Origin of the sequence: Pelagibacterium sediminicola (genome assembly GCF_003390885.1) — a bacterium.
Classification (GTDB): Bacteria; Pseudomonadota; Alphaproteobacteria; order Rhizobiales; family Devosiaceae; genus Pelagibacterium; species Pelagibacterium sediminicola.
Genome location: NZ_QMEL01000009.1, coordinates 1 through 55692, shown reverse-complemented (window position 1 = coordinate 55692; position 55692 = coordinate 1). Strand labels below are relative to the sequence as shown.

The following is a 55692-nucleotide window of genomic DNA, read 5'->3' as shown; positions in this document are numbered from 1 at the left end:
TGATAAGTCCCCGGTGTATAAAGCACAAGACCCACCATGACAAAACCCGATCCCGCCCCCGCGTCCCCGGCCAGTCCCGGGGCTACCATAATGTCGCGGCCTTACCTGCTGCTGACCCTTTCCGCCCTGTTCTGGGGCGGCAACATCATTGCCGGCAAATTCGCCATCGGCGAGATCGACCCGTTCGGCCTTTCTTCCCTGCGCTGGATCGTGGCTTTCGTGCTCATCGCACCCTTCGCCTGGGGCACAGTACGCAGGGAATGGGCCGAGATCCGGCGCGGCATCGGCTGGCTGGCCTTTTACGGCGCCATCGGCTTCACCTCGTTCAACGCGTTGCTCTACGGTTCGGCGATCTACACCACCGGCGTCAACATCGCCATGATCCAGGCCGCCATTCCGATTCTGGTGATGGTGGGCAATTTCGCGATCTTCCGGGTGCGGGCCTCGGCTTTACACGTTATCGGGGTCGTGCTGACCATTTACGGGGTCGTCCACGTGGCCACCCATGGCGCACCGGCGCGACTCTTGGGCCTCGATCTCAATATCGGCGACGGCATGATCCTGCTCGCCTGCGTGCTCTATGCGCTCCACTCCCTGATGCTGCGCCACAAGCCGCGTATCGGCTGGGTGAGCTTTATCGCCACGACCAGCTTTTTCGCCGCCATCGCCGCGCTGGTCTATCAGATGCTGTTTGCAGGGGGCGTGGAAGGGCTTGTGCGCGACGCAGCGGCGATGAGCGCCAGGGGCTGGTTCGTCGTCCTTTACGTCGCGCTATTGCCCTCGATCGTCGCGCAGGCGACCTATGCGCGGGGCGTCGAGTTGATCGGCCCCAACCGCGGTAGTCTGTTCATCAACCTGATCCCGGTGTTCGGCGCGCTGTTGTCCGTCCTGCTGCTGGGCGAAACCATCGAGATGTTCCACGCCATCGCCGCGCTCTTCATCATCGGCGGCATCGTCCTTGCCGAAAAAGCCGCCCGGCGCACCCGCCCGCTCATCGTAGGGTCATGAAAAAGGCCGGAGCGGCGCTCCGGCCTTCTTCGTCCCTTCTCCACTCAACGGTCAGACGTCGAATATCAGCCGCTTGGCCTGCACGACGCCTTCGAGCGCCGCGATCTGGGAAAGTTGGGCATCGGCCAGCACATCGTCGATCGAAAGCAACGCGATGGCATCCTTGCCCTGCTCGAGTCGCCCGAGGTTGAAGTTGGCGATATTGATGCCCAGCGTGCCCAGAAGCGTACCCAGTCGGCCGATGAAGCCCGGCTTGTCCTCGTTGGTGATGTAAAGCATCGAGGGCGTCAGTTCGGCCTCGAGATTGATCCCCTTGACCTGGATGATGCGCGGGATGCCGCCCGCAAACACCGTGCCCGCAACCCCGCGTTCCTGACGCTCGGTAAGAACCGTCAGGCGGATATAGTTGTCGTACGCCCCCTGCTGGCCGCGGTTGACCGTTTCGACCGCGATGCCGCGATCCCTCGCCAGCACCGGCGCCGAGACCATGTTGACATCACCCAGCAGGGGCTTCAGCACCCCGTTAAGCGCGGCGGCGACCATGGGACGGGTGTTGAGTTCGGCGACATCGCCCTCGAACTCGATCCGCACACCCTTGATCGCCGTTTCCGTGAGCTGGCCGGCGAACGAACCGAGCAGTTCGGCGAGCTTGACGAACGGGGTGAGGCGGGGGGCTTCCTCGGCCGATATCGAGGGGAAGTTGAGCGCATTGGTCACTTCGCCGGTGTTGAGATAGGCCGAAATCTGCTCGGCCACCTGCAGCGCAACATTTTCCTGCGCCTCGGTGGTCGATGCGCCAAGATGGGGAGTGCAGATGACGTTGGGCAGGGAAAACAGCGGATTGTCCACCGCCGGTTCGGTCTCGAACACGTCGAGCGCCGCACCCGCGACCTTGCCCGATTCGAGCGCCGCCTTGAGCGCGGCCTCGTCGATCAGCCCGCCCCGTGCGCAGTTGACGATGCGCACGCCGTCCTTCATCTTCCCGAACGCCTCGGCGTTGAGGATATTGCGGGTCGCATCGATCAGCGGGGTGTGGAGCGTGATGAAATCGGCGCGCGCCAGAAGCTCGTCCAGTTCCACCTTCTCAACGCCCAGATCGACGGCGCGTTCGGGCGTCAGGAACGGGTCGTAGGCCACGACCTTCATCTGCAGCCCCTGAGCGCGGTTGGCAACGATCGAGCCGATATTGCCCGCCCCGATCAGCCCGAGCACCTTGCTGGTCACCTCGACACCCATGAAGCGGTTCTTTTCCCACTTGGAGGCGCGGGTCGAAACGTCGGCCTCCGGAATCTGCCGCGCCAGCGCCAGCATCAGCGATATGGCGTGTTCGGCGGTGGTGATCGAATTGCCGAAGGGGGTGTTCATCACGATGATGCCCTTGGCGGTCGCCGCCGGAATATCGACATTGTCGACCCCGATCCCGGCGCGCCCGATCACCTTGAGATTGGCCGCCGCCGCGATTAGCTTTTCGGTCACCTTGGTCGCCGAGCGGATGGCGAGCCCGTCATACTGCCCGATCACCTCGAGCAGCTTGTCCTTGTCCTTGCCCAGATCGGGCAGATAATCCACCTCGACCCCGTTATCCTTGAAGATCTGCACCGCCGTGGGCGAGAGCTTGTCCGAAACCAGTACCTTGGCCATCTTGGCCTCCATCGAATTTTTTAAAACCTGAGTGAGCCCCCTCATCCGCCCCTTCGGGGCACCTTCTCCCACGAGGGGAGAAGGGCAGATTCTGCGAATGTTTCGGCTTTTGAGCCCCCCTCTCCCCTCGTGGGAGAGGGGCTGGGGGTGAGGGGGCCAGCGATGCTTGTCTCAAGCGCTGAGCGCTGCCGCCTTCTCTTGCGCAAACGCCCAATCGAGCCACGGCACGAGCTTTTCGAGATCGGCCGCCTCGACCGTCGAGCCGCACCAGATGCGGAAGCCCGAAGGCGCGTCGCGATAGGCGCCGATGTCGTAGGCGACGCCCTCCTTGTCGAGCCGGGAGACGACGGCCTTGGCAAGCTTGGCCTGAACATCGGCATCGAGCGCCGCAACTTGCGGGTCGACGATCTTGAGGCACACCGAAGTGTTCGAGCGCAGCGCCGGGTCGGCACACAGGAAATCCACCCAGTCCGTCCTTGCCACCCAATCGGCGATAACTTTTGCGTTGGCGTCCGCGCGGCCCTGCAGGCCCTTCAGCCCGCCCACCGACAGCCCCCACTCCATGGCGTCGATTGCGTCCTCGACGCAGAGCATCGAGACAGTGTTGATGGTGGCGCCCTCGAACACATCGGCCATCAGCTTGCCGCCCTTGGTCAGCCGGAAGATTTTCGGCAGCGGGCGGTTGGCCGGAGTAAAGCTCTCGAGCCGCTCGACGGCGCGCGGCGAAAGAATGAGGATGCCGTGCGCGGCCTCCCCCCCCAGCACTTTCTGCCAGGAGAAGGTCACCACATCGAGCTTGGAAAAATCCATGTCCTGCGCGAAGGCCGACGAGGTGGCGTCGCAGATCGTCAGCCCCTCGCGATCGGCCGCGATCCATTCCGCATCCGGCACGCGCACGCCCGAGGTCGTTCCGTTCCAGGTAAAGACCACATCGCGGGTAAAATCGACCGCCGAAAGGTCCGACAGTTCGCCATATTCGGCCTTGAGCACGCGGACGTCGTCAAGCTTCAACTGCTTCTGAACATCGGTCACCCAGCCCGCGCCGAACGATTCCCAGGCGAGCATATCGACGCCCCGGGCACCCAACATGCCCCACAGCGCCATCTCCACCGCGCCGGTATCGGACGCGGGCACGATGCCGATGAGATAATCGCCCGGAACCTCTAACAGTTCGCGGGTCAACTCGATGGCCCGCTGGATACGCGCCTTGGCGGGTTTGGCCCGATGGGACCGCCCGACCAGCGCACCGGCCAATGCCTCGACCGTCCAGCCGGGACGCTTCGTGCAGGGACCTGAAGAAAAATTGGGATTGGCCGGACGCACGTCCGGAAGCGCGGCATTGGCCGCAAGAATATCTGTCATGTCGCTCCATCCTTCCAGATGGGTCGTCCCTCGTTGGGGAGGGATGGCCCGCTGACGCGTATATTGGAAGGGGATGGCGAGCGCAAGGGGGGAGATGTTTTTGCGCGCCGGAAGCCGGGCACGGAAAAGCCGGGAGCCCTCGCGAGCCCCCGGCCTGAAAATTGGGAAGATATTTCGCGCGTCTAATGCAGATCGAAGAACGCGAACCGGATGACGAACAGTGCCGCCACCAGCCAGGTCGCGGCGTGGACGACATTGGCCTTACCGCTCACCGCCTTGATGACCGCATAGGAGATGAAGCCGATGGCAAGACCGTTGGCGATCGAATAGGTGAAGGGCATGGCCAGCGCCGTCAGGCCCGCCGGTACCGCTTCGGTGATGTCGTCCCACTCGATTTCCTTGAACTCGCGCATCATCAGGCACGCGACATAGATCAGCGCCGGGGCGGTGGCATAGGCCGGAACGGCGCCCGCCAGCGGCGCAAAGAACAGCGCCAGCAGGAACAGAATGGCGACGACCAGCGCGGTCAGCCCGGTCCGTCCGCCCGCCTGCACGCCTGAAGCGCTTTCGATATAGGCCGTGGTGCTGGAGGTGCCGAGCATCGAGCCGCCGATGATGGCGGTCGAGTCAGCGAGAAGGGCGCGACCCAGATTGTTGGGCTTGTCGGGCTCGATCAGCCCGGCGCGCTTGGCGACGCCGATGAGCGTACCCGTGGCATCGAATACCTCGACGAGAACGAAGACGAGGATCACCTGGAAGAACCCGAAGCTCAGCGCTCCGAGAATATCCATCTGGAACAGCGTCGGCATGATCGAGGGCGGCATGGACATGACCCCGCCGAACGCCTGCAACCCGAAGATCATGGCGATGGCGGTGACGGTCAGAATGCCGATCAGGATCGCGCCGCGAACCTTGAGCGCATCGAGCCCGGCCATGATGAACAGGCCCAGCACCGCCAGCAGCGCGCCCGGTGCGGTGAGATCGCCCAGCGCCACCATGGTCGCGGGATCGCCCACGACGATCCCCGCGCTATTGAGCCCGATCAGCGCCAGGAACATGCCGATACCCACGACAATCGCGCTTCTGAGCGATTGCGGGATGCCATCGATCAGCCATTTGCGCACCCCCGTCAGGGTGAGAACGAGGAAGATGACGCCCGAGATGAAGACCGCGCCAAGCGCCTGCTGCCAAGTGTACCCCATCGCCGCAACGACGGTGAAGGCGAAAAAGGCGTTGAGCCCCATGCCCGGCGCCATGGCGACCGGCCAGTTGGCGGCGAACGCCATGATGATGGTGCCGATTGCCGCGGCAAGGCAGGTGGCCACGAACACCGCGTCCCGGTCCATGCCCGTGGTGGACAGGATGTCGGGGTTGACGAAGATGATATAGGCCATCGTAAGAAACGTGGTGATGCCGGCCACCACTTCCGTGCGCACGGATGTGCCGTGCTCCTTGAGCTTGAAATAACTTTCCAGCACGCCTCTGAACTCCCCTGAGAAACCGGCGCCCTCGCCCTACGGATTGCGCCTGATGCCAAGGTTTGGTCACATTTGCGAGTCGCGCAAGAGGTGAGACGCTTTGACCCGGATTATTCGGTGGAGATTCTCCTCTCGGGGCTTTCCGCGCCGCCCCATATCACGAATCGGCAGAATTTTGCCCCCTTTTACGCGGCAAGCACCCAGCCAAAACAAAACGGCGCCCGGAGGCGCCGTCGATTGAAATGCCGTTGAAAGCCGGTCAGTTGAACCGGTAGCGCAGCGATGCGCGCAATTCGTGGATGAGCGCGTGATCGATGTGATAGGGGCTCGGCGCGGTCGAGTTCTCGATCCGGTTGATATAGAGCCCACGATAGCCCAGATCGGCGACCAGCGCGCCAAAATCATAGCCGACACCGACCATGCCCGCCGCCGCAAAGCTGGTATTGCTGCCCCAGTTGGTCGCCGCAGTGGCACCCGGTTCAACATTGCCCATGCGGTTGAAGGCTAGACCAGCGCCCGCACCGACATATCCAAATGCACCACCCGCTGCCGAAAGGCCAATATCACCAAGACCGAAATCATAGTAGACGTTGGCGAGCGCAATGGTCGAGCGCAGATGCAGGTCGTGACGTCCCAGCGCAACCGGCCCGGCGCCGGTAATTACCGTGGACATGCCATCATTATGGAGGTGGTCGAGGGTGACGTCGAACCGCAGTCCATCCCCCGTTTCAAAGCCCGCGCCAATACCGGCGCTGTAGCCTACGCCCATACGGTCGATATCGAAGACTGACGGATTTTGACCAGGATGATTGACACGGTGGGCCCAGCCTAAATTACCCCCCAGGCTGCCCCGAAGATAAAACGACCCCTTGAGCCCCACATCGACAGGCGGGATATAGGGCGGCACGTAATCCTTGTAGACCGGGTAGTCGAAGGAAACCGGATCTGCTGCAAGTGCAGGAACAGAAACGATAGCCGCAACGCCCAGTGCAATAGATGCGACCAGTTTATTCATTGTTAACTTCCCCAACGCAGCACGAAATAGTCTTGTCGTTGAAGAAAGCTAGAGCAACTTCCTTAAAACCTGCTTAACCGTAATATTTAGCGGCGGAACGCATCACGCAACCTGGGCAATTGCCGTGACAATCTCGGAAACCACCTCGTTGACGAGCCCTGCATCGTCCCCCTCGCCCATCACCCGGATCAGCGGCTCGGTGCCCGATTCCCGGATCACGAGCCGCCCGTTTTCACCCAGCCGGGCCTCGGACGCGGCGATGAGCTGCTTGATGTGCTTGTCTTCGAGCGGCTTGCCGCGCTGGAAGCGCACATTCTGCAAAAGCTGCGGCACGGGCTCGAACTTGTGGCACACCTCCGAGACCGCTCGGCCCTCGGCCTTGACCACAGCAAGTACCTGCAGGGCGGCGACCAGCCCGTCACCGGTCGTCGTGAAATCGGAAAGGATGATGTGCCCGGACTGCTCCCCGCCCACATTGAAGCCCTTGCCGCGCATCGCTTCGAGCACGTACCGGTCGCCCACCCTTGTGCGTTCGAGCGAAAGCCCCTTGTTGTCAAGGAAGCGCTGCAGGCCCAGATTGGACATTACCGTTGCAACCAGCCCGCCGCCCTGCAGCGTGCCCGCCTCATGCCAGGATTGCGCGATCACCGCCATCAACTGGTCGCCATCGACCACATTGCCCAGTTCATCGACGATCAGCACGCGGTCCGCATCGCCATCGAGCGCGATGCCGATATCGGCGCGCACCTCCTTGACCTTTTCAATCAACAGCGCCGGTTCGGTCGAGCCGCACCCTTCATTGATATTGTAGCCATCGGGCGAAACCCCGATCGAGATGACCTCGGCCCCCAGCTCCCAGAACACTTCCGGGGCAGTCTTGTAGGCCGCGCCGTTGGCGCAATCGATCACCACCCGCAGGCCGGTGAAATCGACATCGCGATGCAGCGTCCGCTTGGCGTATTCGACATAGCGGGTGCGCGCTTCCTCGACCCGGCGTGCGCGCCCGATCTTCTGGCCCCGCGCAAGGCGCGGCCCCAGATCCTGGTCCATCAGCTTTTCGATTTCGAGCTCGGAGCTGTCGGAGAGCTTGTAGCCATCGGGGCGGAAAAGCTTGATGCCGTTGTCGGCGAACGGGTTGTGCGAGGCCGAGATCATCACCCCGATATCGGCGCGCATCGAGCGCGTGAGCATCGCCACCGCCGGGGTCGGCATCGGGCCGAGCAGGAGAACGTCCATGCCCACCGCGGTGAACCCCGCGGTCAGCGCGTTCTCGATCATATAGCCCGACCGCCGCGTATCCTTGCCGATCACCACGCGATGGGCGTAGTCGCCGCGCTTGAAGGAAAGCCCTGTCGCCATGCCGACCTTGAGCGCCAGCTCGGGGGTGAGCTTTCCGCCATTGACCAGCCCGCGAATTCCATCGGTGCCGAAATATTTGCGACCCATTGCCTCAAACCCTCGAAGTGCCAGCGCCAGACCCGATCATACTCTCATCCTCACAGCGACAAAAGCGGTCTTGATGCCCGGCGGTAAACGGGAAAAATTATCGATCAGTCATCATTGCGGCGTTTGAGAGACAAGAAGCGATAGGTATTGACCCTCTCGAACGCCTCGGGGCTGCGATAATCGGCCTTGAGCCGCGCAATGATATTCTCGCGCTCGGTCCTGGGCACGAAGAGCTTGTAGAGCCCGTTGGCGATCCATGCGAGAATGGGCCGCCTTGCCCGCAACAGCGAAATCACCTGATCGGCGAGCGGGGCAACAAATCCGCGATAGACCTGCTGGTCCACCGCCATGGTCTGCGCGGCGGCGGCGGTGACGTCGTGGTCCTTGTCGATCTCGAAGCCGTGGGCAGCGATCCGTTCGAGGAACAATGAATAGCGATGCCCCCCGCCCGGCTGCCGGTCGCCCTGATAGGCCTCGTCACGGAAGCAATCGGCAATGACGATCCGCCCGCCCGGCGCAAGGATCTGGCCGAGCTTTTCGAGGCTCACATCGAGATCGACATACTGGAAGCTTTCCGAAAAAAGGCACACATCGTAAGGTCCCGCCTCGGAAAAATCCTCGAATTTGGTCTCGAATACCCGCCCGTTCGCACCCAGCTTGTCGCGCGCGATCTCCGCCTGGATGTGGCTCGGCGTCACCATGTCGACCACATAGCCCTTGTCGAGCAGCAGCTTTGCCATCTCGCCCGTGCCCCCGCCGATATCGACCAGCCGCTTGGGCGCGGGGGGAATGAGGCTCAACAGCAGATCGACATAGCGTTCCTGCGCCATGCGCAATTGCGGGATGTTGGGCCGCTCGCCCGGCTCCCATAGCCCGTAATGCAGCCAGGGGCTATCCGCAAAGGTCTTGGCGACATGAACGTAAAGGTCCAGCCCTTCGGTCTTGGTATCGATCTTGGCCACGCGGGAAATCTCCGTTTGCGCCACTCGGTACTCAAGCGCGGCGGCAAAGACAAGGGGCACGCCCGATGAAAGGCGTGCCCGCCTGCCGGTCAGGGAGGAGGTCGCGGGGTCAGAAATCGTTCCACTCGGCCTCGATCGCCGCGTTAGCCTGCGCAAGATAGCGCCTTGCGGGCGGAGGCGGCGCAGGCTCTGCCGGTGCGGTATCGCCATCGAGCCGGAAGACCTCGACGATCCTGTCGAGCTCGAGCGCCTGGCCCTCGGTCTGCTCGACCGCTGCGTTGGTCTGTTCGACGAGCGCCGCGTTGTGCTGGGTCATCTCGTCGAGCTGGCGCACCGCGACGTTGATCTCGGCGATCGCCGCCGATTGCTCCGCGCTCGATCGCGCGATGCCCTCGATCAGCTCCGAACTCTGCTCGGTGCCCTTGAGGATTTCGGCGAGCCGGGTGGCGGCCTGTTCAACCAGCCGCCTGCCGCCCGCAACCTCCGCCCCGCTCGCCTCGATCAGCGCCTTGACTTCCGCCGAAGCATCCGCTGCCGACTGCGCCAGCCGCCGGACCTCGATGGCGACCACCGCGAATCCCTTGCCCGCTTCCCCGGCCCGCGCCGCTTCCACCGAGGCGTTGAGCGCCAGAAGGTTGGTCTGGAACGCGATATCGTCGATCATGCCGATGATGTTGGAGATCTTGGCCGAGGACGCCGAAATCTGCTGCATGGCCTCGTTGGCCTGGCTCATCACCGCACCGCCCTCGCGCGCCGAACCGGAGAGCATCCGCGCGTTTTCCGCCGCATTGCGCGCATCGTCGGAACTCGCGACCACCGCCCCCGAAAGCTGCTCCATCGAAGCCGAGGTTTCCTCGATCGTTGCCGCTTGCCGCGTCGTGCGCTCGGACAGATCGTTGGCCCCCGAGAGCAGTTCGCTCGTTGCGGTCTTGACCGTATGCGAAGTGTCCTTGAGCCGCGAGACGATGCCGACCAGCTTTTCGAGCGTGAGGTTATAGGCCTGCCGCAACTGCTCGTAGCGCCCGGTGAAGGTTTCCTCGACCCGGCCCGAAAGATCGCCACCCGCCATGCGTTCAAGGCTTGCCGTCAGGTGCTCGATGATCGCCTCGGCGCGCTTGCGCTCGGTGATATCGGTGGCGAATTTGACGACCTTTACCGGCCGGCCCTGGGGATCGAGGATCGGGTTGTAGCTGGCCTGTATCCAGACCTCCTTTCCGCCTTTCCCGACGCGCCGGAACTCCCCGGCCACGAACTCGCCGCGCCGCAACTCGCCCCAGAACTGTTCATAGGCTTTGCTTGCGGCATAGTCGGAATCGCAGAACATCGCGTGGTGCCGTCCCTTGATCTCATCCAATCCATAGCCCAGCGTATCAAGGAAATTCTCGTTGGCGTCGAGTACCTCGCCCTCGAGCGAGAACGAGATCACCGCCTGCACCCGCCCGATGGCGGCGATCTGCGCGGCGTGATCGGCGGCACGCAGTTTCTGGGCGGTGATGTCGGTGGCGAATTTTATGACCGCCACCGGCTTGCCCGCCTTGTCGAACACCGGATTGTAGCTTGCCTGTATCCAGATTTCCCGCCCGCCCTTGGCGAACCGCCGGAACTCGTCCGCCTGGAAATCCCCCGCCGCAAGGCTTTGCCAGAACCGTCTATAGGCCTCACTCTGCCCATATTCGGGATCGACGAATATCCGATGGTGCTGGCCCACGATCTCATCGAGCCGGTAACCCATCACGTTGAGGAAATTTTCATTGGCATCGACGATCAGACCGTCGACTGTTAACTCGATCACCGCCTGTGAACGGTCGATGGCATCGACCTTCGCCAATGCGTCCGAACACGCACCCCTGCCGCCGCCTCGTCTGAACATATCCAGCCCCTCGGTCTGAAATCCCGTATGCAGTCACGATAAGCGTCCCTGCCCGATAATCTGAACACAGGGAATTAAAACTGTATTTACGCAAGCGCTCGGTGTTTTTACGCACGGTGACAGACAAATGAAAAAGACCGCCCTCAAGAAGAGCGGTCTTTCTTTATTTATTGCCGGCTTGTCCCAATCAGGTGCCGGGCTGGGGCTCCATACCGGCATCGGGCTCACCCGCATCGCCGGACTTCTTCTTGACCAGCTTGCCCGCCTTGGGCACGCCGGTCCCCTTGGGAGTGGAGTCGATATCGGTATCGCGCACCGGTTGCTTGCCATTCATCAGCCCGCGCAGTTCGTCGCCCGTCAGGGTCTCGAATTCGAGCAGCGCCTGCGCAATCGCCTCGAACTGGTCGATATTCTCGCGAATGAGGGTGCGGGCGGTCATTTCGCCCTCCTCGACGAGCGTGCGCACTTCCTCATCGATCAGCTTGGCCGTTTCGTCCGACATGTGCTGGGACTGGGTCACCGAATGACCGAGGAAGACTTCCTGGTCGTTCGATTTGTAGCGCACGCGGCCGAGCCTTTCGCTCATACCCCATTCCATGACCATGGCCCGCGCCAGATTGGTGGCCATCTGGATGTCGCCCGAGGCGCCCGAGGTCACCTTTTCGGCGCCGAACTTGTAGATCTCCGCCTCGCGCCCCCCAAAGGCCATGGCCAGTTGCGCCACCGCCTTTTCCCGGCTGAACGAATAGGTGTCCTTTTCAGGCAGGGACATCACCATGCCCAACGCGCGCCCGCGCGGAATGATCGTCGCCTTGTGGATCGGATCGAGCACCTTGTTGAACTTGAGGCTGATCAGGGCGTGACCGGCTTCGTGATAGGCGGTGAGCTTCTTTTCGTCGTCGGTCATCGCCATGGTGCGCCGCTCGGCGCCCATCATGATCTTGTCCTTGGCGTCCTCGAATTCGGCGTGCGTGACGAACCGCTTGTTGCGCCGCGCGGCCATCAGGGCCGCCTCGTTGACGAGGTTCATGAGGTCCGCGCCCGAAAAACCGGGCGTACCGCGCGCTAGAACCTTCAGATCGACGTCTGGCGCCAGCGGCACCTTGCGCACGTGGACCTTGAGGATACGCTCGCGCCCGCCCACGTCGGGGTTCGGCACGACGACCTGACGGTCGAAACGGCCCGGACGCAGAAGTGCAGGATCGAGAACGTCGGGACGGTTGGTCGCGGCGATCAGGATAATGCCTTCATTGGCCTCGAACCCATCCATCTCGACCAGCAACTGGTTGAGCGTCTGTTCGCGCTCGTCATTGCCCCCGCCGAGCCCGGCGCCACGCTGGCGGCCCACGGCGTCGATCTCGTCGATGAAGATGATGCACGGCGCGTTCTTCTTGGCCTGCTCGAACATGTCGCGCACGCGGCTCGCGCCCACGCCCACGAACATCTCGACGAAGTCCGACCCCGAAATGGTAAAGAACGGCACATTGGCCTCGCCGGCCACCGAACGGGCCAGCAAGGTCTTGCCGGTGCCCGGAGGGCCCACCAACAGCACACCGCGCGGAATGCGCCCGCCAAGGCGCTGGAACTTGCCCGGATCGCGCAGGAATTCGACGATTTCCTCGAGGTCCTGCTTGGCTTCCTCGACGCCCGCCACATCCTCGAACGTCACCTTTCCGCTCGACTCGGTCAAAAGCTTGGCGCGCGACTTGCCAAAGCCCATCGCCCCGCCGCGCCCGCCGCCCTGCATCTGGCGGATAAAGAAGAACCACACCGCGATCAGGACGAGGAAAGGCAACCAGCTCGACAGCAGGATCGACCAGAAGGGCGAACCTTCCGGCATGCGGGCGGTGATGTTGACGCCGCGGTCCTCGAGCCGGGAAATGATATCCGCGCCTTGCGGGATCGTCACCTCGAAGCGGGTGCCGTCGCTGAGCCTTCCATTGACGATATTGTCAGTAATGACGACGTCGGCGACGCGGCCATTTTCAATGTCGCTGACAAACTGGCTGTAAGTGCGCTCGGTTGCGGCGATGGTCCGGGTGGACGACTGGAAGACCTGGAACAGGCCCATCAGCATCATCAAGACCACCAGCCAGATAGCGAAGTTGCGAAAATTTCCGTTCATCATTCCTGTCCAGCAGAGGCGGAGGTGCGCGCGAAATGCACGAGGCGCGCGGGTTGGTCACGAATGTAAGCCCGCCATTCCGTCGATACAAGGGCAAGCCTTGGGTGCGGTGCGGGTTTACCGCAGTTTCCGCCCGTCAGGTTAACGCAACATGGTTCACCTTGATCCGCGCATCGAAAAGGCGCGCGCCCAGCGCCAGCACCTCGCCATCCTCGGTGCTGACCAGCGGTGCCGTGCGCAGAGCGGCAACCGGCACATCCGGCGCTTCTCCGGTGAGGGCGACGAACCGCTCGCGCGTCAGGGCCAAAGCAGGCGCGATAGTCAACGCAACCGGGGACTCAACAGAGAAGCGCCCATCCCAAACCGTAACGTCTCCCGCCCGCGCATGCACTCTCGGCAGCCCCTTGCGCCCCGCCTCGCGATAGACCAGAACCCACATCGAACCGGGCGCGACAACCGCCCCCATCAGCGTTACCGGGGCTGTAACTTCATCCCTTGAGATCTGGCGATAAAGCGTTTCCACAGCCAAAAGATCGCCCTGCTGCCTGGCTCCCGCATGCCGCAGCGCGCGCCACAGAATGCGCAGCCCCGCTTCCTCCTGAACCCCGCCAAAAACATTGGCGGCGATATGAATCACACCGAAATCATCGACGCTGACCTCGGCGCGCCAGAGATCGGCAGCAACCTCTTCGGCCAGCGCGTCAAGCCGCTGCATGCGTTGGGCGAACCGGGCGAGCCGTTCCGATGTCAGGCCCGCCGCATCGAGCGTGGGCCACATGGCCCGCCAGCGGGCCCGTTCGTAACCGGGATCGGCATTGGTCGGATCGATCGCTGCATCGAGCCCATGGGCGGCAACGATCGCGGCGAGCTTGTCCTTGGGCACTCCAAGCAGGGGCCGGAAAACCTTTACCCCCTCGACATCGGCGAAGGCGCGCATCGCGCCCAGCCCGCCCGCGCCGCTCCCATGGGCGAGCCGCATCAGCACCGTCTCGGCCTGATCGTCAAGGTGATGGGCGGTGACCAGCACCTCCGCGCCATCAGCCCGCATCGCCTCGCCGATCAGCCGGTAGCGTGCTGCGCGCGCGGCGGCGGGAAGACCGGCTTGGGGTTTATCGCCCTTCCAACGCAGCACCCGTACTACAAATCCCTCTTCGACCGCGATCCGCCGCACCATCTCGGCTTCCGCCGCCGATTCCGGCCGCAGCCCGTGATCGAGTGTATAAACCACCGCCTCCGGGGCGGCGGCGGTTTCGCGCCACGCGGAAAACAGAACCAGCAATGCAAGTGAATCGGGCCCGCCCGAAACGGCGAGCCCGATTTTTTTTCGCTCCGCGACCGGCGCAAGCAGCGCTGCCGGGTCGAGCCCGGCCAGTCTGTCGCTCCTGCCGCTCAGCACCCCGCGCGGGCCTGTTCGGCGGCCACCCTGTCCTTGAACGCCTGGGTGGAATCGGGATAGCGTCGCAGCACTTCGCTATAGGTCCGGCAGGCGGTATCGAATTCTCCCGTCCCGTGCAGCGCCACACCGAGTTTCAGAAGAATATCGGGCGCCCGCGACGAGGTGGGATAGCTCTCGAACCCGGTGAGCAGCATGGCCGCCGCCTCGTCATAGGCGCCGCGCTGGATCATCGCATCGCCAAGCCAATAGGTGGCGTCGGGGGCTTGCGGATGATCGGGAAACAGCGCCACGAACTGGCTGAACTGGTCCTCGGCAAAGGCATATTCACCCCGCACGATGGCATCGTAGCCCGCCTGATACTGGGCGTTGGCGTCCCCGTCATTGAGCGGAACCGCGTTGGGGTCGAAGTCGAGATTGAGCGGCTGGGAGGGCGGGGTCGAACCCAGTTCGCCCTCGGGCGGCCCGAGGACGACGCCGTCCTCACCGAACACCTCGCTGGCGAACAACCCCTCGCCGTCCGGCGGTGTGTCGCCATAAAGGTCCTCATCGCCCATGAGCACGCTGCCGTCGATTTCGACCGGCACATTGGAAAGATCGTCGGGAAGCTGGGGGTCCTGCGGTAACCGTTCGGCTGGCATCGCGCCGCCGGATGGGGTTACCGCATCAGATTCCCCCGAGGCACCGCCTTCCAGTTGCTGAAAGCGGAACTCGTTGTCCTCCTGCATGCGCTCGATCAGCGTTTGCAGTTGGGTCATCTGGAACTGCAGGCCCTCGATCTGGCCCGAATAGACCCGCACCTGCTCATCGAGCTGGTCGAGCCGCACCTGCATCGCGGCAAGGTCGTTCCCCTGCCCCTGTCCCGAAACGGTCATCGCGACCGTCAAAAGTCCGGCGACACCGGCAACGGCCAAGACCTGCCGCCCCCGTGTCGCCAGACGCGAAACCAAATTCGTCACGAAAACCTCTCCTTTTCACCCGCCGGACGTACTTTTGTACTGCTCTACCCGATTAAAGCATTATTCTGGCAAAAAAGAAGCGCCGGAACCAGATACGCGGTCCCGGCGCTATGCCTCCAGTACGGGGTGTTCTCTGGCCCGTCAGTTTGTCAGGACTGTGACCGCCCGGCGGTTCTGGCTCCAGCACGAAATATCGTTACAGATCGCCACCGGACGCTCCTTGCCGTAGGACACCGAGGATATCCGGTTGGCCGGAATGCCGCGCGACACGAGATAGTTGACGACCGCCGAACCGCGGCGCGCGCCAAGCGCGATATTGTATTCGCGGGTGCCGCGCTCGTCGGCATGGCCTTCGATCACGATACGGTATTGCGGATATTGCGCAAGCCACTGGGACTGCTTGTCGAGGGTGGCCTGTGCATCGGCGGTCAGGATCGATGAATCGGTCTCAAAGAACACCCGGTCGCCGACCGACACCAGGAATTCCTGCTGGCTGCCCGGAGGGCCTCCGCCCTCACCCGGCCCGAGATTGCCGACGCCGGTCGATGGCGTGCGCGCGCAGGCAGCGACGATGACGAGCAGCGCCACCATGAGAAAGCCTTTGCCAAGGCGATAGAGGGGCATGGTCGAACCCATAGCGAAATAGCTCCAGATCGGATCAATTGTGGTTAGCGCTTTTACACCCCGTTATCTTAATTGCGGGTGTGCCAGCTTGGTTAATTCCCGCTTAATCGGGCGCAAATGCGGCGCAGAGCGTAGAGAACCGGCGTCCCGATCCGGGACATGGACAACTGTTGCATTTGTGCAAACGGAGATATCGCATACCCCCTCTTCCCCTTCCGGCAGAGCTATCGTACGCGATTGCGCGTGTGGCTTCACACCTCCCCGGCCCTCCCCATCAAGGGGAGGGTGTTTCTTTTGCTTGGCCGTCTCCATACGCTCAAGGCCAGCACCCCCCCTTGTGGGGGAGGTTGGGAGGGGGGATTCGGCGAAGCCGAACCTTATCTTGCGACCGGAAGCGGGTAACTACGTCAGCAAAGGCGACCACGCCGGATCGGACGCGAACCCCTCCGTCGCCACCCGGCGCTCGTTGCGTCCCCAGATGTCGATAGAATAAAGCGCCGGGCCGTCATTGCCGCCTGGATCGCGGAAGAACATCAAGACGCGGCCGTTGGGGGCCCAGGTCGGACCTTCGGCATGATAGGACGTGGCCAGTATCCGCTCGCCCCCGCCATCGGGCCGCATCGTGCCGATTGAGAACTGGCCGCCGGACTGGCGCGTAAAGGCAATCAGATCGCCCTTGGGCGACCACACGGGGGTGGAATAGGAGCCATCGCCATAGGAGATGCGTTCCGCCCCGCCGCCATTGGCGCTCATCACGTAAATTTGCGGGCGCCCGCCACGGTCGGACTCGAAAACGATGCGCTGCCCGTCCGGTGAATAGGACGGGGAGGTGTCGATCGCCGAGCCGTTTGTGAGGACGACCGGCTGGCCGCCGCCCAGATCGAGAGCATAGAGATTGGTCGTCGCCCCTTGCGTCACCGAAAAGGCCAGGCGCCGTCCGTCGGGCGAAAAGCGCGGGGCAAAGCTCATCTGCCCGAACCGCCCGATCGACTGGTGCTGGCCGGTGGCAAGGTTGAGCACGAAGATGCCCGAGCTGTTCGGCCCGTCGAACGCCATATAGGCGATGTTCTGCCCGTTGGGCGAAAGCCTGGGGGTGATGACCGAAAGCCGGCCATCGGTCAGGTACTGGTTGTTGAACCCGTCCTGATCCATGATCGCGAGGCGCTTGACGCGGTTGGCCTTGGGCCCGCTCTCGGCCACATAGACGATGCGGGTGTCGAAATAGCCCGTCTCCCCGGTCAGCCCGGTATAGATCGCATCCGAGGCCATATGCGCGATGCGCCGCCAGGAATTGGCGTCGGTGCCATAGGCCTTGCCGGTCACCTGCGCGCCCGCCGTCGTATCCCAGAGCCGCAGGCTCGACTGGATCTGCGCGCCGCGATTGACGTCGCCCATCACGACCGCATCGGCACCCGTACCGCGCCAGGAGGCAAATTCGGGGGTCGCGCTGGCGCTGCCCACGCGCTGGGGATAGCCCGCCGGATCGATCACGCGGAACAGCCCCGAATTGGTGAGGTTGTTGCGCACGACCTGGGCGACTTCGGCCCCGAACGCGGCATCACTGGACGAAAAGTCGGGAACGGCGATCGGCAGCGGCGTGAAATTGCCGCCTGTCACGGTAATGCGCAATTGCGCGAGCACCGGGCTCGCGGCCAGCATTGCCGCGCCGGACAACCCAAGCCTCAAAGCCGACCTGCGGGTCAAAAGCGTCATGTTTCTTCATCTCCATCGCTTGCCGGACCCTGTCCGGCAGACCTCTCCAGAAACCCAATTCCGGAGAGGCCGAATTCGTTGCGCATTCCCCTACACGTCAATCGTGTCGGAAAATCGATAAGGCCCCAGCCCCTAAAGGTCGCGCGGATCGAACGTTACGTCCACCTGCCGCCACTCTTCATATTTGTCCGCCGGGAGCATGGTGTAGGGCCCGCACTGCTGCACCGCGCGCTGGGCCGCCAGCGCGGTCGAACGCACCAGATCGTCGGTGATCGCAGAAAGAATCTGCGGCTGGCCGGTCACCGCGCCGTTGGGGCCGAGCGAAACCAGCAGCCTTACGGTCAGCCCGTCGGTGCTCATCGCCGCCATGGGCGGGTTCCAGCACCGGCGCATGGCGGCTGCCAGCGCGTCCTGCTCCGATTGCGTCAGCCGCGAGGCCTGCCCCGTGGGACGGCCGAGCGCCTGCTCGCCGCCCTCACCGGTCGTCGCGCCGCGTGATGTTTCGTTGTTGATGATGTCGGCCACCCGGTCCGCGATGTCGGAGGGCAGCGGCTGACGGGCCTGCTCCTGCTGCCGACGCTGCTCTTCCTCGCGACGTTGCTCTTCCTGACGGCGCGCGAACTCGGCGCGCGCCTGCTCGACCGAAGCCGTAACGCGCGGCGGGCTGGGCGGCACGATCTGCGGTTCGGGCTCTGGCTCAGGCTCGGTTTCCACGACCGCCGGGGTTTCGACGGGCTCCGGCTCGGGCATGGGCTCGGGTTCCGGTTCCGGCGCGGGCGCCGGGGCAGGTTCGGGTTCTGGCTCGGGCCGGGGCGTGGGGGTTGGCGGCGGCGTCGGTTCGGGCAGAGGCTCGGGCTCTGGCACCTCGACCGGCTCGGGTTCAGGCTCGGGCGCGGTCTGGATGGTGGGCGCCGGGGTTTCCACATCGGTGATTTCGGGCGTGGGCTGGTCGGTTTCGGTATTGCCGGTCCGCTGGGCCAGTTCGGCTGGTTCTTCCGAATCCACCGCCGATGGCGCCTCGCTTTCGACCACGTCGCTATCGAGCGTTCCCACCCGGATCGAGGAGAATTCCTCGATTGGGATAAGATCGATGGCAATGGAATCCACCATATTGGGCGCAAGCTCGCGGCTGCCCGTGAGGTTCATCAACCCCAGGGCGATCAATGCCGTGTGGGCGAGCACCGATACGGTGGTTCCCAACTTCATGGCGTTACTGTCCTGCCGGAAGCGCGGGAGCCTGTTCCGTTATCAACCCGATCCGCGCATATCCCGCGCCCGAAAGCGTGCCCATCACCTGCATCACCGCGCCGTAATTGGCCGTGGCATCGCCCCGCACATAGATGCGGTCCTCGGTACTTTCCGCGCGGTCGGCAACCGCCTGCACAAGCCCTTCGAGCGCGACAGCCTCGTCATCGATGAACACCGCACCATCGGGCGTCACCGAAATGGTGATCGGGGTGCGTGGGGTTTCCATCTCGCGCGCCTGGGTCTGGGGCAGATCGATGGCGACCCCCACGGTCATCATGGGCGCTGCGACCATGAAGACGATCAGCAGCACCAGCACCACGTCGACGAACGGGGTAACGTTGATCTCGCTCATCAACCGGGCGCGCGAGCCGCGCCTGCGGCGTCCGCCGCCCCGGCTGGACCCTTGCACGCCCATCGCCATTACTTGCGGCTCCGCGCTTCGAGCTGGCGGCCGAGGATCGCCGCGAACTCATCGGCGAACCCTTCCAGCCGCCCGGTCAACTTATTGGCGTCGCCCGAAAGCTTGTTGTAGGCGATAACGGCGGGGATGGCCGCAACAAGGCCGATGGCGGTCGCAAACAGCGCCTCGGCGATCGGCCCGGCGACCACGCCAAGACTGGCGCTCTGGGCCGACGCAATGGACGAAAAGGCATTCATGATGCCCCATACCGTACCAAAAAGGCCGATGAATGGCGCCGCCGCCCCGACCGTTGCAAGAAAGGGCAGCCGCTTTTCAAGGTCCTCGCTTTCGCGCGCGATGGCGACGTCGAGCACTTTGTCGAGCCGCGCCTGCACCCCGATATAGGAGGCCGCGTTCTGCTCGTGACTGCGCTTCCATTCCTTCATCGCCGCAACAAAGATCGCGGCCAGTCCCGATGCCGGGCGCTGGGACAGCGTCTGGTAAAGCTCCTCGAGCGACTGGCCCGACCAGAAGGTCTTCTCGAACTGGTTCATGTCGCGGCGCACGCGGGTGAACATCATCGATTTGTCGATGATGATGGCCCAGCACCAGATCGAGGCCGCGAGCAGCCCCAGCATCACGAGCTTGACCACGATGTCGGCCATCAAGAACAGGCCGAGCGGTGAGAAGTCCGTGTGGGCCGCCGCGTTCCCCACTGCTTCCATAGCTTCCATTGAACCTTAACCTTTTGGGGCGCGCGGGATGCCGCGCCTGCCAGCTGCCGATGCGATGCGGGTCAAATTTGTCAAAATTAGGAGACAAATGCCCGCGATCCGGGCGCAAGACGTACGCCACCCGCCCGTGCCATATTTATGGTCAATGAAAGGTTAAGAACCGCTCAACAGCGCGCGAAGCTCTTGGGGCAATCGCACCGGGCGGCCCTTGTCGTTCATCAGCACCGCCACGACCCGTGCATGGGTCACGATCTCGTTGCCGCGCCGTATCGTCTGCTCGAGGATGAACCGCGCAGCCGTTGCCTCCGCCATCCGCGTCCCGACCTCGAGCAGATCGTCGATATGAGCCGCCTTGTCGTAGGAAATCGTCATCTCGCGCACCGCGAACGCCAGCCCGGCCTTCGCCATTTCCGCATGGTGGATACCGTGCGCCCGCAGATATTCCGTCCGCGCCCGCTCGAAGAATTTCAAATACGCCGCATGATAGACATTGCCCGAAAAATCCGTGTCCTCGAAATAGACCCGCACCGGGAACCGGTGCTCGCCGTCCTTGCCGATCTCTCCACCGAACACGCTCAACTCTCATCCTCGCCGTCCTCGAACAGGGTGGCCTGCAACCCGGCAAAACCCTGCGGCACGGCATAACCCATATGCTGGAACGAGAGCGCAGTCATCATCCGCCCGCGCGGCGTGCGCTGGATGAAGCCTTGCTGGATGAGATAGGGCTCGACGATCTCCTCGATGGCATCGCGCGGCTCTGAAAGCGCGGCGGAAATCGTCTCGATCCCCACCGGGCCGCCGCCGTAAAATTCCACGATGGTCTTCAAATAGCGCCGATCGAGCTGGTCGAGCCCCCTGGCGTCCACATCGAGCCGCAGCAGCGCCCGGTCGGCGACCACCCGGTCGATGGCCTTTGCCCCCTCGACCAGCGCGAAATCGGTCACCCGCCGCAACAGTCGCCCCGCGATGCGCGGCGTGCCGCGCGAGCGCCGCGCCACTTCCATCGCGCCGTCCGATGTCATCTCCATGCCCATCAGCCGCGCCCCGCGCTCGACGATCTTGACCAGTTCCTCGGGCGTATAGAAATTCAATCGCACCGGAATGCCGAAGCGGTCGCGTAAGGGTGTCGTCAGCAGCCCCGCCCGCGTCGTTGCGCCCACCAGCGTGAACTTGGCCAGATCGATCCTAACCGAACGCGCCGCCGGCCCTTCCCCGATGATGAGATCGAGCTGGAAATCCTCCATGGCGGGATAAAGGATTTCCTCGACCGCCGGGTTGAGCCGGTGGATCTCGTCGATGAACAGCACGTCGCGCTCTTCGAGATTGGTCAGGAGCGCGGCAAGGTCCCCCGCCTTGGCGATCACCGGCCCCGAGGTTGCCCGGAACCCCACGCCCAGCTCGCGCGAAATGATCTGCGCGAGCGTCGTCTTGCCCAGTCCCGGCGGACCCACGAACAGCACATGATCGAGCGCCGCCTTGCGCTGTTTGGCGGCCTCGATGAAAACCTGAAGATTGGCCCGCGCCGCTTCCTGCCCGATGAACTCGGAAAAACCCGAGGGGCGCAGGGAAACATCGAGACTGTCGTCACGGCCTGCCGTGGCGTCGGTGATGTCGGTCATATCGCTTTCTCGCCAAAGGCGGATACCGCTGATATTGCAAGCCCGCCCAATATGACGGCGACCAGCCCAAGGGTGCACGCCATGCCGGCCCGAGGCTTATCGATCATGTTGAAAGCTCCCGCAATCCCAGCCGGATCAGCTTTTCCGTCGCCGTGTCCTCGCCTTCCCTGGCGATCACCCGCGCCACCGCGCCTGATGCTTGCGCCTGCCCGTAACCCAGATTGACCAGCGCTGAAACCGCATCGGAAGCGTTGCTTCCGGCAACGCCTTCCCCCAAGGCCGTCTGTAGCCCAAGAACCCCGGCATCCACCGCGCCCAGCGCAGGCACCTTGCCCTTGAGTTCGGAAACGAGCCGCTGGGCGAGTTTGGGGCCCACCCCCGGCGCGCGCCCGACCATGGCCTTGTCCTGCAAGGCGATCGCTGAGGAGAGTTCGGATGGCGAGAGCGTCGACAATATGCCCAGCGCCACCTTTGCCCCCACCCCCTGCACGGTCATCAGCAGCCTGAACCAGCTTTTTTCCGCCTCGCTCGCAAAGCCGTAAAGCCGGATCATGTCCTCGCGCACGATCATCTCGATAAAGACAATGGCGGCTTCCCCGACGCGCGGCAGCGCCTGCAAGGTCCGGCCCGAGCAATACGCCTCATAGCAGACCCCGTTGACATCGATCAGGGCGAGATCGTCCCCGATGGTCTCCACCACTCCCTTGAGCTTCCCGATCATGCGCTTTTCGCCAGCTTTCTGTGCTGCCGGTGATGGGCATGGCAGACGGCGATGGCCAGCGCATCCGCCGCGTCGGAGGATTTGAAATTGGCCGCCGGCATCAATGTCCTGACCATCAATTCGATCTGTGCCTTTTCCGCGTGCCCCGTACCCACCACGGATTTTTTGACGAGGTTGGCCGAATATTCGCCCACCGGCAGGCCCATCGAAGCGGGCGTCATCACCGCGATGCCGCGCGCCTGCCCGAGCAGCAGCGTCGAGCGCGCCCCGGCGTTGACGAAGGTCTCCTCCACCGCCGCCTCGTGCGGATGGTGTTCGGCGATCAGCCGCATCAGCCCCTCGTGGAGATGAACGAGCCGCAGCGCCAGCGCCTGATCGACCTGCGGCGTCAGCACCCCGCAGGCGATGAACCGCAGCCGGTTGCCCTCGCTTTCGATGATCCCCCAGCCCGTCCGCCGCAACCCTGGGTCGATGCCGATGATTCGCACGCTTTCCACCATAGCCAATTGATACGCGAGTGCGCGCACCCTACCAAGCGCAAAGTGAACAAATGCGAAACATCCACATCTCTCGACATGCCGGACAGCACACGGAAACAATATTTCAGCACCACAGGTCATGAGAGGCTGTGGAACGGGGGCATTTTCCTTTTTGGGGCAACATCTCGTTCATGAATTTGCCCCTAGTGTCCCCCCGGACGCGGGATTTGGAACATGAACATGCAGCGCAAGCCTCGGCTGAACCGGCGCGATTGGGCGCGTATTGCCCTTCAGACCCTTGGAATCACGATGATCGCCGTTTCGGTTTCGCTACTGGGCGCGCACCTCATCCTGTCGACCTTTTCGGCCGGCCTCAATCTGACCGGCATCTTCGCCACCATCGCCTTGCCGATCGTGCTCGGCGGCCCGACGACGCTCGGCTTTGCCATCCAGAACGCAAGGCTGCGCGAGGCCTATCGCCGGCTCGAAGCCGCCGCCGCGCGCGACAGCCTCACGGCCTGCCTCAACCACGGGGCGTTCATCGCCCAGGCCAATGAATTCCTCAACGGCACGCCCCACGGGCAAATCCGGGGTGCCCTGCTTGTCGTCGATGCCGACTATTTCAAGAGCGTCAACGACCGCTATGGCCACCACATCGGCGACGCCGCCCTGCGCCAGATCGCGGCCCGCATCCAGGGCGCGGTGCGTCAGTGCGATCTCGTCGGACGGCTGGGCGGCGAGGAATTCGGCGTCTTCCTCCCCGGCGCCACGCAGGCCATCGCGGAATCCATCGCCGAAACCATCCGCCGCACGGTCCAGACCATCGAGTTCGAGGTCGAGGGCAACCGCTTCTCGCTCTCGGTTAGCGTCGGCGGCGCGGTATTTGAAAGCCCGGTGGATTATGGCGAGTTGTTCCGCAGCGCGGACAAGAAGCTCTACAAGGTCAAGAACTCGGGCCGCAACAATGTCGCCCTGATGCACCTGCCCGTCCCCGGCCTTGACGATTCCCTGCTGCTCAAGGCCGGATAGCAATAGGGCGCCCAGCGGGCGCCCTCGAAAATCTCTCCTGGAAACCGGGCCTGCCAGCCGCTTACACCGAGAGCCTGGCCATGTCCTCGTCGCTCATCTCGAAATTGGCGTAGACGTTCTGGACGTCATCGTCATCCTCGAGATTGCCGATCAGCCGCATGAGGCTCGCGCCCTTTTCGGCGTCGACTTCGGTGGAAGTCTGGGGCTTGAAGACCGGCTTGACACTTTCAGCTTCCCCCAGAGCGGCTTCGAGCGCCGTGCTGACCTCTCCGATATCCTCGAAGACACAATAGATGATGTGGCCGTCATCGGAGCTTTCGACATCCTCGGCCCCCGCCTCGATCGCCGCCTCCATCACCTTGTCGGCATCGCCCACGCTGGCCGGATAGACGATCTCGCCCACCCGGTCGAACATGAAGGAGACCGAATTGGTTTCACCGAGCGCCCCGCCCGCCTTGGAAAAGATCGCGCGCACATTGGATGCCGTACGGTTGCGGTTGTCGGTCAGCGCTTCCACGATCACCGCGACCCCGCCGGGGCCATAGCCCTCATAGCGCACTTCATCGTAGTTCTCGCCCTCTCCGCCCGCGGCCTTCTTGATGGCGCGGTCGATATTGTCCTTGGGCATGGACTGGGCCTTGGCGTTGTTGATCGCCAGCCGCAGGCGCGGGTTCATCGCCGGATCGGGCAGGCCCGCCTTGGCCGCGACGGTAATCTCGCGCGCCAGCTTTGAAAAGATCTTGGAGCGCACCGCGTCCTGACGGCCCTTGCGATGCATGATGTTCTTGAACTGTGAATGACCGGCCATGTGCGGACAATTCCCTGACTAGACGTGATGTGGATTGGATGCCGGTATAATCGGCGCGGCAAAGAAAATAAAGATCACGCAAAAAGCGGCAGCGCCTGGGAGAGCGATCCGCCAATGCGCACCGGCAGTACCTGCCGGGCCAGCCCGGTTATGGGCTCCGTTTCCACCGCCACCCCGCACAGCGTCGCCTCGCCATTGGCGGGCGTGAACCTGTTGTTGGGAATGCCGGTCAGAAACCGGTTGACCGGCTCGTCGGGTTCCATCCCGATCACGCTGTCGTAATCCCCGCACATCCCCGCATCGCTCATCAGCGCGGTGCCGCCCTTCAGGATGCGATGGTCCGAGGTGGGGATATGGGTGTGGGTGCCCACGACCAGCGTCACCCGCCCGTCGAGGAAATGCCCCATCCCCTGGATTTCCGAAGTCGCCTCGACGTGGAAATCGACGACGATGGCATCGGCCTGCGCCCCGAGCGGACATGCCTCGATCGCCGCTTCCACGGCGCGGAACGGATCGTCCATGGGCGGCATAAACACCCGCCCCAGCGCCTGCACCACCAGCACCTGATGGCCCTTGCGCCCCGTAACGAACGCCGCCCCCCGCCCCGGTGCCCGGCCGGGCAGGTTAATCGGGCGCACGATGGTGCCGTGCCGCTCGATCGCAGTCATCATCTCTCGCTGGTCAAAGGCATGGTCGCCCAGTGTCACGACATCGGCCCCCGCGTCGCGCAACAGCTCGAAATGCTGTTCGGTCAGCCCGCGCCCGTGGCTGGCATTCTCGCCATTGACGATCACGAAGTCGAATCCATGCTGCTCGATCAGCCCCGGCAGGCGCTCGGCCACGGCATCGCGCCCCGCCTTGCCCATCACATCGCCCAGAAACAACAACCTCATGCGACGGGGAACTTCCTGATGCCCGTTTCGGTGACCAGAATGTCGAGCGGCATGTCGTGGGTCTCGCGAGGAATGAAGTCGAGTTCCTGGCCCGAAAAGGCATAACCGACAAGTAGGGTTTTTTTTGAGAGCCTGGCGAGCGTGCGGTCGTAATAGCCCTTGCCATAGCCCAGCCGCGTGCCGAGCTTGTCAAAGCCCAGAAGCGGGATGACGACGATATCGGGCTCGACCACCGGCGCGGTTTCGGCGGGCGCTAGGGTCCCGAACCCGGAGGGGTAAAGCGGCTGTCCCTCTTCCCAGAGCCGCAACTCGAGCGGTTCGCCATCGCCCAGCACCACCGGCAGGCAGACCGGCTGGCCCGAATCGACCAGCGCGGTCAGAAGCGGCTTGCAGTCGATCTCGTCCCGAATTGGCCAGTAAAGCGCCACGACCTTCCCGGTCGCTATCGGAACACCTTCGAGAAAATGGGCGGCGGCATCCTTTGCCATGTCGGCCCAGTCGGCCCTGGCGATAGCGCCGCGCTGCTCGAAGGCACGCTGGCGCAGCCTTGTCTTTTCATCCTCGAACTGGGCCTGCGCTTGGTTCACGAATACCTCGATCACGCAAAAATCGGTGCCGCCCTGGCCGTGGGATGTGTCGATCCCGGGAACCTACACATGTAGGTGGGCGCCGTGTGTCCGAACCCACGGGTCCGGCCAGGGACAGCTCCCTTTAGGATCGATAAGGCCCCGGGGATGCAGTATCCTACACGCACCGGGCAGCACTGTTGATATAGGCGCATTTGGCCGCAGGTCAAAGGGCCTTATGCGTTATAAAGCCCCCGTTATCCGCACCACGCCGTCATCGAACCGCGCGTCGACGCGGTAGACCTCGGCCATGCGTTCGGGCGTCAGCACGTCGTGGAGCGGGCCTTCGGCGGCGAGGCGTCCATGGTCGAGCAGCACGGCGCGGTCGCAAAAGCGGGTGGCGAGGGTCAGGTCGTGGAACGAGGCCAGCACCGTCTTGCCGCGTGCCCGCACCGCTTCGAGCAGCACATATTGATAGTGCAGGTCGAGGTGATTGTGCGGTTCGTCGAGCAGGTAGATTTCGGGATCGAGCGCCAGCAATTGCGCAAAGAACAGGCGCTGCTGCTCGCCCCCCGAGAGATAGCCCGCATCCTCCCCGGCGCGCGCCGCAAGCCCGACGGTTTCGAGCGCGTCCATGCAGCGCTCGTCCGCCTCCCCTCTTGAAAGGCTGAGCGGCAGCAGCCCCAGCCCCACGACGTTCCGGAGCGACAGGCCCGAAAGATTGACCGCCTCCTGCACCAGCGCGCCCACCCGCGCGGCATAGGCGCGGCGCGGCCAGTCCCTTTGCGTCCGACCCTCGAAATGAACTGCGCCCGAACTGGGCTTTTCGGCGCGGTAAAGGATGCGCATCAGGCTCGATTTGCCCGCTCCGTTTGGACCGAGAAGCGCCTGGAACCGGCCCGGGGCGATGGAAAAGCTCACATCGTCGAGGATGCGGCTTTTGCCTTTCCAGAGGCTCACATTGCGGATTTCGGCCAATGCTTCAGAGCCCACGGCGCGCCCTCCGCAAAACGTAGACGAAAGGCGGGGCGGCAAACAGCGCCAGCAGGACGCTGAGCGGCAATTCCTCGGGAGCAAGCAGCGTGCGGCACAAGAGATCGACCACGACCATCACGATCATCCCCAGCACCACCGCCAGCGGCACGAGCCGCCGGTGGGGCGCGCCGACCAATAGCCGCGCCATATGCGGAACGATCAGCCCCACAAAGCCCACGATCCCCGCCCCGGCGACCGAAAGCCCGGTCAGGAGCGCGGCGAGCGAAAAAAGCCCCAGCCGCAGCGCCCCCAGCGGCGTGCCGAGCGCCACCGCCCGTTCATCGCCCAGAAGCACCGCATCGAGCATCGGCGAAAGGAAGAAAACGATGACGCAGGCAATCGGCAGAGCGACCAGCAACGGATTGAGATCGCCCCACCGCGCGCGCGCCGCTGACCCCATGAGGAAGGACAGCGCCTCGCGCGTCACGTGCGGGTCGGCCAGATGGAGGAAAAACGCCGACATCGAGGTAAAGAACAGCGAGACCGCCACCCCGGCAAGGATCACCACCAGCTTGTCGAGATCGCGGCCGGGGGAAAAGGACAGCCCCAGCGTGATCAGGAACGCCGCCATCGCGCCCGCGAACGCCAGAAGCGGCAGCCCGACGCTGGCGACGAACGCGGCGGGGAGCCAGACGATCCCCGCCGTCGCACCGGCCGAAGCGCCCGAAGAGAGCCCCAAAAGATAGGGATCGGCCAAGGGGTTGCGCAGCAGCGCTTGCATGACGACGCCGGAAAGCGCCAGCGCGCCGCCCACCAGCGCCACCATGAAAACGCGCGGCAGGCGCCACTCCCAGATGATGAGCACCAGATTGCGCTGCGCATCGGGGGCGAGGATGAGCGCTTTCAGCCGCTCGTCCCACGGCAGTTCCGCCGTGCCCCAGAACGCCCCCGCCAGCATGGCAAGGGCGAGCGCAACGAGGGACCCGCCAAGCAGGGCGCCATACCGCATCGTCATGGATCAGCGCGCGATATCGAGCGCTGCAAGCCCATCCGAAAGCCGCTCGATGCCATCGACGAACCGCACCCCAAGCACGGTTTCAGAGAACGGCACGGTGACGAACCGCCCTGCCTTGACCGCCGCAAGTTCGGAGAGCACCGGATCGTTTTCCATATAGGCGCGCTTGTCCTCGGCGGTCGACCACCCCGCATCGTTGAGAACGATGACGTCCGGATCGGCGGTCACCACCGCTTCCCATGAAAGATCGGCCCAGCGCCCCTCGACGTCCCCGGCGATATTGTCGAGCCCCACGCTTTCGAGCAGCAGCCCGGCCGACCCGCAACACCCGGCGGAAAACGGCGTATCGGACCCCGAGTCAAAAAGGAACGCGCTGAGGCCCTCGCCCGGCCTGTGTTCGGTCGCCGCATCGAGCCGGGCCTTGAGTTCGGCGATCAGCGCATCGGCACGATCCTCGACCCCGAACAGCGCTCCGATGCGTTCGAGATCGACAAAAATGGTTTCGACCGGGATGCGGGTGTCGCCCGGATATTTGTTGCGGCACTCGGAATCGACCAGATAGGTACCCACCCCCATGGCGTGCCACTCGCTTTCCGGCCCGAGCTGGTTATCGCGGAACGCCGAGGTAAAGCCCGAAAAGAGGAAATCCGCATCGCTGGCGAGTACCACTTCGCGGGCCGGGACCTCCTCGTAATGCTGGCCGATGGACTCATAGGCCGCCTGCCATTTTTCGGGGATGGCGTCCTCAAGATAGGCGGTGGCGATCAGCCGGTCCTCGAGCTCCAGCGCCAGCATGATCTCGGTGGTCTGCTGGAAGACCGAGATGGCGCGGGCGGGTGGCTCGGCATAGTCGAACACCGTCTCGCAGCTTTCGATCGAAACCTGCGCCATGGCCGCCCCCGACACGAGCGAGAGCGACGCGGCAAGAAGGATTTTACGCGTAATCATGGGTCTGAACCTCGTGGATGATCAGGTGGGAAAGGGGGCGGCGCTCGACCAGAACCGTCGTGACGAAAGCGGCGACATCGGCTTGTGTGTCGAGCCGATACCAGCGCCCGGCGGGATAGTGCGCAACGACAGGCCCGCCATTGCAGGGAAAGAGGCACCCGGTTGTGGCAACCAGCGTCGAGCGCATCACCCCCTGGCGCGATAGCTCGGCATTGAGCACGTCGCGCAGCAGCCCCGAGCGCCGGTACGTGCAGCGCGGTCCGGTACAAACCAGAAGATGATCGCGATAGGCCGGCACATCGTCCCAGCCCTTCCCCTCGATACTCCCGGTCTCGACATCGACGGGCCGGGCGCTCTCGGCCCGCGCAATGGCTTTTTCCGCAATGACGCGCAGCACGTCGCCATCATCGATCTGGTCGGAAGCGAGCCGCACCGAGAGACCGGCCACCGCGCTTTCGCGCTGCCAGTAGCCCAGCGCACCGGGCAGCCAGGCCATGAGACTATCGGAAAACGGCAGGCCGACCGGTTGGACGAGGATGTCGCGCGCACCTTCCCCGACGAGGTCATCGAGCGCTTCCATGGCGCTCTGCCCGGCCCCTTCCATGCGCACGACACGGCAGGGCATGTGCGCGGCGGCACAAAGCCCGGCCTGCAATTGCCTGAACCTTCGCGCGCTGAGATAGGGCTGGGAAACGAGAAAGAGGATGGCGTCAGGCACGAGGACCCGCCCTTCGCAAAAGCGAAGGCGGATGCGGCGTCCATTGCCCGTGCAATGTCAAACAGACCATTCCTGCCCCCTGCCGGCACACCTCGTCCGGACGTTGGATCACTGGCTGTCGGCAGGTCTCCTGGCTCGCGGCTCTGGCGTCGCTTCGCCCCTTCCCGGCCCCGGGGGCCAGTGGATATGGCGAAAACGACTCACCGCTTACAGTTGCGAGGGCAGCCCCGGTTTTGGCCCCTTATGGGTAGTCCGCACCGTATTCCCTTTTCATCCGCGCTTTGATTGGCGGAACCGTCAGCACAATCTGCTTAAGCGAGGCGGCGCCGGTTGGCAAGCCCGGGGCATGTCCCGCTCATTGCTGGGGCTGGTCCTGCCCCGTCGCATCGATGGCCGTCGCCATGGATTCGATCCGCCGCGCGACGTCGGACAGCTTGGAGGCGAACCGGCTCTCCATGGCCTCGGCTTCGGCGGCCACAGCACTGCCCGCACGCGTCACCGAATCGAGTTCGGCCCTGAGCGCATTGAGCTTGCGTTCGGCCTCGACCAGTTCGTCCACCACCGCGATCCCCGCCATCACCGTCAACCGGTTGTCGCCGATTTCGCCAAACGATTCCTTGTAGTCGTCGATATAGCCGTTGAAGCGCGCCGCCAGAGAAATGAGACGGGTTTCCTGCCCGTCCTCGCACGCCATACGGTATTTGCGGCCATTGATTTCGACGCTGACCTCAGCCACGGGCTTCTCCTTCCAGGACGTCCCGCACCGTATCGATCACATCGCCTAGACGCTGGGACACCATGTCGGCGGTGTCGTCGATCCGCGTGGCGCGGGCGCGGGCCTCTTCGAGTTCACCGGCAAGACGCTGGTTTTCGCTCTCCAGCCTTGCCACCGCGCGCATCCGGCCCGAAAGCGCGCGCATCGAGGTGTCGAGCCGGTTCATGGCCCTTTCGAGCCGTTCGGCGGCGGTATCGTAACTCTCGCCATTGCCCGATGTCATCGCTCCGGCCCTTCCGAATCCCGACTACACACAGGAGCCCACAATAACCCCAAACATGGCGAGAATGGCAAGGGCAGGCGCACGCAGGGCAGTCGCATATGAATCTGCGCTTGTGGCTTCACCCCTCCCCAACCCTCCCCATCAGGGGAGGGTGTTTCCTTTTCCTTGTTGTCTCCCTACGCACAAGGCTAGCACCTCCCCCCTTGTGGGGGAGGTTGGGAGGGGGGGGTCGGCGTTAGCCGAAGCATATGCGATTGCCCTGCAGGCGCACGGCAGTATCATTGACTCGAAAGCGCTGTCTGTTATGTGTCGGCACGCGCGAGCACGCCGCGCCGTAAAGGCCGCATCGCACCGCATCCTTGAGGCGTCGAAAACGGGAAAATCTCATGACGGACAGAGCGAAACACGATGCCATGGCCAACGCGATCCGCGCCCTCTCGATGGACGCGGTGCAAGCCGCGAACTCGGGCCACCCCGGATTGCCCATGGGCGGGGCGGACATCGCCGCCGTTCTTTTCGGCAAGGTGATGAAGTTCGACGCGAGCGCCCCCAACTGGCCGGATCGCGACCGCTTCATCCTTTCGGCCGGCCACGGCTCGATGCTGCTTTATTCCGCGCTCTGGCTGCTCGGCTACGAGGACATGTCGCTTGACGATATCAAGCATTTCCGCCAGCTCGGCTACAAGACCGCCGGCCATCCCGAATACGGCCACGCGGCGGGCATCGAGACCACCACCGGCCCGCTGGGCCAGGGCATCGGAAACTCGGTGGGTTTTGCCATCGCCGAAGCCAAGCTCAAAGCCGAGTTCGGATCAGATCTGGTCGATCACTTCACCTATGTTTACGCCGGTGACGGGTGCCTGATGGAAGGCATCTCCCAGGAAGCCATATCGCTGGCCGGGCATCTGAAGCTCTCAAAGCTCATCGTCATCTGGGACAACAACAACATCACCATCGACGGCAAGGTCTCGCTCGCCGACTCCACAAACCAGCTCGAACGTTTCAAGGCGTCCGGCTGGAACACCATGGAGATCGACGGCCACAACCCTGACGAGATCGAAGCCGCGCTTTTGAAGGCGCAGAAATCCGACAAGCCCACGCTCATCTCGGCCAGGACCGTGATCGGCTTCGGCTCGCCCAACAAGGCCGGAACCAACAAGGTCCACGGCTCCCCGCTCGGCGACGAGGAAATCGCCCTTGCCCGCAAGGAACTGGGCTGGGAGCACCCCGCCTTCGTCATCCCCGAGGATATCCTCGCCCATTGGCGCGCCGCAGGCTCACGCGGCGCCGAGGCCCGCAAGGCCTGGGACGCCCGCCTTGCCGCGTCGAGCGACAAGGCCGAGTTCGAGCGCCGCGCCTCGGGCACGCTGCCCGAAAACTTCAAATCCGCCATGGCGGATTACAAAAAGAAGCTGGCGGAGAAAAAGCCCAAGCTTGCCACCCGCGCCTCGTCCCAGAACGCGCTCGAAGTGCTCAACGGCGTCGTGCCCGAGACCATCGGCGGATCGGCCGACCTCACCGGCTCGAACAACACCAACACCAGCCAGACCCTCCCCTTTTCGGCAGACGATTATTCCGGCCGCTATATCCATTACGGCATCCGCGAGCACGGCATGGCCGCCGCCATGAACGGCATTGCGCTCCATGGGGGGCTTTACCCCTATGGCGGCACCTTCATGTGCTTTACCGATTATTGCCGCCCTTCGATCCGGCTGGCGGCCCTGATGGGTATCCGCGTCGGTTTCGTCATGACCCATGATTCCATCGGGCTGGGTGAAGACGGCCCCACCCACCAGCCGGTCGAACACCTTGCTGCCCTGCGCGCCATTCCCAATCTCCTCGTCATGCGTCCCGCCGATGCGATGGAAGCCGCCGAGTGCTGGGAAATCGCACTCACGATGGAAAAGACCCCCTCGATCCTCGCGCTTTCGCGCCAGGGCCTGCCCGCCCTGCGGGACCAGTATTCGGAAGAAAACAGGTCCCTTCTCGGCGCCTATACCCTCTGGGGCGCGGACGATGCCGATGCGGTGATCTTTGCCACCGGCTCGGAAGTCCAGATCGCGCTTGCAGCGGCAAAGGAACTGACCGAAGCGGGCATTTCCGCGCGCTGCGTCTCGGTGCCCTCGATGGAACTGTTCGCCGCCCAGAGCGAAGACTACAAAAAGTCCGTACTCGGCACGGCCAGGGCGCGCGTTGCGGTCGAGGCCGGCATCGAGATGGGCTGGCACAAGCTTCTCGGCGACAAGGGCCGCTTCGTCGGCATGACCGGGTTCGGTGCCTCGGGCGAGATCAGCGACCTCTACCAGCACTTCGGCATTACGACCAAAGCCGTTATTGAAGCGGCCAAGGCACAGTTGTAAGCAAATCTTAAGGACGGGACGCGAAAGCGCCCTGCCCCTCCCCGTCCGACATTCATTTTTCAAGGAGCATGTCCATGACCGTCCGCGTTGCGATCAATGGCTTTGGCCGCATCGGCCGTAACGTCCTGCGCGCCGTAATCGAATCCGGCCGCACCGACATCGAGGTCGTCGCCATCAACGATCTGGGTCCGGTCGAGACCAACGCGCACCTCATCCGCTTCGACAGCGTGCATGGCAGGTTCCCCGGCACCGTGACGGTCGACGGCGACACGATCGATGTCGGCCGGGGCCCGATCAAGGTCACCGCCGTACGCAACCCGGCCGAATTGCCCCACAAGGAACTGGGCGTCGACATCGTTCTCGAATGCACCGGCATCTTCGCGACCAAGGAAAAAGCGTCCGCTCACCTCGAGGCCGGCGCCAAGAAGGTTCTCGTCTCCGCGCCCGCCGATGGCGCCGATCTTACCGTGGTCTATGGCATCAACCACGACAAGATCGCAAAGGAGCACGTCGTCATTTCCAACGCGTCGTGCACCACCAACTGCCTTGCGCCCCTCGCCTATATCTTCAACGAGACGGTCGGGATCGAAAAGGGCTACATGACGACGGTCCATTCCTATACCGGCGACCAGCCCACCCTCGATACGCTCCACAAGGATCTTTATCGCGCGCGGGCCGCGGCGGTCTCCCAGATCCCCACCTCGACCGGGGCCGCCAAGGCCATCGGGCTGGTGCTGCCGGAACTCAAGGGCAAGCTCGACGGCATCTCGGTACGCGTGCCGACCCCCAACGTCTCGCTGGTCGATTTCAAGTTCATCGCCAAGCGCGACACGACACCTGAGGAAATCAACGAGATCGTCCGCACCTACACGGCGGGCAAGCTCAAGGACGTCCTGAGCTTCACCACCCAACCCAACGTTTCGATCGACTTCAACCACGACCCCCATTCCTCGACCGTCGCGCTCGACCAGACCAAGGTGCTGGGCGGCAATTTCGTCAATGTGCTGAGCTGGTACGACAACGAATGGGGCTTCTCGAACCGCATGCTCGATACCGCCATCGCATTGGCAAAAACGCTCTGAGCCAGATTCGTTCGAGAAAAGGCGCTCCCCCCAACGGAGCGCCTTTTTCTTGCCTATCGCTCCGCCTTGCGCCACTCTGGCCGCTCCGAGGGGGAGTGCAACTGAACCTGACCGGGTGCCGATCATGACCGCCTTCAAGACCCTTGACGATTTCGACCTCACCGGCAAGCGCGTGCTCCTGCGCGTCGACCTCAACGTCCCCGTCAAGGACGGCAGGGTGACCGACACGACCCGAATCGAACGGGTCGCCCTCACCATCCGGGAAATCGTCAACAAGGGCGGCCTGCCCATTCTCCTCGCCCATTTCGACCGCCCCAAGGGCAAGATCGTCCCCGAAATGAGCCTCAGGATCGTCGTCGATGCCCTCAAGGACATCGTCGCCAAGCCGGTCATTTTCGCCGATACGGACTGGAACGATCTCGCCGGCGTCAAGGCCGCCATTGCCTCGGCGGACCCGGGCAGCGTCATCCTCGTTGAAAATACCCGCTTCCACCCCGGCGAGGAAAAGAACGATCCCGCCCTCGTCGCCCGTATGGCAAGCCTTGGCGACATCTATATCAACGACGCCTTCTCGGCCGCCCACCGCGCCCACGCCTCGACCGAAGGCCTTGCCCGCGCACTGCCATCGGGCGCGGGCCGCGCCATGGAGGCCGAACTCAACGCGCTCGGAGCCGGGCTGGGCAAGCCCAAAAAACCGGTCATCGCCATCGTCGGCGGCGCCAAGGTCTCGACCAAGATCGATCTGCTGGAAAACCTCGTCACGCGGGCCGAGGCGCTGGTCATCGGCGGAGGCATGGCCAACACCTTCATTTACGCGCTGGGCTACGACGTGGGCAATTCGCTGTGCGAACGCGACCTCAAGGACACCGCGCTAAGGATCATGGACAAGGCCGAGGACGCCCGATGCGCCATTATCCTGCCCATCGACGGGGTGGTCGGCTGGCATTTCGAGGCCAACACCCCCTCCCGCGTCTACGGGCTCGACGCCATCGACAAGGACGGCATGGTGCTCGACGCCGGTCCCCAATCGGTCGAAAAGATCAAGACCGCAATCAACGAAGCCAGCACCATCGTCTGGAACGGCCCCCTGGGCGCTTTCGAGATTCCGCCCTTCGACAAGGCGACCGTGGAAGTCGCCCGCCACGCCGCCGAACGCACCAAAAAGGGCCACCTCGTCTCGGTCGCCGGCGGCGGCGACACGGTCGCCGCCCTCGCCCATGCCGGGGTCAAGGACGATTTCACCTACGTCTCGACCGCCGGCGGCGCGTTCCTCGAATGGATGGAAGGCAAACCCCTGCCGGGCGTTGACGCGCTCAGGGCATAGCCCGCTACAACTCTTGTAGAGTGCCGCGCTGTGCATTACATTGTCATTCACGACAATGGAGTGGATCATGGCCGCAAACGCTCTCGTTCAGGCGCGCATCGATAATAAGATCAAACAGGAAGCGGCCGCCGTGCTCGAAAGCATGGGGTTGACCATATCCGATGCCGTCCGGCTCATGCTTGTCCGCGTAGCAAGCGAAAAGGTTCTGCCCTTCGAGCTTGTTGTCCCCAATGCCGAAACCATTGCGGCCATGAAGGAGGCGCGTGCAGGCAAAGGCGTGCACGTAGGTTCGATTGACGCGCTCATGGCCGATCTGAATGCGGACGATTGAGCGCACCACCGCGTTCAAGAAAGACTATAAGCGCGAGAAGCGAGGGCGGCATGCCAAAACGCTCGACTCGGATTTGCACACATTGCTCCAAGCATTGATCGATGACCGGGAACTGGATCTGAAATATCGCGACCACGCCCTGATCGGAAACTGGAGCGATCATCGCGATTGCCACTTGCGGCCGGACCTGATCCTGATTTATCGCAAACCCGACGACGCAACACTTCAACTCGTCAGGCTTGGCTCGCATTCCGAACTCGGTCTACAGGTTCCCCGCCCCGCCTCATCCCTTCGTTCAATACCAGAACGTCTAATCGATCAGACCGCTACATCTGCGGTATTTTGAAAGCTCCAGATTTCCCCCAATCTACGGAGCCATAAACTCATGTCCGGTCTGAGCGACATCGCCCGCCAACTCGTAGCGCCCGGCAAGGGCATCCTCGCCGCCGACGAATCCACGGGCACCATCAAGAAGCGCTTCGATACCATCGGGGTCCAGTCCACCGAAACCAGCCGCCGCGATTACCGCGAGATGCTGTTCGGGGCCGACGAGGCGATGCGCGAGTATATTTCCGGGGTGATCCTGTTCGACGAGACCATCCGCCAGTCCGCCGCCGATAGCACCCCGTTCGTCGACATGCTCCGCGCCAACAACTGCCTTGCGGGCATCAAGGTCGATACCGGCGCCAAGGCCCTCCCCTTCCATGAGGGTGAAACCGTTACCGAAGGACTCGACGGCCTGCGCGAGCGACTAGCCGAATACGCAAAGATCGGCGCCGCCTTTGCCAAATGGCGCGGCGTCATCGCCATCGGCGAAAACAAGCCCTCCCGCGCCGCGATCGTTGCCAACGCACAGGCCCTCGCCCGTTACGCGGCACTCTGCCAGGAAGCAGGCATCGTGCCGATCGTCGAGCCGGAAGTTCTTGCCGATGGCAAGCCGGGCGATCACACCGTCGAGATTTGCGAGCGCGTCACTACCGAAGCGCTGGCCGAAACCTTCGAGCAGCTTCGCCTGGCGGGCGTGGAACTCGAGGGCATGATCCTAAAGCCCAACATGGTCATCCCCGGCGTCAACGGCCCCCGCGTCAGCGTCGAGGACGTCGCGGCCCGCACCGTGCGCACCCTCAAGGCCACCGTTCCGGCCAGCGTGCCGGGCATCGCCTTTCTTTCCGGCGGCCAGACCTCGGAAGAGGCCAGCGCCAATCTTTCCGCCATGCACCAGATCCCCGATCTGCCGTGGCGGCTCACCTTTTCTTATGGCCGCGCCCTTCAGGCCGAAGCGCTCGCCGCGTGGGGCGGCAAGGCGGAAAACGTCGCCGCAGCCCGCAACGCCTTCGTCCACCGCGCCCGGATGAATTCGCTGGCCTCGCTCGGTCAATGGGCCCCCGAGATCGACCGCGCCGCCTGATTTCATTTTACCCGTCTTTCCTTGCCCACCGGGACGCTGTATCCAACAGCGTCCCTTTTTTGTCATACTTGCTGGCAAGAAGGGCTCACGATCATCGGGCAGGGCCAATGGCATACCAGACATTTCTCATCGCACCGGACAATGCCGACCCGGCGACCCTTGCCGCAAAGGTCGAAGCCATACTGGCGGCCGTCCCCGTCGCGGTGCTGCTGCTCCCGCACGGCGAGCGCGCCGACCCCGATTACGTCGCACTGGTCAAATCCATTGCCCCGTTCGCACAATCAAAAGGCGTTGCGGTGCTGCTCGACAACCGGCCCGACCTCGTAAAGCCCCTCGGAGCGGATGGCGTCCATATCACGGGCGGCATCAAGGCCGTGCGCGAGGCCATCGCCACCCTCAAGCCCGATCATATCGTGGGCACCGGAGACATCGGCTCCCGCCACGAGGCGATGCTGCGCGGGGAACTCGAGATCGATTATCTCCTTTTTGGCGATCGCGAGCAAAGCGATGCGGAGATGGCCGACTGGTGGGCCGAAACCTTCGAGGTGCCCTCGGTCTATCTTGCCGCCAGCATCGAGGACCCGGCCCTTACAACCATTGGCTCCGAGTTCGTCGCCTTCGAGGGTGCCGTCTGGGACGCGCCGAAAAGCCTTTGCCGGTTGACGGGGGTGTCTTCATGAAAAGAGCCCTTGCGGCAGCTTTCGCGCTCGCCATCACGCTCGGCGCGACCCCGGCCATGGCCCAGCACGAACAGATGGACGAGGCGCTCGATATCTCGCGCATGCTGCTCGCCCCACCACCGGGCATAGACCCCGCCTATGGCGCCTTCCAGCGCGGCTATTATCTCACCGCCCTGCGCCTTGCCCTGCCGCGCGCCGAAGCCGGGGACGCGACCGCCCAGACCCTTATCGGGGAGATCTACGCCAACGGGCTGGGAGTCCCCCAGGATATCCCGCGCGCCATAAGCTGGTACGCGCAGGCCGACTCGAACGGCGACATCCAGGCCAGCTTCCAACTCGCGCTGATCTACCAGAGCGGCATCGGCGTCGAGCGCAACCGCCAGCGCGCCGCGGCTTTGTTCAGGAAGGCCGCCGAGGGCGGGCACATCGCCGCCAAATATAATCTCGGGCTCCTCCATGTCGAAGGCGTTTACGCCGAACCCAGCCTTTCCCTTGCCGCCGATCTCATCGGCGAGGCCGCCGAAGCGGGCTACCCGGAGGCCCAGTACGATTTCGCCGTCATGCTGCTCGAAGGGGCGGGCATCGCGCCAGACACGGCGCGCGGCATCGAACTGATGCACAAGGCCGCCAATCAGGGGCTCGTCGACGCCCAGATCGAATACGCCACCATGGTATATCTCGGCAGGGGCGTGGAGCGCGACGCCCAAGAGGCCGCGCGCTGGTACGGCACCGCCGCCCAGTCGGGCAATCCTGTGGCCCAGGCCCGCTACGCCATGATGCTCGCCACCGGCGAGGGCGTCGCTGCCGATATGGAACAGGCGGTCATGTACCGCGCGCTGGCCCGCCGCCAGGGGCTGACCGACCCCAATCTCGACCGCATGCTCCAGACCGCCTCCGCCGAGGAACAGGCCGCAGGCGAGGAGCGCGCCCGCTTCTGGCCCGCCGAACCCCCGAGCGCCATCGCCCAAACGCCCGAGCCCGACGCCCCCTTCCCCACATCCATCGATTGGGGCGAGGACTAACGCTGCACTTGAATGCAGCCCGTTTCTGGGGCAAAAGCCAGCCCGAAGACATTTACCGACGCGCCGGAATTTTCCCGCGCCAGCAAGAAGCAATCGAACCCATGAAAATCAACGGCAACGAAATCCGCCCCGGCAATGTGGTGATGCACCAGGACAAGCTCTGGGTCGCGGTGAAGGTCGATCACGTCAAGCCCGGCAAGGGCGGCGCCTACGCCCAGGTCGAACTCAAGTCCATCGTCGGCAACACCAAGCTCAACGAGCGCTTCCGCTCCGCCGAGACCGTCGAGCGCGTCTCGCTCGAACAGCGCGACTTCCAGTTCCTCTACGCCCAGGGCGACGCGCTGGTGTTCATGAACACCGACACCTACGACCAGATCGAGCTCGAAACCGATTTCGTCGGCGAGCGCGCCGCCTTTCTTCAGGACGGCATGATGGTCACCGTCGAGATGCACGAGGACACCCCGCTCGGCATCCAGTTGCCCGCGCAGGTCACCCTCGAGGTCACAGAGACCGAGCCGGTGGTCAAGGGCCAGACGGCGGCCAACTCCTTCAAGCCCGCAACCCTTGAGAACGGGGTCAAGGTCATGGTTCCGCCGTTTGTCGGAACCGGCCAGAAGATTATCGTCTCGACCGAAGACGTCACCTACGTCCGCCGCGCGGACTGACGAGGATATAGCTTTATGGCCCGTTCGGCGCTCTTGAATGTGATGGTCAATGCCGCCCTGAAGGCCGGCAGGGGCCTCATCCGCGATTTCGGCGAGGTCGAAAACCTGCAGGTCTCGCGCAAAGGGCCTGCCGATTTCGTCTCGGTCGCCGACAGGCGCGCCGAAAAGGTGGTGATGGACGAACTGATGAAGGCCCGCCCCACCTATTCGCTGCTCATGGAAGAGGGCGGCGAGGTCAAGGGCACCGACGGGATGCACCGCTGGATCATCGACCCCATCGACGGGACGACCAATTTCCTCCACGCCATCCCCATCTTTGCCGTGGCCATCGCGCTCGAACGCAACGGCGAGATCGTGGGCTCGGTCATCTACAACCCCGTGATGGACGAGCTGTTCACCGCCGAAAAGGGCAACGGCGCCTGGCTCAACAACCGCCGCCTGCGCGTCGCAAGCCGCAAGCACATGGCCGATGCCCTTCTCGTGACCGGCATCAATTCGCAAGGGCGCAACGTCGATGCGCTGCAATTGCGCCAGCTCGCCCACATCACCCCCGCCGTCTCGGGCATCCGCCGGTCCGGCTCCATCTCGATCGATCTCGCCTGGCTGGCGGCAGGACGCTTCGATGGCGTCTGGGAAGCCGGCCTCGCCCCCTGGGACGTGGCGCCCGGCCTTCTGATGGTCAGGGAAGCCGGCGGCTTCGTCACTGATTACGCGGGCGGTAACGACGCGGTCTCCAAAGGCGAAGTGGTCGCCGCCAACGAACACCTCCAGCCCGCACTCCTCAAGGCGATCCAGACGGTCCAGTAGCGGAACCCGAAACCAGAGCATTTCCGTTTTTTTGATGGGAACGGTGTTCTCCGGCGGTCATCGCAGGATCGCTCTGGTTTCCGGGAATAAATCCCGGAATGACATTGGTGTTTTTGGCATGATCCTCGCCCCTCCATCTCCCGCGTCACCCCGGGACGTGTTCCCGGGGTCCAGTGCGATGCAAGCGCAAACCTTTCAACGCTGGCTGTCTCTCTCGCAGTTCCCTCCGCTTCCCCGGCAAAAGCCGAGGCCACCCATAAACTCCACAATCCGTTAACCAAGTCATTGTCAGGTCACGGTGCCCTGACTAAGCTGTCTTCCCAATTGGAGTTTCCGGTCGCGCCGGAATTCGGGCGGAGCAGTTAATGAGCCAGCACTACGACCCCTATAACATCGCCAGCCCTCTGGTTTATCTCATCAAGATGGTGATTTTCCTCGTCCTTGTGGGGCTGGTGGCAATCATCCTTTTGCCTCAATTGCTCGACGCATTCTGGTCCTCGCCCTTCATCAACGGGCTGATCCTGTTCGTCCTGTTCGTGGGCATCGCGCTGTCCTTCCGGCAGGTGGTCCGGCTTTTCCCCGAGGTCAACTGGGTCAATTCCCTCCAGAGCGGCAACCCCAATGCGGTCAGCAAGCCCCCCGTCCTGCTCGCGCCCGTGGCGGGCATGCTGCGCGACCGGCTGGGGGAAACCGTCATCACGCCTGCTTCGCTGCGCTCGATCCTCGATTCGGTGGGCATAAGGCTCGATGAAGCCAAGGACACCTCGCGCTATCTCACCGGCCTGCTCGTCTTTCTTGGCCTGCTCGGCACGTTCTACGGCCTGATCCAGACCGTTTCGGCGGTGTCCGGCGCCATCCAGAGCCTTGATGTGAGCACGGGCGACACTGCCAATATCTTTTCGACCCTCAAGGAAGGGCTCGAAGCCCCCCTGAGCGGCATGGCGATTGCGTTCTCGTCCTCCCTGTTCGGGCTTTCCGGATCGCTCGTCCTGGGCTTTCTCGATCTCCAGACCGGGCAGGCCCAGAACGCCTTTTATACCGATCTGGAAGACTGGATGAGCACCATTACCGAACTCGATCATCCCGTCACGGCCATGCAGGCCAACAATTTGGGCGTCTCGGGCAACGAGATGCAGCAGATGTTCGACCGGCTGGGCGCCACCATGCAGACCCAGAATTCCTCCCAGAACGCCATCCGCGCCATGGCCGAGCTGGCCAAGGGCATCGACGGGCTGGTCAAGCACATCCGCGCCGAACAGGAGGACCTGCGCGCCCACATTGCCGATCAGGCCGAGGTCAACAAACGCCTGACACGATTGATCGACACGTTGCTCGAAGACAATGACCGCCCGCAGGGCGGACAGGGATAATCGCAAATGGCCCTCGTTCGCGGCCGGTCGGCCGAACGCCCCAGCTTCTGGCCCGGTTACGTGGATGCGCTGTCGAGCCTTCTGCTCGTCATCATCTTCCTTTTATCGGTGTTCATGATCACCCAGTTCTTTCTCAACCAGGAAATCCTCGGGCGCGACAGCGCGCTCCAGCGCCTCAACGCCCAGATCGCCGAACTGACCGACCTGCTCCAGCTCGAACGTGCCAACGCCGAAGACCTCGAGGTCACCATCTCGGCCCTCTCGGCGACCCTTTCAGGCGCCGAGGCCGAGCGCGACGCGCTCGAGCAGCGGCTGGCCGGGATCGGTTTGGGCCTTGATGAATCCGAATCCGAGATTGCCGGGCTGACCTCCGAGCTTGTCGCCGAACGTGAAATTTCGAGCGAAGCGATGGCCCAGGTCGCGCTGCTCAACCAGCAGCTTGCCGCCCTCCGCCAGCAGATCGGCGCGCTCGAAGCCGCACTGGACGCCGCCGAGTTGCGCGACACCGAAAGCCGCACCCAGATTGCCGACCTCGGGCGGCGCCTCAACGTCGCGCTCGCCCAGCGGGTGCAGGACCTCTCGCGCTACCGCTCCGATTTCTTCGGCCGCCTGCGCCAGATTCTGGAAGGCCGGTCGGACGTGCAGGTGGTGGGGGACCGCTTCGTCTTTCAGTCCGAAGTGCTGTTCGATGCCGGTCAGGCCCAGATTTCTTCCGAGGGCGAGGAACAGATCGCGTCCCTCGCCGCCGCTATCCTGGAGCTTGAAACCGAAATCCCCTCCGACATTCCCTGGGTCCTGCGCATCGACGGCCATACCGACCGCCGCCCGATCTCGACCCCGCAATTCCCTTCCAACTGGGAACTCTCCGCCGCCCGCGCCATCGCGGTCGCCAAGCTTCTGGTCGAACAGGGCGTCTCTCCCAACCGGCTGCTTGCCGCCGGCTTCGGCGAATTCGCCCCCCTCGATCCGGGCGATACCGACGAAGCCTACCGGCGCAACAGGCGCATCGAGTTCAAGCTGACGGAAGCCTGAGCGGCGTTTCCGTTCCCGCTGAAGCTCGTCACCCCCTCCATTCGCTTCTCCGGCGAACGCCGGAGTCCATCCTTCAGCTTTGGCCGGGGTCCAAGGCTGGCAATGGGTCCCGACTTTCGTCGGGACAGCGAAAGATAGAGAAATTGGCAGGAAATTATTCCGCCGCCGCTATCCGGAACTGCAGTTTCGCCAGTTCCGCGTAGCGTCCGCCCTTGGAGACAAGCTGGTCGTGCGTGCCCTCGTCGATCAGGCGTCCCTTTTCGAGCACGATAATGCGGTCCGCATTGCGGATGGTTGCGAGCCTATGGGCGATGACCAGCGTCGTGCGCCCTTCCATCAGATGTTCGAGCGCCTTTTGCACCAGATGTTCGCTCTGCGCATCGAGCGCGGAGGTTGCCTCATCGAGAAGGAGGATCGGCGCGTCCTTTAAAAGCGCGCGCGCGATGGCCACCCGCTGCTTTTGCCCGCCCGACAGCATCACGCCGCGCTCGCCGACCAGCGTCTCGAATCCGGCGGGCAATTCTGAAACGAACTCGCTCACCAGCGCCGCATCCGCCGCCGCGATGATTTCGTCCATCTTCGCATGCGGCTTGCCAAACCGGATATTGTCGGCGATCGAGCCGGCAAAGATCACCGGCTCCTGATCGACAGAGGCGAATCGGCGCCGCAGATCGCCCGGCTCGGCATCGCGCACGTCGACCCCATCGACCAGCACCCGACCGCCCGAAACGTCGTAAAACCGCTGCAACAGCGCAAAAACGGTCGATTTGCCCGCCCCCGACGCCCCGACCAGCGCCACGGTTTCCCCCGACGCCACCGAAAAGCTCAAGCCCGACAGAATCGCCGTATCGTCCCGCGTCATGTAGGCGAAATCGACATCCTCGAACGCCACCGTGCCCTTGGACGGCAGGGGCATCGGCACCGGATCGGGCCGGATCGGCAAGCCAGGCTTTGTGTCGAGCAACTCGATCAGCCGCTCGGTCGCCCCGGCCACCTGCTGGAGCGTGCCGAAAAGATCGCTCATATTGGTGAGCGCGCTGGTGGCAACCACCGCGTAGATGCCGAACTGGGTCAACTCGCCCACCGTCACCGCGCCCGAAAAGACCGCTTGCGTGCCCAGCCAGATCAGCCCCACCAGCGCAATCATCGAGACGAACAGCACCAGCCCGATCAGCGCCGAGCGGGTCAGGAGGCGCTTGAGTTCCGCCCGGTAGCTCGCCTCGGCAAATCCCCGGAACACCTCCTGCTGGCGATCCTCCTGGACGAAGGACTTGACCGTTTTGACCGAAGAGAGCGTTTCGGTCACCATCGCGGACAGATCGGCCAGCGAATCCTGGGTGATCCGCGAGACCCTGCGCATCCGCTTGCCCATGAAAACGAGCGGGAACACGATGATGGGGATGACGATCACCACGCCCAGCGCGAGCTGGAAATTGGTGAGGAACATCATCACGACCGCCCCCACCATCAGAATGAGCGAGCGCAACGCGAGCGAGGCCGAGGACCCGACCGCCTGCCGGATCGTTGCGACGTCCGCATTGAGCCGCGAGGTCAACTCTCCCACCCGGTTGACGTCAAAGAACGTCGCATCGAGGGTCAAGAGGTGATCGAACACCTGCTGGCGCAGATCGGCGATCACCCGCTCCCCGATCAGTGAAATGAGATAGAACCGGGCCGATGCCGCCACCGCCATGACGACGGCGATGATGATCACCACCCAGGCGTAGCTGGAAACGACCTCAAGGTTTTCCGCCGCGAACCCCTCATCGATGAACCCGCCCGCAAGATAGGGCAGCGACAGCGATGTGATCGCGGCCACCAGCAGAAACAGGAGCGTCAGCGTCAGCCGCACCGGATAGCGCAAGAGGAACGGCAATAACCTCCGCAGGGGGGCGAGCGAGCGCGCCTTTTCCCCGGCCTTGAGGCGCGGCGGCATCGGCGTGTCCCGCTTTTCTTCCGGCTGTAAATCGGTCATGGGCACAGATATGATCGTTGAAGGTTGTCCTAGTTATGCCTTCCCACCCCGGCCCGCAACCAGCAAGGCGCTCGCGTGATGTTTTGCCGCCCCTTGCGCTTGGGCCGCGCTTTGGGTAAAAGGCCGCCAACGTATTCCACAACAGTACCGTCCGGGCGCTAATGCGCCCGTTTGATTTAGGGCCAAAGCCATGAAGAAAGACATCCACCCCGACTATCACTTCATCACCGTGGTGATGACCGACGGGACCGAATACAAGACCCGCTCGACCTATGGCAGCGAAGGCGACACCCTCCAGCTCGATATCGACCCCAAGACCCACCCGGCCTGGACCGGCGGTCAGGGCAAGCTCGTCGACCGCGGCGGCCGCGTCTCGCGCTTCAAGGAAAAGTTCAAGGGCATCCTGGGTTCGTAAGAACCGGACAGACCCTCAAAGAATCAAAAACCCGGCCTCAGCGCCGGGTTTTTCTTTTCTCTCTCCTGTTCGCTGTCCCGGCCCCTGTTCGCTGTCCCGGCGAAAGCCGGGACCCACCCCTCAACGAACGCCGGTGCTACGGGGAGCATGGACTCCGGCTTTCGCCGGAGAAGCGAAAGAGAATGGATCTACTTCCCGAAGGCCGCCCTCAGCTTGTCCATCTGCGCCGCCACGGCATTTTCGCTGTTGGGGTCGGGCTTTTCCTCCCCGCGCTCGATCCGGTCGAACTTGACCACCCGCGCAAACAGCCGGTCGCCCTTTTCGATGAAGCCGTGCATCTGCTCGGGCAACTCGTCCCAGCCCGGCCCGCCACGGTCGGACGGCAGCGCCGAAAACTTGACCTTGGCCTTTTCGGCCCGCGCCTGATCGGGGCTCAATTCCCCCTCGTTGACGGCGCGCTGCAGCAACAGCCAGGACGCGATCTGCATGAGGCGCGTTGTAAGCCGCATGCTTTCGGTCGCATAAACGAAAGAAGCCTCCCGGCTCAGGGACTGGCTCGAAGCCCGGCCCTCCCCGTCGAGATAGGCGGCGACCTCCTCGATGAGACTCATGCCCTCGCGATAGAGCAGGTCGAACCCGCCCGACGCCAGAAGCCGGGGTGTCAGCGCCACCGCCTCGTTCCTGCCTGTGTGATCGTCCACGCCGCCGTCCCTTGCCGCTTACGCAATACCAGATACTGCCCCGACAATAGGGCGAAAACGGGAAGAGGTCATTAACGTGGGGCCGACAATCCCCGCCTCCCCCCGCTTTGCACAGGCCAAAAAGAAAAAAGAGCCGATCATGACGAACGGCTCTCGAAAGTTAACAGGGAGGCGTCAAACAGAGGGAAGGAACCGCTCTGAAGACCCAGTCAGAAACTGGATAACCAAACCCTAAGCCGCCCGGGTTAATTTTAGCTTAACAGGAGTCTTTTTCTTAACCCTGACGGGCCGGGCTTTTTTAACCCTGTCGAAAAGAAGCGCGCGGGCGCCCGCTACCTTTCAGAATTTGAACACGGAATCGGCCGCCGAGCGACTCTGCGTCTTGACCTCGATCGCCTTTTCTAGCCGGACGATCTCCTCGCGCAAAAGCACGATTCTTTGGGTCAGTTCCTCGATGGACAGCGCATCGAGCGCCATGCCGACCTCATGGACCGGCTTTTTTACGATGTCGTCCTCGTCCATGCCGCACCTCAGTCCGAACGGATGTCCTCGTAATCCTTTGTAGCGGGCTTGCCCCGGAACGTTACCCAGAAGAAATTGAGCGCATAATCCATTCCGGTCCGGAACACGCCCTCTTTCTTCAGCCGCCGCCCCGAGGTCTTCATCTTGAGCCCGAACGTCCACTTGACCTTGCCGATCCTGGCGAGCCGCACCGCAACATCGGTGTCCTCGCCGTAAAAGACGATGGACTTGTCATAGCCCCCCGCCTCGGCCCAGGCAGCGCGCCGGAAGACGAAATTGCCCCCCTGAATCACCGAGCCGACGCGCAGAATGAACCGGTTGAGGATATAGATGGCGTAGGTGACGCCATAAAAGAGCTTCACCAGGAACTGGTCCCAGGCCGAAAGATCGTAATAGATATAGGGCCCGCTCAGCGCCACGAGCCTGTCGTCCCGTTCAAAGGCGTCGATGACCGTGTCGAGCCAGCCCTCGGGCACGATGGTGTCGGCATCGATATTGGCGACCAGTTCGGCTTGTGTCGCATCGAACCCCGCCGCCCGCGCATGGACGAGCCCCTTTTGCGGCTCGTCCACCACCCTCACCCCTTCAAAGCCACGCGCGATTTCGCCCGTGCGGTCCTTTGAGGCGTTGTTGACCACGATCACTTCCGCCTCATCGCCCAGCCCCGAACGGGCGATCTCGGCCAGCACCGATTCAAGGCAGGCTCCGATCAGCACCTCTTCATTGTAGGCGGGGATGACAAAGGCCAGTTTCATTGCGCGGTCCCGGATTTTGGTTTGCCCGGCCAATTACAGGGCTTTGTCCCCCTTAGCAATAAAAAGCGGCCCATGCACGGCATGAGGCAGGAATGGCGTTGCGCATCGGCCCGCCGGCCTCTATATTACGCAACGAATTTCCCCTCATCTCCCTACTGGTGATGCGGGCGGACCGGCAGGAAAACCGGCCCGCAGCGACAGGAGACTATTGTCATGGCCACGCAACTGCTCATGCCCAAGGCGACCGCCGTCTGGCTCGTCGAGAACACCGCACTCAGCTTCAAGCAGATTGCCGATTTCTGCACCCTGCACCCGCTCGAGGTCCAGGGCATCGCCGATGGCGATGTCGCCGGCGGCATCAAGGGCGTGAGCCCCATCCAGAACGGCCAGTTGACCCGCGACGAGATTTCGCGCGGCGAAGCGGACGAAAATTACAAGCTCAGGCTCTCCGAGCCCAAGGTCAAGGTCGCCGCACCCAAGCGCCGCGGTCCGCGCTACACTCCCACCTCGCGCCGCCACGAGCGCCCCAACGCCATCAAGTGGCTGGTGCGGAGCCATCCCGAGTTGAAGGATGCCCAGATCATGCGGCTGGTGGGCACCACCAAATCCACCATCGAAGCGGTGCGCGAAGGCACCCACTGGAACAGCGCCAACCTCACCCCGATGGACCCGGTGACGCTGGGCCTGTGCAGCCAGATCGAGCTCGACATGGAAGTGCGCAAGGCCGCCCGCAGCGCCGGCATCGTGGAGGACGCGCCCGAAGGGACACGCCTGCTCACCGCTGAGGAAGCCCTGTCGCGCGCCCAGCACGTTTCCGAAGAGGACGCCGATGCGGGAACCGGGGCGACCGATGCCAATTATGCCGCCGATCTCGAAGCCGAATCGGTCTTTGCCAAGCTCAAGTCCTTGAAGGGAAGCGAACCCGAGGACGACGAATAGGCCGTCCAGCCAGCTTCCGACCCCGGCGAAACCCGCCGGGGTTTTCTTTTGTCGGCACTCTTGGATCGTTTCAGGTTTTGATGAAACGATATGCCGGGTTGGGCCCGGATCGCACTGGGCCCCGGTAATAAATACCGGGGACCAGAGCAAAGCCTCCGCCACGCCGATGATTCAGCCAAACTCCGAAATGCTCTAGATGTTCGACCCCACATTTTACGCCGTAGCCATCGCCGCCGTGTTCATCGTCGGGCTGTCCAAATCGGGGCTTGTCGCCTCGATGGGCATGGTCGGCGTGCCCCTTCTGACGCTGGTCATGCCGGCCCGCGACGCGGCGGGTATGATGCTCCCGCTCCTGCTGGTCATGGACGCCATCGCGCTCGTCGTTTACCGGCGCGAGGTGGAGTGGCGCGTCTTCTGGATCCTTTTGCCCGGCGCGCTCGTGGGAACGGCCATCGGCTGGTCGCTTTCCGCAGTGGTCAGCGAAGCTCTCGTACGGCTCGCCATCGGCATCGTCACCTTGATCTTCGTGCTCGATGCCTGGTTACCCCTGCGCAAGAAGCTCGAGGCCGTGCCGCCCTCGCGGCCCTGGGGCTGGCTCTGGGGCTCGGTCGCGGGCTTTACCAGCTTCATCAGTCATACCGGCGGCCCCCCGGCGCAGATCTACATGCTGCCGCTCAAGCTCTCGCCCGCCCTTTTTGCCGGAACGACAGCGGTTTTTTTCGCCATCGTCAACGCCGCCAAGATCGTTCCCTATTTCCTGTTGGGCCAACTCTCGGTCTCCAACATGCAGGCCGCGGCTTCCCTCATGCCGGTGGCGATCGGCGGCATGCTGATCGGGGTCTGGCTCGTGCGCCGTGTCTCTCAGGCGCTCTTTTACCGCATCGCCTATGTCCTGATCTTCCTGTTGTCGCTCAAGCTCATTTATGATGGCGTGCTCGGCATATAAAAAAGGCCCCAGCGGTCAAGCCGTGGCCTTGCATTCCTTCCAGATGGGCTTTTTGCCGGACGTACGATCAGAACGCCCTCTTTCCTTCATCGGTGCCCGGTTTATCCGGGCAATCCAGTCCCGGGATCGCCGGATCACCCGGACAAGGCCGGGTGATGAGAGGAAAGCAGCATATTTATACCCTAATGCTGCGTCTCGCGATTGGCGCGCGCCATCTGATCCTTGAGTTCGAGTTTCTTGCGCTTGAGTGCGGCGATGAGGAGAGCATCGCGCGAGGGGTGGCGCATCTCCTGTTCGATCTTGCGTTCCAGATCCTGGTGCCGCCGCTCCAGAGAGGTGATGTAAGTCTGTGAAGTCATAGTCACGCCTTTCATCATTGGACGCTACCATGCTTCCAGACTTTACCGCCTTTGTCCAATGGCAAATCTGTGGCAAGAATGATGGGGTGCAAAACCCCACCGGCCACGGTTAACGCGTGGTCAACATGCGGGGGATGGGGATCGGGCAATGCTGCCACTGGAAAAGGAACAGGAAGTAAGGCTCGGCCTTGAACTGGCGACCAAGCGCCAGGAGCACGCCGATCTCGACGCCGCCATCGATACCCTTGCCCGCTCCGGCCTTGCCGATGCAACGCTGCTCCAGCGCCTGAAAAAGCGCAAGCTCGCCCTCAAGGACAGGATTGTCCAGCTCGAACGCCTCCTGCTGCCCGACATTATCGCGTAGGACATCGGTTAATTTGACATTTCAAGTCATAATTACTAATCCTGCGGACAATTCTCATGCCCCCAGGATCCAGTATCAATGAGTACATCCCGCCGCTTTGTCGAACGCATTCGTCATGACGTCAAATTCCGCGTCGCCACCGTGACCCGCGCCGAGCGGATCACCCCCAGAATGGTCCGCGTCGACGTCGAGACGCCCGAACTCGCCGGGTTTCCCAGCGCCGCCTATGACGATCACGTCAAACTGTTCTTTGCCGAGCCGGGCAAGAGCTTCCCGGTGCCCGAAGCCAGCGCCAACGGCCTGCGCTTTCCCGATGGTCGGCGCCCCGAATCCCGCGACTACACCCCCCGCGCTTTCGACCCGGCAACCAACACCCTGACGCTCGATTTCGTGCTCCACGGCGATGGTCCCGCCTCGAGCTGGGCCGAACAGGCCAAGCCCGGCGACACCATCGGGGTCGGCGGCCCGCGCAGCTCGTTCGTCGTGCGCGGCGATTACGACTGGTATCTGCTGGTGGGCGATGAAACCGCCCTTCCCGCCATCGGCCGGCGCCTTGAGGAACTGCCCAAAACCGCCACCGCCATCGCGGTAATCGAGATCGCCGACGACGCCGAGCGCCAGACCATCGAGGGTCCCACGGCAACGACCATCCACTGGGTCCCCCGCAACGGCGCCCCGCTCGGCAACCCCAACCTTGTCCTCGACGCGGTAAAAGCCCTCGCGCTTCCCCAGGGCGACGGTTACGTCTTTGCCGCCGGCGAAGCGGCGATGAGCAAGGCCGTCCGCGCCCATTTCGCCGAAACCCTCGGCCACAACCCCGACAGGATCAAGGCCGCCGGCTACTGGAAATCAGGCGATGCCGATTTCGACGACGGCCACGAACACTGATCCCAGCCGTCAGCTCCCGACACTTCTCCCACTTCACCCTCCCGTCATCACCCGGTTTATCCGGGTGACCCAGTGCTGCGGAAGGCTGGGTTGCCCGAATAAACCGGCAACGACGGAAAAGGGAGTTGCAGGCTCGGCACACCCGCACGCAAAAAGAAAACGCCGCCCGAGACGGACGGCGTTTGCAAAGAACCGTTCAGTTCCAATGCCAATCTGGCGAAGATGTCTTAGCGACGGCCGGTGGAAACACCTGCTTCCCGCTGAGCGCGCTTACGGGCCAGCTTGCGGGCACGGCGGATAGCCTCGGCCTTCTGGCGAGCCTTCTTTTCAGAGGGCTTTTCGTAATAATTGCGCAGCTTCATCTCGCGAAAAACGCCTTCGCGCTGAAGCTTCTTCTTGAGCGCACGGAGCGCTTGATCGACATTATTATCGCGAACGACTACTTGCACGCGGAACACCGCCCTTTCGGTTAGATATTCGGCTGAAATCAAGCGCCACAGTCAAAAGAGCCACGACGCCGACCGACACATGCCAGTCACCGTGGCGGCGCATTTATCAGAACCATGCCGGTTTGTCCACCGCACCGCCCCGAAAAACCGCCATTTCAAGCCTTGGGCAAGACGACGCGATTGAGATGCCCCATCTTTCGCCCGGCGCGGATTTCGTCCTTGCCGTAATGGTGCGGCATCACGCTTCCGCCCGCGCGAACGGCAAGATCGGCGATCTCCTCGCCGATGAGATTTTCCATCACCACATCGGCCAGCCGTGTCGTATCGCCCAGCGGCCAGCCGCAGATGGCGCGGATATGGTTCTCGAACTGATCGGTTATGCACACCGCCTCGGTCCAGTGCCCCGAATTGTGCACGCGCGGCGCGATCTCGTTGACCAGAAGCTCCGGCTCCGCCCCATCGCGGACGAGAAAGAACTCGACCCCCATCACCCCCACGTAATCGAGCGCCCCGGCAACCGTCTTCGCCATCTCCACCGCCTTGCGTCCCGCCACACCAGAAATCGACGCAGGCAGCGTCGAGGTCTTGAGGATATGGTCCTTGTGGACGTTTTCGGCCGGATCGTAGGCAACGGACGCGCCATCCGCCCCCCGCGCCACGATCACCGAGATTTCCTTTTCAAAGGGGATGAACGTTTCCAGCACGAGCTGCACGCCGCCCAGATCGGCCAGCGCCTTTTCGGCGTCCTCGCTCGTCCTGACCGTGCGCTGCCCCTTGCCGTCATAGCCCAGCCGCGTGGTCTTGAGCACCGCCGGATATCCAATCTCATCGAGCGCCGCAAAAAGATCGTCCCGCGTCATCACCGGCCCATAGGGCGCAACCGCAATCCCCGCCCCGGTCAGGAACCCCTTTTCGGCCAGCCGGTCCTGGGAAACCTCCAGCGCCCTTGGCCCCGGCCGCACCGGCGCGTGGCGGGCCATGATCTCGGCGGCTTCGACCGGGACGTTCTCGAACTCGTAGGTCACGACATCCACCGCAGCCGCGAACGCTTCCAGCGCCTCCGCGTCGTCATAGGCGGCAATCGTCTTGCGCGGCGTCACCTCGAAGGCGGGGCTTTTGGGATCGGGGCAATAGATATGGGTCTTCATCCCCAACCGGCTGGCGGCGAGCGAAAGCATGCGCCCCAATTGTCCGCCACCCAATATCCCGATGCTCGATCCGGGTTGCAGTATCGAAATCTCACTCATCGTCGCGCGGGAACTCCGCCACCGCCTCGGTCTGGGCCTGCCGCCACGCGGCGAGCCTTTCCGCCAGCATCTCGTCCGAGAGCGACAGCACGGACGCGGCCAGCAGCGCCGCATTGATCGCCCCCGCCTTGCCGATAGCAAGCGTGCCGACGGGAATCCCCCCCGGCATCTGGACGATGGACAGCAGGCTGTCCTCGCCCCGCAGCGCCTTGCTCTCGACCGGCACGCCGAACACCGGCAGTGTCGTCATCGATGCGACCATGCCCGGCAGATGCGCCGCCCCGCCTGCCCCTGCGATGATGACCTTGAACCCCTCGTCGCGCGCCGTCTGCGCGAACTCGACCATGCGCAACGGCGTCCTGTGCGCGGAAACGATCCGCGCCTCGTAGTCGACCCTCAGCGCTTCGAGCGTTTCGGCGGCAAATCGCATGGTGGGCCAGTCCGACTGGCTGCCCATGATAATGGCGATTGGGGGAGACGATGGCACGCGCAAGGTCCTCTCTTGCCGTTCAAAACCCGCCTTTACCGGATATGGTCTCCCCCCGCAAGCACAAGGGCCGGTCGAAAATTAGAGCGAGGATGCGATCTACCGGCACCGCCACCAGCACCAGCCGCCACCTCGGCGATCGTCGTCGTCATCACGGCTGTCATCATTCCCGCCGTCATCGTCGTTGCCGCCACCATCATCGGTATTACCGCCGGGGCTCTCCGGCTCCCCGCCACCGGTCCCCGCACCCCCGCCGCCCGATCCCGAAGACCCGCCAGCATAGGCAAAATTCTCAGCGCGCGGCAGGTGGAAATTGCGCTTGTAGAGCGGCACGTCGGTGTCGAGCACATAGCCCACCACCGGCTTGTAGGCGTAGCACCCTTCGGTGATGATCACCGAATGGCCGCGCGCAAGGTTGCGCATCGGATCAGGGATGGTCACCGTGCCCGAACAGGCCGACGCCGCCCCCCCGCGCTCCACCGGCGCATGCAGCGAATAGGAGCCGTCGCTGGCAACATCGGCGACCGTTATGCGCAGCGACACCCGGGAGGGATCGAACGGGCGCAGCACCGTATCGGCAATGCCCATCAGCCCCGCGATATCGGCGGAAGACACCTCGCCGGTCGTCTGCGCCGCCAGATCGCCCAGCGTATTGGTTACATAGGCGAGCTTGCGGTCCGCCTCGATCCCCTGGCTGAGATCGACCGACCCGAAATAGACGAGCAACAAAATTGGAGCCAGAAGCGCGAACTCGACCGCCGCCACGCCCTCCTGCGCGGCAACAACGGTCCGCCCCCTGGCCAGCAGCAGATCGCAAAGATGCCTCAGGCGCCCCATCGTTCAGGTCCCGGTTATACCGTTAAAAGACCGTGGGACCCTAAGGGATCGGGCCTAAACCCTGATTAACCGGATAGGGACATTTGTCGCTATGGTTAGCTGTCCCTTTCCGCGACCGCCTCGAAAAACGCCTTGGCCCGCTCCCAGATGCCGCGCGCCCACATGCCCGAATGCCCCGCCCCCTCCTCGATCCAGAGCGCGTAAGGCTCCGGCGCCTGGGCATAAAGCAATTGGGCATTGTCCACGAAAATCGTCGTATCGGCCGTCCCGTGCGCGACGAACACCGGCGCGCTCACATCGGCCATCCAAATATTGGACGGGAACGGATCGAGCATCAACAGCCCCACCGGCACGTAAGGATAGCGCTGCGCGGCGACGTGCACCGCCGAATAAAACGGCGTTTCAAGCAGCAACGCGGGCACCTCGCGCCGGCTTGCCACCCAGACCGCCGGCGATGCGCCCAGCGAGCGCCCCCAGACCAGCACCGGATCGCCCTTTTCGGCCACCCAGTCGTGAGCCGCCAGCGCATCTGCCAGGATATTGTCCTGCGTAATCTCGCCCGGCGACAGCGGAAACCCGCGATAGTCGATCGACAGGAACCCGTATCCATCCGCCTCAAACCCCGCCAGGCGCTCATATTCGGACGAAAAACTCCCCGAATTGCCCTTGAGATACAAAATGACCGGCATCCCCGGGGCGGGTGCGCCATACCAGCCGGTCACCGTTTCCCCGTTCGATGTCGGAATCGTCACCAGTTCGGCATCGATCCCCACATCGGCAATCTCGAAAACATCGCCCGCCGGAAAAAAGAAGAACGCCCGCTGATTGACATAAAGATAGCCCAGCACCCCGAGATAAACGGCGGCGGCCAGAACCACGACGCCGATGCCAACCCGCTTGATCAATCCGCCTCTCCCGTCCGCTGCCAATCAACAAGATGCGCGCAAACGCGGCAAGAGCCAATAGCCTCCCGCCCCGCTCCCCAAAACCTCAAATCTCCTCTTCGCCCAGCGCTACGCGAAAAGCCCTTGCGAAAACCTCGGGCGGTTGTCCGCCAGAGATGGCGAACCGGTTGTCGAAGATAAAGAACGGCACCCCGTTCACCCCCTGCTGAGCGGCGGAGACCGCCATGGCTTGTGTCGTGTTGTGCTCGTTCTCATCGGCCAGCAACGCCAGCGCGTCCTCGCGCGTATACCCGTGCTCTGCCGCGATATCGGCCAAGAGGTCGCGGTCGGTGATGTTCCTGCCCTCAAGGAAATAGGCCCGCGCATAGGCCTTGGCGAGCCCGTACTGATGCCCCGCCGGGGCCAGCCGGATCAACGTATGCGGCTCGATGGTGGGATAGCTCATGGGCTGGACCGACATGTCGAGCGGCACGCCCGCCTCGCGCGCCGTCTGCTCGACGCGCCCCTGCATGGCCGAAACGTCCCCGCCATATTTGGCTTCCAGCCATTGTTTTGTGTTCCGCCCCTCGCGGGGCGTTGAAGGGTCGAGCAGGAACGGGTGATGGGTGATGTCGACCTTCACCTCCGGATCGAGCGCCTTGAGCGCCTGATCGAGCCGCGCCGTGCCGATCAGGCACCACGGGCAGACAATATCGGTATAAAGATCGATATGGATCGATTTCGTCATGAAGCATCCTTTCGGCTAACCCGCAACATGGTCGCCCCCACAGCCATCCGCAAGTACGCACACCGCTGTTAGCGGCTGGGCCGCCACCGCAAGGATTTTACCGAATCGGGTGCCACCCCGCGCTGGATCACCCGGATAAACCGGGTGATGACGGAAGAGGCAATAGTGCCTCGCATCCTCTCCCAATCCTTCCCTGTCGCCCCCCGGTTTATCCGGGTGGCCCAGCGCCGGCCCAAACAAAAAAGGGAGCCTTGGGGCTCCCTTTTGCGATTGCGTATGGCGCATGTTTCAGTGGTGCATCGACTTGACGATAGCCTCGGTCACTTTCTTGGCGTCGCCGAACAGCAT

Annotated in this window: 58 protein-coding genes, 1 other RNA gene, 1 pseudogene and 1 riboswitch; of the genes and pseudogenes, 20 read left to right on the top strand and 40 right to left on the bottom strand. The window is 63.4% G+C overall.

Features of this window, described 5'->3' with window-relative positions; translation table 11 throughout:
- Positions 1 to 90 precede the first annotated feature (90 nt).
- A complete protein-coding gene (locus DQG18_RS13475; protein WP_198669772.1) occupies positions 91 to 1008 on the top strand; it encodes a DMT family transporter in 918 nt (305 codons plus the stop codon).
- 51 nt (positions 1009 to 1059) lie between these two features.
- Here DQG18_RS13475 and serA read toward each other — a convergent pair whose 3' ends face one another.
- The 19 genes from serA to ruvC form a co-directional block, all read right to left on the bottom strand.
- Positions 1060 to 2649: a phosphoglycerate dehydrogenase gene (serA, locus tag DQG18_RS13470; protein ID WP_116654811.1), complete on the bottom strand. Its 1590-nt coding sequence runs from the start codon at positions 2647 to 2649 to the stop codon at positions 1060 to 1062.
- 171 nt (positions 2650 to 2820) lie between these two features.
- Entirely contained in the window at positions 2821 to 4011 is a 1191-nt protein-coding gene (locus tag DQG18_RS13465) for a phosphoserine transaminase (RefSeq protein ID WP_116654762.1), read from the bottom strand.
- 182 nt (positions 4012 to 4193) lie between these two features.
- Positions 4194 to 5489 carry an NCS2 family permease gene (locus tag DQG18_RS13460; protein ID WP_116654761.1) on the bottom strand — a complete coding sequence of 432 codons (1296 nt, stop codon included), beginning with the start codon at positions 5487 to 5489 and terminating at the stop codon, positions 4194 to 4196.
- 259 nt (positions 5490 to 5748) lie between these two features.
- Positions 5749 to 6504: an outer membrane protein gene (locus tag DQG18_RS13455; protein ID WP_116654760.1), complete on the bottom strand. Its 756-nt coding sequence runs from the start codon at positions 6502 to 6504 to the stop codon at positions 5749 to 5751.
- A 102-nt stretch (positions 6505 to 6606) separates the two neighbouring features.
- The gene (glmM, locus tag DQG18_RS13450; RefSeq protein WP_116654759.1) at positions 6607 to 7950 is read right to left on the bottom strand and encodes a phosphoglucosamine mutase; all 1344 of its coding nucleotides are present in this window, start codon (positions 7948 to 7950) and stop codon (positions 6607 to 6609) included.
- Between the two features lie 104 nt (positions 7951 to 8054).
- Positions 8055 to 8912: a class I SAM-dependent methyltransferase gene (locus DQG18_RS13445; protein WP_157970163.1), complete on the bottom strand. Its 858-nt coding sequence runs from the start codon at positions 8910 to 8912 to the stop codon at positions 8055 to 8057.
- 109 nt (positions 8913 to 9021) lie between these two features.
- Positions 9022 to 10782, bottom strand: a complete 1761-nt coding sequence (locus DQG18_RS13440) for a methyl-accepting chemotaxis protein (RefSeq protein ID WP_116654757.1) — start codon at positions 10780 to 10782, stop codon at positions 9022 to 9024.
- Positions 10783 to 10969: 187 nt separating this feature from the next.
- A complete protein-coding gene (gene ftsH / locus DQG18_RS13435; RefSeq protein ID WP_116654810.1) occupies positions 10970 to 12907 on the bottom strand; it encodes an ATP-dependent zinc metalloprotease FtsH in 1938 nt (645 codons plus the stop codon).
- A 136-nt stretch (positions 12908 to 13043) separates the two neighbouring features.
- The gene (gene tilS, locus DQG18_RS13430) at positions 13044 to 14303 is read right to left on the bottom strand and encodes a tRNA lysidine(34) synthetase TilS (RefSeq protein WP_116654756.1); all 1260 of its coding nucleotides are present in this window, start codon (positions 14301 to 14303) and stop codon (positions 13044 to 13046) included.
- The gene (gene ybgF, locus DQG18_RS13425; protein ID WP_157970162.1) at positions 14297 to 15259 is read right to left on the bottom strand and encodes a tol-pal system protein YbgF; all 963 of its coding nucleotides are present in this window, start codon (positions 15257 to 15259) and stop codon (positions 14297 to 14299) included. The genes tilS and ybgF overlap by 7 nt, the downstream gene beginning before the upstream one ends.
- Before the next feature lie 141 nt (positions 15260 to 15400).
- Positions 15401 to 15895 carry a peptidoglycan-associated lipoprotein Pal gene (gene pal / locus DQG18_RS13420; RefSeq protein ID WP_198669771.1) on the bottom strand — a complete coding sequence of 165 codons (495 nt, stop codon included), beginning with the start codon at positions 15893 to 15895 and terminating at the stop codon, positions 15401 to 15403.
- 390 nt (positions 15896 to 16285) lie between these two features.
- Positions 16286 to 17596, bottom strand: a complete 1311-nt coding sequence (gene tolB, locus DQG18_RS13415; RefSeq protein WP_116654754.1) for a Tol-Pal system beta propeller repeat protein TolB — start codon at positions 17594 to 17596, stop codon at positions 16286 to 16288.
- A 132-nt stretch (positions 17597 to 17728) separates the two neighbouring features.
- Complete coding sequence (locus tag DQG18_RS16185) at positions 17729 to 18802, bottom strand: cell envelope integrity TolA family protein (protein ID WP_157970161.1); 1074 nt, start codon at positions 18800 to 18802, stop codon at positions 17729 to 17731.
- A 4-nt stretch (positions 18803 to 18806) separates the two neighbouring features.
- Positions 18807 to 19265, bottom strand: coding sequence for a protein TolR (gene tolR, locus DQG18_RS13405; protein ID WP_116654753.1), 459 nt, complete (start codon positions 19263 to 19265; stop codon positions 18807 to 18809).
- On the bottom strand, positions 19265 to 19969 hold the full coding sequence (gene tolQ, locus DQG18_RS13400) for a protein TolQ (protein ID WP_116654752.1): 705 nt from the start codon (positions 19967 to 19969) through the stop codon (positions 19265 to 19267). The genes tolR and tolQ overlap by 1 nt, the downstream gene beginning before the upstream one ends.
- 162 nt (positions 19970 to 20131) lie before the next feature.
- Positions 20132 to 20551, bottom strand: a complete 420-nt coding sequence (ybgC, locus tag DQG18_RS13395) for a tol-pal system-associated acyl-CoA thioesterase (protein ID WP_342771504.1) — start codon at positions 20549 to 20551, stop codon at positions 20132 to 20134.
- A gap of 2 nt (positions 20552 to 20553) precedes the next feature.
- A complete protein-coding gene (gene ruvB, locus DQG18_RS13390) occupies positions 20554 to 21597 on the bottom strand; it encodes a Holliday junction branch migration DNA helicase RuvB (RefSeq protein ID WP_116654750.1) in 1044 nt (347 codons plus the stop codon).
- A gap of 103 nt (positions 21598 to 21700) precedes the next feature.
- A complete protein-coding gene (ruvA, locus tag DQG18_RS13385) occupies positions 21701 to 22318 on the bottom strand; it encodes a Holliday junction branch migration protein RuvA (protein ID WP_116654749.1) in 618 nt (205 codons plus the stop codon).
- Entirely contained in the window at positions 22315 to 22818 is a 504-nt protein-coding gene (gene ruvC, locus DQG18_RS13380; RefSeq protein WP_116654748.1) for a crossover junction endodeoxyribonuclease RuvC, read from the bottom strand. Before ruvC ends, ruvA begins: the two co-directional genes overlap by 4 nt.
- Positions 22819 to 23037: 219 nt before the next feature.
- Between ruvC and DQG18_RS13375 the strand changes: the two genes are divergently transcribed.
- Positions 23038 to 23826, top strand: coding sequence for a GGDEF domain-containing protein (locus DQG18_RS13375; RefSeq protein WP_157970160.1), 789 nt, complete (start codon positions 23038 to 23040; stop codon positions 23824 to 23826).
- A gap of 61 nt (positions 23827 to 23887) precedes the next feature.
- Here the strand turns inward: DQG18_RS13375 and DQG18_RS13370 are convergent, their stop codons facing one another.
- From DQG18_RS13370 to DQG18_RS13325, 10 genes are all read right to left on the bottom strand, one after another.
- Positions 23888 to 24634, bottom strand: a complete 747-nt coding sequence (locus DQG18_RS13370) for a YebC/PmpR family DNA-binding transcriptional regulator (protein ID WP_116654746.1) — start codon at positions 24632 to 24634, stop codon at positions 23888 to 23890.
- A gap of 74 nt (positions 24635 to 24708) precedes the next feature.
- Complete coding sequence (locus DQG18_RS13365) at positions 24709 to 25527, bottom strand: TIGR00282 family metallophosphoesterase (protein ID WP_116654745.1); 819 nt, start codon at positions 25525 to 25527, stop codon at positions 24709 to 24711.
- Positions 25524 to 26114: a 5-formyltetrahydrofolate cyclo-ligase gene (locus DQG18_RS13360; protein ID WP_157970159.1), complete on the bottom strand. Its 591-nt coding sequence runs from the start codon at positions 26112 to 26114 to the stop codon at positions 25524 to 25526. The genes DQG18_RS13365 and DQG18_RS13360 overlap by 4 nt, the downstream gene beginning before the upstream one ends.
- Before the next feature lie 21 nt (positions 26115 to 26135).
- A non-coding RNA gene (gene ssrS, locus DQG18_RS13355) (6S RNA) lies at positions 26136 to 26294 on the bottom strand.
- Positions 26295 to 26336: 42 nt separating this feature from the next.
- Complete coding sequence (locus tag DQG18_RS13350) at positions 26337 to 27086, bottom strand: ABC transporter ATP-binding protein (protein WP_157970158.1); 750 nt, start codon at positions 27084 to 27086, stop codon at positions 26337 to 26339.
- Positions 27076 to 28083 (bottom strand): FecCD family ABC transporter permease, encoded by a 1008-nt coding sequence (locus tag DQG18_RS13345; protein ID WP_198669770.1) that lies wholly within the window; start codon positions 28081 to 28083, stop codon positions 27076 to 27078. The genes DQG18_RS13350 and DQG18_RS13345 overlap by 11 nt, the downstream gene beginning before the upstream one ends.
- Before the next feature lie 3 nt (positions 28084 to 28086).
- On the bottom strand, positions 28087 to 29031 hold the full coding sequence (locus DQG18_RS13340) for an ABC transporter substrate-binding protein (protein ID WP_116654743.1): 945 nt from the start codon (positions 29029 to 29031) through the stop codon (positions 28087 to 28089).
- Positions 29018 to 29749, bottom strand: a complete 732-nt coding sequence (locus DQG18_RS13335; RefSeq protein ID WP_116654742.1) for a (2Fe-2S) ferredoxin domain-containing protein — start codon at positions 29747 to 29749, stop codon at positions 29018 to 29020. The genes DQG18_RS13340 and DQG18_RS13335 overlap by 14 nt, the downstream gene beginning before the upstream one ends.
- Before the next feature lie 103 nt (positions 29750 to 29852).
- Positions 29853 to 30063, bottom strand: a riboswitch (cobalamin riboswitch).
- A 41-nt stretch (positions 30064 to 30104) separates the two neighbouring features.
- Complete coding sequence (locus tag DQG18_RS13330; RefSeq protein WP_116654741.1) at positions 30105 to 30485, bottom strand: cell division protein ZapA; 381 nt, start codon at positions 30483 to 30485, stop codon at positions 30105 to 30107.
- Entirely contained in the window at positions 30478 to 30747 is a 270-nt protein-coding gene (locus tag DQG18_RS13325) for a DUF4164 family protein (RefSeq protein ID WP_116654740.1), read from the bottom strand. Before DQG18_RS13325 ends, DQG18_RS13330 begins: the two co-directional genes overlap by 8 nt.
- Positions 30748 to 31133: 386 nt before the next feature.
- Between DQG18_RS13325 and tkt the strand changes: the two genes are divergently transcribed.
- The 12 genes and pseudogenes from tkt to DQG18_RS13265 all read left to right on the top strand — a co-directional run bounded on the left by tkt (position 31134) and on the right by DQG18_RS13265 (position 42828).
- Entirely contained in the window at positions 31134 to 33107 is a 1974-nt protein-coding gene (tkt, locus tag DQG18_RS13320) for a transketolase (protein ID WP_116654739.1), read from the top strand.
- 74 nt (positions 33108 to 33181) lie between these two features.
- Positions 33182 to 34189 (top strand): type I glyceraldehyde-3-phosphate dehydrogenase, encoded by a 1008-nt coding sequence (gene gap / locus DQG18_RS13315; RefSeq protein WP_116654738.1) that lies wholly within the window; start codon positions 33182 to 33184, stop codon positions 34187 to 34189.
- Between the two features lie 124 nt (positions 34190 to 34313).
- Complete coding sequence (locus DQG18_RS13310) at positions 34314 to 35513, top strand: phosphoglycerate kinase (RefSeq protein WP_425454226.1); 1200 nt, start codon at positions 34314 to 34316, stop codon at positions 35511 to 35513.
- A gap of 67 nt (positions 35514 to 35580) precedes the next feature.
- A complete protein-coding gene (locus DQG18_RS13305) occupies positions 35581 to 35844 on the top strand; it encodes a type II toxin-antitoxin system RelB/DinJ family antitoxin (protein WP_116654805.1) in 264 nt (87 codons plus the stop codon).
- Positions 35831 to 36109 (top strand): annotated as a pseudogene (locus DQG18_RS13300) (type II toxin-antitoxin system YafQ family toxin); the annotation flags it as partial. The gene DQG18_RS13305 and the pseudogene DQG18_RS13300, both read left to right, overlap by 14 nt.
- A gap of 120 nt (positions 36110 to 36229) precedes the next feature.
- The gene (locus tag DQG18_RS13295) at positions 36230 to 37252 is read left to right on the top strand and encodes a class I fructose-bisphosphate aldolase (RefSeq protein WP_116654736.1); all 1023 of its coding nucleotides are present in this window, start codon (positions 36230 to 36232) and stop codon (positions 37250 to 37252) included.
- Positions 37253 to 37359: 107 nt separating this feature from the next.
- Positions 37360 to 37932 (top strand): thiamine phosphate synthase, encoded by a 573-nt coding sequence (locus DQG18_RS13290; protein ID WP_157970157.1) that lies wholly within the window; start codon positions 37360 to 37362, stop codon positions 37930 to 37932.
- The gene (locus DQG18_RS13285) at positions 37929 to 38954 is read left to right on the top strand and encodes a tetratricopeptide repeat protein (protein ID WP_116654734.1); all 1026 of its coding nucleotides are present in this window, start codon (positions 37929 to 37931) and stop codon (positions 38952 to 38954) included. Before DQG18_RS13290 ends, DQG18_RS13285 begins: the two co-directional genes overlap by 4 nt.
- A 101-nt stretch (positions 38955 to 39055) precedes the next feature.
- Positions 39056 to 39619 (top strand): elongation factor P, encoded by a 564-nt coding sequence (gene efp, locus DQG18_RS13280; RefSeq protein WP_116654804.1) that lies wholly within the window; start codon positions 39056 to 39058, stop codon positions 39617 to 39619.
- A 15-nt stretch (positions 39620 to 39634) separates the two neighbouring features.
- The gene (locus DQG18_RS13275; protein ID WP_116654733.1) at positions 39635 to 40426 is read left to right on the top strand and encodes an inositol monophosphatase family protein; all 792 of its coding nucleotides are present in this window, start codon (positions 39635 to 39637) and stop codon (positions 40424 to 40426) included.
- A gap of 365 nt (positions 40427 to 40791) precedes the next feature.
- Positions 40792 to 41796, top strand: a complete 1005-nt coding sequence (locus DQG18_RS13270) for a flagellar motor protein MotA (RefSeq protein ID WP_116654732.1) — start codon at positions 40792 to 40794, stop codon at positions 41794 to 41796.
- 6 nt (positions 41797 to 41802) lie between these two features.
- The gene (locus DQG18_RS13265) at positions 41803 to 42828 is read left to right on the top strand and encodes a peptidoglycan -binding protein (RefSeq protein WP_116654731.1); all 1026 of its coding nucleotides are present in this window, start codon (positions 41803 to 41805) and stop codon (positions 42826 to 42828) included.
- A 154-nt stretch (positions 42829 to 42982) separates the two neighbouring features.
- Here the strand turns inward: DQG18_RS13265 and DQG18_RS13260 are convergent, their stop codons facing one another.
- Positions 42983 to 44803, bottom strand: a complete 1821-nt coding sequence (locus tag DQG18_RS13260; protein ID WP_245958464.1) for an ABC transporter transmembrane domain-containing protein — start codon at positions 44801 to 44803, stop codon at positions 42983 to 42985.
- A gap of 190 nt (positions 44804 to 44993) precedes the next feature.
- On the opposite strand from DQG18_RS13260, the gene rpmE reads away from it, so the two are divergent.
- On the top strand, positions 44994 to 45218 hold the full coding sequence (gene rpmE, locus DQG18_RS13255) for a 50S ribosomal protein L31 (RefSeq protein WP_116654730.1): 225 nt from the start codon (positions 44994 to 44996) through the stop codon (positions 45216 to 45218).
- A 188-nt stretch (positions 45219 to 45406) separates the two neighbouring features.
- Here the strand turns inward: rpmE and rcdA are convergent, their stop codons facing one another.
- The 3 genes from rcdA to DQG18_RS13240 all read right to left on the bottom strand — a co-directional run bounded on the left by rcdA (position 45407) and on the right by DQG18_RS13240 (position 47196).
- Positions 45407 to 45919 (bottom strand): protease adaptor protein RcdA, encoded by a 513-nt coding sequence (gene rcdA, locus DQG18_RS13250; protein WP_245958463.1) that lies wholly within the window; start codon positions 45917 to 45919, stop codon positions 45407 to 45409.
- Between the two features lie 339 nt (positions 45920 to 46258).
- On the bottom strand, positions 46259 to 46441 hold the full coding sequence (locus DQG18_RS13245; protein ID WP_116654729.1) for a DUF1192 domain-containing protein: 183 nt from the start codon (positions 46439 to 46441) through the stop codon (positions 46259 to 46261).
- An 8-nt stretch (positions 46442 to 46449) separates the two neighbouring features.
- Positions 46450 to 47196: a glycosyltransferase family 2 protein gene (locus DQG18_RS13240; protein WP_116654801.1), complete on the bottom strand. Its 747-nt coding sequence runs from the start codon at positions 47194 to 47196 to the stop codon at positions 46450 to 46452.
- A gap of 213 nt (positions 47197 to 47409) precedes the next feature.
- Here DQG18_RS13240 and DQG18_RS13235 point away from each other — a divergent pair, with 213 nt between their 5' ends.
- Together DQG18_RS13235 and DQG18_RS13230 are read left to right on the top strand one after the other, a co-directional pair.
- Positions 47410 to 48135, top strand: a complete 726-nt coding sequence (locus DQG18_RS13235; RefSeq protein WP_116654728.1) for a DUF1013 domain-containing protein — start codon at positions 47410 to 47412, stop codon at positions 48133 to 48135.
- Between the two features lie 196 nt (positions 48136 to 48331).
- Positions 48332 to 49081 (top strand): sulfite exporter TauE/SafE family protein, encoded by a 750-nt coding sequence (locus DQG18_RS13230; RefSeq protein ID WP_198669769.1) that lies wholly within the window; start codon positions 48332 to 48334, stop codon positions 49079 to 49081.
- Positions 49082 to 49263: 182 nt separating this feature from the next.
- On the opposite strand, the gene DQG18_RS13225 is transcribed toward DQG18_RS13230, so the two are convergent.
- On the bottom strand, positions 49264 to 49440 hold the full coding sequence (locus DQG18_RS13225; protein ID WP_116654727.1) for a YdcH family protein: 177 nt from the start codon (positions 49438 to 49440) through the stop codon (positions 49264 to 49266).
- 148 nt (positions 49441 to 49588) lie between these two features.
- On the opposite strand from DQG18_RS13225, the gene DQG18_RS13220 reads away from it, so the two are divergent.
- On the top strand, positions 49589 to 49804 hold the full coding sequence (locus tag DQG18_RS13220; protein ID WP_198669768.1) for a YdcH family protein: 216 nt from the start codon (positions 49589 to 49591) through the stop codon (positions 49802 to 49804).
- Positions 49805 to 49882: 78 nt separating this feature from the next.
- Entirely contained in the window at positions 49883 to 50692 is an 810-nt protein-coding gene (locus tag DQG18_RS13215) for a siderophore-interacting protein (protein WP_116654726.1), read from the top strand.
- A gap of 227 nt (positions 50693 to 50919) precedes the next feature.
- On the opposite strand, the gene rpsU is transcribed toward DQG18_RS13215, so the two are convergent.
- The 6 genes from rpsU to DQG18_RS13185 all read right to left on the bottom strand — a co-directional run bounded on the left by rpsU (position 50920) and on the right by DQG18_RS13185 (position 55344).
- Positions 50920 to 51141, bottom strand: coding sequence for a 30S ribosomal protein S21 (gene rpsU, locus DQG18_RS13210; protein ID WP_116654799.1), 222 nt, complete (start codon positions 51139 to 51141; stop codon positions 50920 to 50922).
- A 155-nt stretch (positions 51142 to 51296) separates the two neighbouring features.
- Complete coding sequence (locus tag DQG18_RS13205) at positions 51297 to 52388, bottom strand: 5-(carboxyamino)imidazole ribonucleotide synthase (RefSeq protein ID WP_116654725.1); 1092 nt, start codon at positions 52386 to 52388, stop codon at positions 51297 to 51299.
- A complete protein-coding gene (gene purE / locus DQG18_RS13200; protein ID WP_198669775.1) occupies positions 52381 to 52845 on the bottom strand; it encodes a 5-(carboxyamino)imidazole ribonucleotide mutase in 465 nt (154 codons plus the stop codon). Before purE ends, DQG18_RS13205 begins: the two co-directional genes overlap by 8 nt.
- A gap of 129 nt (positions 52846 to 52974) precedes the next feature.
- Positions 52975 to 53712, bottom strand: coding sequence for a TadE/TadG family type IV pilus assembly protein (locus tag DQG18_RS13195; protein WP_116654723.1), 738 nt, complete (start codon positions 53710 to 53712; stop codon positions 52975 to 52977).
- A 95-nt stretch (positions 53713 to 53807) separates the two neighbouring features.
- Positions 53808 to 54617, bottom strand: a complete 810-nt coding sequence (locus DQG18_RS13190) for an alpha/beta hydrolase (RefSeq protein WP_116654722.1) — start codon at positions 54615 to 54617, stop codon at positions 53808 to 53810.
- 85 nt (positions 54618 to 54702) lie between these two features.
- On the bottom strand, positions 54703 to 55344 hold the full coding sequence (locus DQG18_RS13185) for a DsbA family oxidoreductase (protein ID WP_116654721.1): 642 nt from the start codon (positions 55342 to 55344) through the stop codon (positions 54703 to 54705).
- Between the two features lie 147 nt (positions 55345 to 55491).
- On the opposite strand from DQG18_RS13185, the gene DQG18_RS16400 reads away from it, so the two are divergent.
- Positions 55492 to 55692 (top strand): hypothetical protein (locus tag DQG18_RS16400; protein WP_210208084.1); only part of this gene is annotated, 201 nt, incomplete at its 3' end.

Excerpts from the sequence above, each read along its gene's own strand:
- tolB (WP_116654754.1), bottom strand. The coding sequence starts at position 17,596 with ATGACGCTTTTGACCCGCAGGTCGGCTTTGAGGCTTGGGTTGTCCGGC.
- DQG18_RS13345 (WP_198669770.1), bottom strand. The coding sequence starts at position 28,083 with ATGACGATGCGGTATGGCGCCCTGCTTGGCGGGTCCCTCGTTGCGCTC.
- tolQ (WP_116654752.1), bottom strand. The coding sequence starts at position 19,969 with ATGGAAGCAGTGGGGAACGCGGCGGCCCACACGGACTTCTCACCGCTC.
- DQG18_RS13195 (WP_116654723.1), bottom strand. The coding sequence starts at position 53,712 with ATGGGGCGCCTGAGGCATCTTTGCGATCTGCTGCTGGCCAGGGGGCGG.
- DQG18_RS13455 (WP_116654760.1), bottom strand. The coding sequence starts at position 6,504 with ATGAATAAACTGGTCGCATCTATTGCACTGGGCGTTGCGGCTATCGTT.
- DQG18_RS13215 (WP_116654726.1), top strand. The coding sequence starts at position 49,883 with ATGAGTACATCCCGCCGCTTTGTCGAACGCATTCGTCATGACGTCAAA.
- tolR (WP_116654753.1), bottom strand. The coding sequence starts at position 19,265 with ATGGCGATGGGCGTGCAAGGGTCCAGCCGGGGCGGCGGACGCCGCAGG.
- DQG18_RS13285 (WP_116654734.1), top strand. The coding sequence starts at position 37,929 with ATGAAAAGAGCCCTTGCGGCAGCTTTCGCGCTCGCCATCACGCTCGGC.
- DQG18_RS13365 (WP_116654745.1), bottom strand. The coding sequence starts at position 25,527 with ATGAGGTTGTTGTTTCTGGGCGATGTGATGGGCAAGGCGGGGCGCGAT.
- DQG18_RS13185 (WP_116654721.1), bottom strand. The coding sequence starts at position 55,344 with ATGACGAAATCGATCCATATCGATCTTTATACCGATATTGTCTGCCCG.
- DQG18_RS13440 (WP_116654757.1), bottom strand. The coding sequence starts at position 10,782 with ATGTTCAGACGAGGCGGCGGCAGGGGTGCGTGTTCGGACGCATTGGCG.
- ruvA (WP_116654749.1), bottom strand. The coding sequence starts at position 22,318 with ATGATCGGGAAGCTCAAGGGAGTGGTGGAGACCATCGGGGACGATCTC.
- DQG18_RS13245 (WP_116654729.1), bottom strand. The coding sequence starts at position 46,441 with ATGGACGAGGACGACATCGTAAAAAAGCCGGTCCATGAGGTCGGCATG.
- purE (WP_198669775.1), bottom strand. The coding sequence starts at position 52,845 with ATGGGCAGCCAGTCGGACTGGCCCACCATGCGATTTGCCGCCGAAACG.
- DQG18_RS13240 (WP_116654801.1), bottom strand. The coding sequence starts at position 47,196 with ATGAAACTGGCCTTTGTCATCCCCGCCTACAATGAAGAGGTGCTGATC.
- ftsH (WP_116654810.1), bottom strand. The coding sequence starts at position 12,907 with ATGAACGGAAATTTTCGCAACTTCGCTATCTGGCTGGTGGTCTTGATG.
- DQG18_RS13370 (WP_116654746.1), bottom strand. The coding sequence starts at position 24,634 with ATGGCCGGTCATTCACAGTTCAAGAACATCATGCATCGCAAGGGCCGT.
- ruvB (WP_116654750.1), bottom strand. The coding sequence starts at position 21,597 with ATGACCGACATCACCGACGCCACGGCAGGCCGTGACGACAGTCTCGAT.
- rpmE (WP_116654730.1), top strand. The coding sequence starts at position 44,994 with ATGAAGAAAGACATCCACCCCGACTATCACTTCATCACCGTGGTGATG.
- DQG18_RS13225 (WP_116654727.1), bottom strand. The coding sequence starts at position 49,440 with ATGACTTCACAGACTTACATCACCTCTCTGGAGCGGCGGCACCAGGAT.
- DQG18_RS13375 (WP_157970160.1), top strand. The coding sequence starts at position 23,038 with ATGCAGCGCAAGCCTCGGCTGAACCGGCGCGATTGGGCGCGTATTGCC.
- DQG18_RS13270 (WP_116654732.1), top strand. The coding sequence starts at position 40,792 with ATGAGCCAGCACTACGACCCCTATAACATCGCCAGCCCTCTGGTTTAT.
- DQG18_RS13265 (WP_116654731.1), top strand. The coding sequence starts at position 41,803 with ATGGCCCTCGTTCGCGGCCGGTCGGCCGAACGCCCCAGCTTCTGGCCC.
- DQG18_RS16185 (WP_157970161.1), bottom strand. The coding sequence starts at position 18,802 with ATGAAGTTGGGAACCACCGTATCGGTGCTCGCCCACACGGCATTGATC.
- DQG18_RS13465 (WP_116654762.1), bottom strand. The coding sequence starts at position 4,011 with ATGACAGATATTCTTGCGGCCAATGCCGCGCTTCCGGACGTGCGTCCG.
- glmM (WP_116654759.1), bottom strand. The coding sequence starts at position 7,950 with ATGGGTCGCAAATATTTCGGCACCGATGGAATTCGCGGGCTGGTCAAT.
- DQG18_RS13310 (WP_425454226.1), top strand. The coding sequence starts at position 34,314 with ATGACCGCCTTCAAGACCCTTGACGATTTCGACCTCACCGGCAAGCGC.
- DQG18_RS13325 (WP_116654740.1), bottom strand. The coding sequence starts at position 30,747 with ATGACATCGGGCAATGGCGAGAGTTACGATACCGCCGCCGAACGGCTC.
- serA (WP_116654811.1), bottom strand. The coding sequence starts at position 2,649 with ATGGCCAAGGTACTGGTTTCGGACAAGCTCTCGCCCACGGCGGTGCAG.
- tkt (WP_116654739.1), top strand. The coding sequence starts at position 31,134 with ATGACGGACAGAGCGAAACACGATGCCATGGCCAACGCGATCCGCGCC.
- DQG18_RS13230 (WP_198669769.1), top strand. The coding sequence starts at position 48,332 with ATGTTCGACCCCACATTTTACGCCGTAGCCATCGCCGCCGTGTTCATC.
- DQG18_RS13475 (WP_198669772.1), top strand. The coding sequence starts at position 91 with ATGTCGCGGCCTTACCTGCTGCTGACCCTTTCCGCCCTGTTCTGGGGC.
- DQG18_RS13340 (WP_116654743.1), bottom strand. The coding sequence starts at position 29,031 with ATGATTACGCGTAAAATCCTTCTTGCCGCGTCGCTCTCGCTCGTGTCG.
- ruvC (WP_116654748.1), bottom strand. The coding sequence starts at position 22,818 with ATGGTGGAAAGCGTGCGAATCATCGGCATCGACCCAGGGTTGCGGCGG.
- DQG18_RS13260 (WP_245958464.1), bottom strand. The coding sequence starts at position 44,803 with ATGACCGATTTACAGCCGGAAGAAAAGCGGGACACGCCGATGCCGCCG.
- efp (WP_116654804.1), top strand. The coding sequence starts at position 39,056 with ATGAAAATCAACGGCAACGAAATCCGCCCCGGCAATGTGGTGATGCAC.
- DQG18_RS13205 (WP_116654725.1), bottom strand. The coding sequence starts at position 52,388 with ATGAGTGAGATTTCGATACTGCAACCCGGATCGAGCATCGGGATATTG.
- DQG18_RS13275 (WP_116654733.1), top strand. The coding sequence starts at position 39,635 with ATGGCCCGTTCGGCGCTCTTGAATGTGATGGTCAATGCCGCCCTGAAG.
- DQG18_RS13220 (WP_198669768.1), top strand. The coding sequence starts at position 49,589 with ATGCTGCCACTGGAAAAGGAACAGGAAGTAAGGCTCGGCCTTGAACTG.
- DQG18_RS13295 (WP_116654736.1), top strand. The coding sequence starts at position 36,230 with ATGTCCGGTCTGAGCGACATCGCCCGCCAACTCGTAGCGCCCGGCAAG.
- DQG18_RS13305 (WP_116654805.1), top strand. The coding sequence starts at position 35,581 with ATGGCCGCAAACGCTCTCGTTCAGGCGCGCATCGATAATAAGATCAAA.
- pal (WP_198669771.1), bottom strand. The coding sequence starts at position 15,895 with ATGGGTTCGACCATGCCCCTCTATCGCCTTGGCAAAGGCTTTCTCATG.
- DQG18_RS13235 (WP_116654728.1), top strand. The coding sequence starts at position 47,410 with ATGGCCACGCAACTGCTCATGCCCAAGGCGACCGCCGTCTGGCTCGTC.
- DQG18_RS13290 (WP_157970157.1), top strand. The coding sequence starts at position 37,360 with ATGGCATACCAGACATTTCTCATCGCACCGGACAATGCCGACCCGGCG.
- gap (WP_116654738.1), top strand. The coding sequence starts at position 33,182 with ATGACCGTCCGCGTTGCGATCAATGGCTTTGGCCGCATCGGCCGTAAC.